Raw genomic sequence first — 55,249 nt, 5'->3', positions numbered from 1 at the left:
CCGTGCCGACCGCGCCGCCGACCGCGCCGCCCACGACGCCGCCGATCGGGCCGCCGACGCGGTTCCCCTCGGCCGAGCCGCGCTCGACGCCGCCGACGAGGCCCTGCGCCTGCGCGGCGCCGCCGAGGGTGAGCGTGGAGGCCGCGAGCGCAGCGGCGATCAGGATGTTCTTCATGGCGGGTTCCTCAAGACTGGCGGCGCAGGGCCGTTTGCCGGCTCGTGGCGCCACGCTCCCAACGGCCCAGCTCGCGAAAGGTGGCAGCTCCACGGTCCGCATTCCTGTGGACCGCGCGGGGGCGGCAGCGGTCTGGCGCCGCGGCCCGGCCGCTGTTAGAAGCCGGCCGATGCATCTGCGCGCTGCCTTCTCCTGCGGCCGTCCGGCCACGCGAATTACGGGCCCGGCCTCCGCCTGAGCGCCGTCCTCGGCGCTGCGCGGCGGACGCCGGGACGCGGTTCCCCGCACCCTGCCGGCCGAGAGCTCGCCGGCCCCGCCAGCCGAGAAGCCCGCACGGCCTGAGGGATCGGGCCGCACCTGTCCAGGACGTTCGAACCGATGAGCGAGCCGACCTCCGAGACCGCCGCCGAGACCGCCGGCCGCGACTACTCGAAGACCCTCTACCTGCCGAGCACCGAGTTCCCGATGCGGGCCGGGCTGCCGACCCGCGAGCCGCTGCTGATCGAGCGCTGGGAGCGCACGGACCTCTACGGGAAGCTGCGCGCCCAAGGGCGCGGCCGGCCGAAATTCGTGCTGCACGACGGCCCGCCCTATGCCAACGGCAACATCCACATCGGCACGGCCCTCAACAAGATCCTGAAGGACGTGGTCGTCCGCGCCATGGGGGCGCTCGGCTACGAGGCCAATTACGTGCCGGGCTGGGATTGCCACGGCCTGCCGATCGAGTGGAAGGTCGAGGAGCAGTACCGCGCCAAGGGCCGCAACAAGGATGCGGTGCCGGTCGTCGAGTTCCGCCAGGAATGCCGCGCCTTCGCCGCGCAGTGGCTCGACGTGCAGCGGGCCGAGTTCAAGCGGCTCGGCGTCACCGGCGACTGGTCGCATCCCTACTCGACCATGGCCTTCCCCGCCGAGGCGACCATCGCCGGCGAGCTGATGACCTTCGCCATGAGCGGCCAGCTCTACCGCGGCTCGAAGCCGGTGATGTGGTCGGTGGTCGAGAAGACCGCGCTGGCCGAGGCCGAGATCGAGTACGAGGAGCATGTCAGCGACACGATCTTCGTGGCGTTCCCGATCCGCACGGGCGCCGAGGGCGCGCTCGCCGACGCGCGCGTCGTCATCTGGACCACCACGCCCTGGACGATCCCCGGCAACCGCGCCGTCGCCTATTCGCGCAAGATCGCCTACGGCCTCTACCGCGTCACGGCGGCGCCGGCGGAGAACTGGGCGAAGCCCGGCGAGACCTACATCCTCGCCGACTCCCTCGCCGCGACCGTGTTCAAGGCCGCCCGCGTCGAGGGCTTCGAGCGCGTCGCCGACGTGGAGGCCGCCGCGCTCGCCAGCCTCACGCTCGCCCATCCGCTCGCCGAGCGCGGCTACGGCTTCGACGTGCCGCTCCTCGACGGCGACCACGTCACCGAGGAATCCGGCACGGGCTTCGTCCACACCGCGCCGAGCCACGGCCGCGAGGATTTCGAGCTCTGGATGGCGAACGGCCGGCTCCTGCGGGAGCGCGGCATCGACACCGCGATCCCCTACACGGTCGATGCCGACGGCGTGCTGACGGAGGCCGCGCCGGGCTTCACCGGCACCCGCGTGCTGACGCCGAAGGGCGAGAAGGGCGACGCCAACAAGGCCGTCATGGCCGCGCTCACCGAGGCGGGCGCGCTGATCGCCCGCGGCGTGCTGCGGCACCAGTACCCGCATTCCTGGCGCTCGAAGAAGCCGGTGATCTTCCGCAACACGCCGCAATGGTTCATCGCGATGGACCGGCCGGTGCAGAGCCTCGGCGACCGCACCCTGCGCGAGGTGGCGCTGCAGGGCATCGCGGACACCCAGTGGGTGCCCCCGCAGGGGCGCAACCGCATCAACGGCATGGTGGCGAACCGGCCCGACTGGGTGGTCTCGCGCCAGCGCGCCTGGGGCGTGCCGATCAGCGTCTTCGTCCACCGCGAGACCGGCGAGATCCTGCGCGACGCGGCCGTCAATGCCCGCATCCTCGCGGCCTTCCGCGCGGAGGGGGCCGACGCCTGGTTCACCGATGCCGACGGCGCGCGCTTCCTGCAGCCCGACCATGACCCGGCCGCCTACGAGAAGGTGACGGACGTGCTCGACGTCTGGTTCGATTCGGGCTCGACCCACGCCTTCGTGCTGGACGATCCGGAGCAGTTCCCGGGCCTTTCGGGCGTGACGCGCCGCCGCGACGGCGGTGAGGACCGGGTGATGTACCTGGAAGGCTCCGACCAGCATCGCGGCTGGTTCCAGTCCTCCCTGCTCGAATCCGCCGGCACGCGCGGGCGGGCGCCCTACGACATCGTCCTGACCCACGGCTTCGTGCTCGACGGCAAGGGCCTGAAGATGTCGAAGTCGAAAGGCAACGTCGTCGCGCCGCAGAGCGTGATCAAGGATTCGGGCGCCGACATCCTGCGCCTGTGGGTTGCGGCCTCCGACTACACCGACGACCTGCGCATCGGTCCGGAGATCATCAAGACCTTCGCCGAGACCTACCGCAAGCTGCGCAACTCCCTGCGCTGGATGCTCGGCTCGCTGGCCCACCGCGTCGCGGGCGACGACGTCGCGCTCTCCGAGATGCCGGAGCTGGAGCGCCTGATCCTGCACCGGCTCGCCGAGCTCGATGCCGAGATCCGCGAGGCCTACGCGGCCTTCGACACCAAGCGCGTGGTCGCCCTGCTCAACGGCTTCATGACGGGGGACCTGTCGTCCTTCTACTTCGACGTGCGCAAGGACGCGCTCTATTGCGACCCGGCCTCGTCGGTGCGCCGCCGCGCCGCCCTGCAGGTGATCGACGAGGCCTTCCGCCGGGTCACGATCTGGCTCGGGCCGGTGCTCGCCTTCACGGCCGAGGAGGCGTGGCTCGACCGCTACCCCTCCGAGGACGGCTCGGTTCACCTCCAGACCCTGCCGGACACGCCCGCCGCGTGGCGCGACGACGCCCTGGCCGAGCGCTGGCAGAAGATCCGGCGGGTGCGGCGCGTGGTGACGGGCGCCCTCGAGATCGAGCGCGCGGCCAAGCGAATCGGCGCGAGCCTGGAGGCCGCGCCGGTCGTGCACGTGACCGATCCCGACCTGCTGGCCGCGCTGGACGGCGTCGCGTTCGCCGATATCTGCATCACCTCGGACATCGCCGTGGTTGCGGAGGAGGGACCGTCCGACGCCTTCCGCCTCGACGACGTCCGCGGCGTCGCCGTGGTGCCGCAGCCGGCGAAGGGCCGCAAATGCGCCCGCTCCTGGCGGGTCACGCCCGAGGTCGGGCAGGATCCGGATTATCCGGACGTGACCCCGCGCGACGCCCAGGCCCTGCGCGAGTGGGACGCTGCGCACCCGGCCGCGAGCGCCGCGTGATCTCGGCGGACCGGACCTGCGGGGCGGAATGGTGACCCCCTTCCGCCTCGGCCTCGCCGCGCTCGTCGCCACCTTCGTGCTCGATCAGGCCTCGAAGCTCTGGCTCTATCTCGGCACCGACCTCGTGCTGAGCCAGCCCTGGCGCCTGGGTCCGTTCGTCGACTTCGTGGTCGTCTGGAATCGTGGCGTCTCCTACGGGCTGTTCCAGCAGGAGGGCGGGCTCGGGCGCTGGTTCCTGGTGATCCTCTCCCTCGTGGCGGCGGCGGCCCTCTCGGTCTGGATGAGCCGGGCCGGCTCGCGGCTCCTGGGGGTGGCGCTCGGCCTCATCGCGGGGGGCGCCCTCGGCAACGCGGTCGACCGGGCCGCCTACGGCGCGGTGTTCGACTTCGTGCACCTGCACGCCGGATCCTGGTCCTGGTACGTCTTCAACATCGCGGATGCGGCGATCGTGGCCGGGGTCGTCGGGCTGATCCTCGACAGCCTGCGGCCCGCCGGCCGGTCCCGCCCGTCGGAAGACGCCGCGCCGCCGCTGTGATGGGCGCACCACATCCCACAGCAACCCACAGGCCGCGGACGCGGGCTCTGGTGCAGCGCAGTCAAGGCGCCATACGATCGCCGGAAACCGGGATCAGGCCGAAGCAGCCGGATCGAGCCGCGTCGTTGCGGCGGCGTGGGGCCCCGTGGGGGTCGCGCGGATCCCGGCCAACCTGTGGGGCAACATGACCGGGTATCGCAGGAACGTTCATCTCGCCGCCGCCTTCGCGGGGATCCTCTCCGCGACCGCGGCCGGCGCCCAGGAGAGCGGGTCCGTGATGCGGGACACGCTCAGCACCCTCGGTCTGGTCGAGAAGGAACAGGCGCCGATCGACTACCGGGAGCGCGCACCCCTGGTGATGCCGCCGAAGGTCGACGGCAAGGCGCTGCCCGCCCCGCGGGCGAAGGTCGCCAACCCGTCCTGGCCGAAGGAGCCCGAGGTCGTCGCCCGCGAGCGCGAGCTGGCCGAGCGTCGCACGCCGCGCGGCAACCAGGTCCAGGGACGCTACAGCGACAACAACGCGACGCTGACGCCGGACGAGATCCGCGGCGGCCGCCGTGCCGACGCGCAGATCCCCCGCAGCAACGAGTACAAGCCGGGCGACAGCAATCGCGATTCGTTCTGGGTCAACCCGTTCGATCTGATGAAGAATGCCACCGACGAGCGCAGCGAGCCCTCCGAGGTCGAGCCGGCGCGCGACACCCTGACCGAGCCGCCGACCGGCTACCGCAAGCCGCCGCGCAAGGTGGTGCGCAATGCCAGCGACCCGATCAACAACCCCAGCCGCGAGCGCGAGGAGGCCGATCCCGGCACCTACCTGCGCGAGCAGCAGCGCCGGTAAAGGGTCGCGGGTCGCTGTGGCCCGGTTGCGACAGGGCCACAGCGTCGCGACATGAGACAGGGGCTCCGGTACGGGAATTGCCGGACCGGTATGCCCGCAACGGTTGCCGATGGGCCCCGAGGCCAGACGCGGCGGCCGCGATGAGGAAGAGCGTATGCATCTGTTCAGGCACGGGACGCCCACCCTGTTTCCGCAAGGCCCGCGGGCCAGCGCCGGCCGCGCGGATGCCGCGCCTCACGGACGCTCGGAGGCGGGCGGCCCGGCGGTGACGGCCTTCAGCCTGGACAACGGCCTCGACGTGATCGTGGTCCCCGACCACCGGGCCCCGGTGGTCACCCACATGATCTGGTACCGAAACGGCTCGGCCGACGATCCGCTCGGTCAATCCGGCATCGCCCACTTCCTCGAGCACCTGATGTTCAAGGGCACCGAGACCCATCCGGTCGGCGCCTTCTCGAAGACGGTCTCGGGGCTGGGCGGCCAGGAGAACGCCTTCACCAGCTACGACTACACCGCCTATTTCCAGCGCGTCGCCCGCGACCATCTCGGCACGATGATGGAGTTCGAGGCCGACCGCATGAGCGGGCTCGTCCTCGACGAGGCCGTGGTGGCGCCCGAGCGCGACGTGGTGCTGGAGGAGCGGCGCATGCGGGTCGAGACCGACCCCTCCGCCCAGCTCTCCGAGGCGATGGCGGCCTCGCTCTTCGTGCACCATCCCTACGGCATCCCGATCATCGGCTGGATGCACGAGATCGAGTCCCTGAGCCGCGAGCACGCGCTCGCCTACTACAAGCGCTTCTACACGCCGGAGAACGCCATCCTCGTGGTGGCCGGCGACGTCGCCCCCGACGCGGTGCGCCGCCTCGCCGAGGCCACCTATGGCCGCGTCGCGCCGCAGGGCGCCCGCCCGGTGCGCGTGCGTCCCCGCGAGCCGGAGCCGCGTGCGCTCCGCCGCGTGGCGGTCGCCGACCCGAAGGTCGAGCAGCCGACCCTGCAGCGCCTCTACCTCACGCCCTCCTGCATCACCGCCCGCGACGGCGGCTGCCACGATCTGGAGCTTCTGGCCGAGGTGCTCGGCGGCGGCTCGACCTCCTACCTCTACCGCAAGCTGGTCCTGGAGCAGGGCATCGCGGTCAATGCCGGTGCCTGGTACATGGGCTCGGCGATCGACGACACCCGCTTCTCCGTCTACGCGGTGCCCGCCGAGGGCATCTCGCTGGAGCAGCTTGAGGATGCGGTCGACACGGTCCTGCGCCGCGCGCCCGCCGAGGCCCTGGGCGCCGAGGCGATCGAGCGCGCCAAGACCCGCCTCGTGGCCGAGACGGTCTATTCGTCGGACAGCCAATCCTCGCTCGCGCGCATCTACGGCTCGGCGCTCGCCATCGGCGAGACCGTCGAGGAGGTCCGGCGCTGGCCGACCGACATCGAGGCGGTGACGCGCGACCGTCTCTCCACCGCGGCGGAGCGCTGGCTCGCCCCCGCCCGCTCCGTCACCGGCTACCTGACGAAGGCGAAGGACGCCGACGCGCCGGTCGCGATCGCCGCCGAGTAAGGCGCCCGACGATCCGCGACCGCACCGGCTGCCCGCGCGGCCGAACGAGAACAACGAGGTTCCCATGAACTTGGCCGAGACCGACACGCGCACCGCCACCTCGCCGACCAAGGCGCTCCCCGTCCAGAGCGCCGCGGGCGTCGAGGCGTGGCACGTGGAGTCGCCGGTCGTGCCGATGATCGCGCTCGCCTTCACCTTCGAGGGTGGCGCGGCGCAGGACCCCGAGGGCAAGGCGGGCTGCGCGCAGATGCTCGCGCGTCTCCTCGACGAAGGCGCGGCCGACCTGACCTCCGACGCCTTCCAGGAGCGCCTGGCGGCGCGGGCCATCGAGCTGTCGTTCCATGCCGGTCCCGACGCCATCGGCGGCTCGCTCAAGATGCTCGTGAAGCATGCCGACGAGGCGATCGACCTCCTCGCCCTGGCGCTCGCCAAGCCGCGCTTCGACCCGGACGCGATCGAGCGCGTGCGTGCCCAGATGATGGCGGGGCTGCGCTACCAGCAGAACGATCCGGGCGTGCTCGCCTCCCGCCGCTTCTTCCGGGAGGGCTTCGCCGGCCATCCCTACGGCCGGCCCTCCTCGGGTACGATCGAGAGCGTCGCGGCGATCACCCGCGACGATCTCCTCGCCATGCACGCCCTGATCGTCGGCCGCGGCAAGGTGAAGGTCGCCGCGGTCGGCGCGATCAGCGCCGCCCAGCTCGCCGAGGGGCTGAACCGGGCCTTCGGTGCGCTGCCCGAGGCCGGGGCGCTGCGCGCCGTGCCGCAGACCGTCGTGAAGGATCTCGGGCGCCGCGTGCTGGTCGATCTCGACGTGCCGCAATCGGTGATCCGCTTCGGCCTCGCCGGGGTGCCCTGGCGCGACCCGGACTTCATCCCCGCCTACGTTCTGAACCACATCCTCGGCGGCGGCGCCTTCACCTCGCGCCTGTTCCAAGAGGTGCGCGAGAAGCGCGGTCTCGCCTACTCGGTCGGCACGTCGCTGGTCAGCCACCGCGCGACCGCGATGATCTGGGGCTACACCGCCACCAAGAACGAGCGCGTCGGCGAGGCCCTGTCGGTAATCGGCGACGAGATCAACCGCCTCGTCGCGGACGGCCCCTCGGACGAGGAGCTGCAGAAGGCGAAGGACTACCTGACCGGCTCCTACGCGCTCGGCTTCGACACCTCGACCAAGATCGCGCACCAGCTCGTGCAGATCGCCTTCGAGAATCTCGGCATGGACTACATCGCGCGCCGCAACGACATGGTCGCGGGCGTGACCCAGGCCGATATCCGGCGCGCCGCCGCCCGCACCTACGCGGACGGCAAGATGCTCGTCGTCGCGGCGGGCCGTCCGACCGACTTCTGACGGAATGCGCCCGCGCCCCCATATCGGGACGGCGCGGGTGTCCCGGTGACCCGGGATCGGCGCGCAGGCGCCCTCCCGTCCCGGTCACCGAAAGCGCGAGACCCATGCAGCTCAGCGGCATCCACCATCTCACCGCGATCACGGCGCGGGCGGCGGACAATTTCGCCTTCTACACCCGCATCCTCGGCATGCGGCTGGTGAAGAAGACGGTAAACCAGGACGACGTCTCGGCCTATCACCTGTTCTACGCGGACGGGATCGCCGCGCCGGGCAGCGACCTCACCTTCTTCGATTGGCCGGCCGCGCCCGAGCGCCGGGGCAGCAACAGCATCGTGCGCACGCATCTGCGCGTGCCGGCGGCCTCCCTCGACTGGTGGCGCGAGCACCTGGCGCGCCAGGGCGTGGACCATGCCGGCCCGATCGCGCGCGACGGCCGCCTCACTCTCGACTTCGAGGACGGCGAGGGCCAACGCCTCGCCCTCGTGGCCGATGACGGCGATGGCAATCCCTGGGCGGAGAGCCCGGTGCCGGCCGAGCACCAGATCCTGGGCCTCGGCCCGATCCGCCTCGCGGTGCCCGCGCCCGAGCGCACCGCCGCCGTGCTCACGGACGTGCTCGGCATGCGCCACGTCCGGGACTTCGCGTTGCCCGAGGGCCCCGTTCACGTCTTCGCGATGGGGCCGGGCGGCGCGGCGGCCGAGATCCAGCTTCTGCAGGACGACGCGGCCCCGGCTCGTCAGGGTGCCGGCGCCGTGCACCATGTGGCCTTCCGCATCCCCGATGCGGATTACGCAGCCTGGGCCGACCGCCTGAAGACGCGGCGCATGCCGTCGAGCGGGCCGATCGACCGCTACTATTTCCGCTCTCTCTATTTCCGCGAGCCGAACGGCATCCTGTTCGAGATCGCCACGGACGGGCCCGGCTTCACCGCCGACGAGCCGCTGGAGACGCTGGGCGAGCGCCTCGCGCTGCCGCCCTTCCTCGAGGAACGCCGCGCCGAGATCGAGGCCGGCCTCAAGCCGCTGTGAGGCGCGGATCGGCGGACTAAGATTTCAGAGCGATTCCAAGTAGAAGAACCGCGATTCGATTGCAGCCCCGTCATGCCTTGACGGGGCTGGCGCACGTGCGAGAAGAGCCGCCGATCAGGGGCTCGCAGGGATTCGAGGACCGAACCGGCCATGAGCAAGTATTTCGAGGAGCGTGTGCTGTCGGTGCATCACTGGACGGACACGCTGTTCTCGTTCCGCACCACGCGCGACCCGGGCTTCCGCTTCCGCAACGGCGAGTTCACCATGATCGGCCTCGAGGTCGAGGGCCGGCCGCTGCTGCGCGCCTACTCGGTGGTGTCGGCCAACTACGAGGAGGAGCTGGAGTTCTTCTCCATCAAGGTCGCCAACGGCCCCCTCACCAGCAAGCTCCAGCACCTCAAGGTCGGCGATCCGATCATCGTCGGCAAGAAGCCCACCGGCACGCTCGTGCTCGACAACCTCGAGCCCGGCCGCCACCTCTACCTGCTCGGCACCGGCACGGGTTTGGCCCCCTTCCTGTCGATCATCAAGGATCCCGAGACCTACGACCGTTTCGAGAAGGTCGTGCTGGTCCATGGCTGCCGCCGGGTGGAGGAGCTGGCCTATGGCGAGACCATCACCGAGACGCTGCCGCGCCACGAGTTCCTTGGCGAGATGATCTCGCGCCAGCTGATCTACTATCCGACCGTGACGCGCGAGCCGTTCCGCAACAGCGGGCGGATCACCGACCTGATGGTCTCGGGCAAGCTGTTCTCCGACATCGGCCTGCCGATGATGAGCCGCGAGGCCGACCGCTTCATGCTCTGCGGCTCGCCGGAGATGATCCGCGACACCCGCCAGCTCCTGGTCGAGGGCGGCTACGAGGAGGGCAATCACGGCGAGGCCGGACATTTCGTCATCGAGAAGGCCTTCGTCGAGAAGTGACCGCCGGGACTGCCCGTGCCCGGCTCACGCCTCCGCGTGATCGGGCACGAGCTCCCGCACCGTCCGGGCGAGGTCGGCGAGGCTGACGCTGCCCTTGGCGAGCACCCGGTCGGCCTGACCGGCGAGGCGGCGCCGGTCCTCCGCCGTCACGTCCTTGGCGGTCAGCACCACGACCGGAATGTCGGCCCAGTCCGCCCGGGCTCGCAGGGTCCGCAGAAAGCCGAACCCGTCGAGTTCCGGCATCATCAGGTCGAGCAGCACGAGGCTCGGCCTCTCGCGCTCCACCGCCTCCAGGCCGAGCCCGCCATGGGCCGCCTCGCGCACCGGCAGCCCCTCGCGCGAGAGGGCCGTGACCAGCCGCTCGCGCGCATCCGCATCGTCGTCCACCACGAGGACTGGGCCGTCCCCGGCATTCGGACGGAAGCGGTCGGTCACCGCCTTCAGGCTGAGCCAGTCGATCGGCTTCTGGAGATAGTCGCTCGCGCCGAGCGAGAAGGCGAGGTTCTGCTCGTCGAGGACCGTGACCATCACGATCGGCGTCGCCCCGAGATCGGGATCCGCGCGCAGGGCCCGCAGCACCGCCCAGCCGTCCATGCGCGGCATGGTGACGTCGAGCAGGATGGCGCGGGGGCGTAAGGCACGTGCCCGTTCCAGCCCCTGGCGGCCGTCCTCGGCAACCGCCACGCGGAAGCCCTCGCGCTCCAGGAAGCGGGCCAGGAGATCGCGCGTCGCCGCGTCGTCGTCGATCACCAGGATCGTGCAGCCGTCCGACACCGCCTCCACCGGCGGGGCGACCGCGGCTTCCGGCGCCTGCAGCGTCGCCGGAAGCGCCAGGGGGAAGGTCGTGCCACGGCCTTCCTGGCTCTCGACGGTGATCCGCCCGCCCAGCATCTCGGCGAAGGCGCGGGTGATAGAAAGGCCGAGCCCGGTGCCGCCGAACCGGCGCGTCGTCGAGGCGTCGGCCTGGATGAAGCGCTCGAACAGGCGCTCGACCTGCTCGGGCGTCATGCCGATGCCGGTATCCGACACCGCGAAGCGGAGCTCTCCGTCCTCGCGCGTCACGGCGAGGTCGATGCGGCCGTTCTCGGTGAACTTGGCGGCGTTGCTGAGCAGGTTGATCAGGCACTGCCTGAGCTTGGTCACGTCGGTGAAGGCCTGGCCCGCCTCCTCGGCGACGGTGACCTGCAGCGCATTGCCCTTCTTGGCGACGAGCCCCTCGACGGTGACGGCCACGTCGCGGACGACCTCGGCCACGTCGAAGGGCTCCGCGTAGATCTCGACGCGGTCGGCCTCGATCTTCGAGAGGTCGAGAACGTCGTTGATCAGGCCGAGCAGATGGCGCGCATTCGCCTCGATCTTGCGCATGTCGGCGATGAGCGAGGCCTCGCCGAGATCCTCCAGCTCCTCCTGAATCATCTCGGAATAGCCGATCACCGCCGAGAGCGGCGTGCGCAGTTCGTGGCTCATGTTGGCCAGGAACTGGCTCTTGGCGCGGTTCGCCTCCTCGGCGGCCTCGCGCGCGGCGAGGATCGCCGCCTCCGCCTCCTTGGCCTCGGTGATGTCGGTATGGGTGCCGACCCATTCCCGCAGGCCGCCGCCCTCTTCGAGGATCGGCACGGCGCGCACGGCCATCGCGCGATAGCTGCCATCGGCCCGGCGCAGGCGGTGCTCGACCTCGTAGGGTGTCAGCGCCGAAACGGCCTGCGTCCAGGTGGCGCGCGTCGCCTCGCGGTCGTCGGGGTGGACGGCGTCGAGGAAGCCGAGGCCGGCATAGGCGGTCTCGTCCTGGCCGGTGAAGCGGGTCCAACCGGTCTGACGCGGATGCAGGGCCCCGTCCGGCGTGGCCGTCCAGACGATCGACGCGCTCGCCTCGATGAGCGAGCGGAAGCGCTCCTCGCTGTGCCGGGTGCGGGCTTCGGCGAGGCGGCGCACGGTCTCGTCGAGGACGACGAGGCCGACGCCCTCCACCGCGCCGTCCGCCTCGGCGGAGGCACGCAGCGGGTAGAAGCTCATGGAGAAATGGCGCACGCCGCCCGGCGCGCTCGGCGTCGGCACGGCCACCGGCACGTCCGGGGTGACGAGGCCGGCCTCGAGGGCGGCGGCGAGCTTCGGGGCGAGCTGATCGCGCAGCGTCGGCAGCATCGCCCAGATCGGCGCGCCGAGATCGGCGCCGAAGCCGCGCTCGCTCATCACGGCGAGTGCCCGGTTCATGTGGCGGATCTTGAGATCGCGGTCGAGGAAGCCGAGGCCGACCGGCGCGTTGGCGAGCACCCCGTCGAGGAGCGCCGACATCCGCAGCGATTCCCGCCGCCGCACCAGGGCGAGCCGTGCGAGCAGGGTGATGGCGCCGAGGGCGCAGAGGCCGGAGAGCAGCGACAGGACGAGGGACCGCCAGGATTCGCTCGTGCGCAGGTCCGCGAGCCGACGCTCGGTCACCGCGACGATGCCGGCGCCCTCGGCCCGGATCGCGTCCATCAGCCTCTTGCCCTCGCCGGTCCGGACCAGAGCGGTGGCCGGCTCGAAGCCGCCGCTCCGCCGCTCGGCGACGACACGGGCGGCGAAGGCGCGCTTCTCGGCGACGAGCTTGGCCAGCGCGGGACTTCCGGCCCGCAGCGGCTCCTGTGCCGCTCCACCGAGCACCGCGAGCCCGGCATCGATCGCCTGCAGCGCACCCGCATAGGGCTCGAGATAATCCTCGCTGCCCACCAGCACGTAGCCGCGCTCGCCGGTCTCCAGATCCTTCACCGCCGAGAGGACCCGCTCCACCCCGGCGATCACCGCATTGCCCCGTGCCGTCGCGGCCCTGTTCGCCTCGCCAGCGGCATAGTTCCAGGCGCCGGCCGCGAGCGCGGCCACGAGCAGGACGAAGGCGGCGGGTGAACCGAGCAGGGCGGCGAACGGCCCCGCACCGCGCCAACGGCGCAGGCGGAAGATCGACGAGGTCATGGGAAGCTTCGCGGGCGGTCTCAGGGCCCGCGGGAAGATAGATCGCGCGCAGGCGAGATCGACTCTCCCCCGTGCCTTCCGCTCAGGTCTCGACGAGGCCGGTGCTGGCGCCGCTCGGCTCCCCCTTGCCATGCGGCAGGGCGAGGTATTCCGAGGAGCGCATCTCGATCAGCCGCGAAACAGTGCGGTCGAACTCGAAGGCCTCACGGCCCTCACGGGCGGTGTAGAGGTCCTGCGCCTCGGCCTCGGCGGAGGCCACGAGCTTCACCTGCGCATCGTAGAGGGTGTCGATCAGCGTGATGAAGCGCTTGGCCTCGTTGCGCTGAGCCTCGCCCATCACCGGGATGTCCGAGACGATCAGCGTATGGAAGCGCCGGGCCAGCGCCATGTAGTCGGAGGCGCCGAGCGGCTGCGCGCAGAGGTCGCGGAAGCCGAAGCGGGCGACGCCCATCGCCTCTTCCGGCACCGGCACGTCGCGGCCCTGCACGCGCACGCTGGTCGGCGCCCCCTTGGCCTTGCCGGTCAGGCTGCGGAAGGCGGCATCCAGCGCCTCCTTCGCCGCCGCATCGGCCGGGACATGGTAGACCGGCGCGCCGCCGAGCTTCTCCAGGCGGAAATCGGTGCGGGAATCGAGGCGCATCACCGTCACCCGCTCCTGCAGTTCCGCGATGAAGGGCAGGAACAGCGCACGGTTCAGGCCGCCCTCGTAGAGCCGGTCCGGCTCGACGTTCGAGGTCGCCACCACCGTGACGCCCCGGGCGAACAGCGCCTTGAACAGACGCCCCAGGATCATCGCGTCGGCGATGTCGGTGACGGTGAACTCGTCGAAGCAGAGGAGCTTCGCCTCGGCGGCGAGCGCCTCGGCCACGGGGCCGATCGGATCGTCGCCCTTCACCTCGCCGCGCTTCAGCGCCTGGCGGTAGGCGTGGATGCGCTCGTGCGCGTCGGCGAGGAAGCCGTGAAAATGGACGCGCCGCTTCGCGCCCGGGGCGGCCTCATGGAACAGGTCCATCAGCATGGTCTTGCCGCGGCCCACGGAGCCCCAGAGGTAGAGCCCCTTGGGCGGCGGCCCGGTCTCCTTGCGGCCGAACAGCCAGCCCAGCGCGCTGCCCTTGCTGGCCCGCTGACGCCGCTGCAGCGCCTGGATCAGCCCATCGAGGGCGCGCACCACCGTGACCTGGGCGGGGTCCCGCTCGATCGCCCCGGAGGCGACCAGGGCCTCGTAGCGCTGCTGGACCGGGCCCGAGGCCGCGATGCCGGCCGATGGCGCGGAGGTCTGGACCTGTGGGCTGACTGTCACGGTTCTGCTCTCCGGGCCGCGCCGCACGCTTCGGGCCGACCCTCGCGGCGATCTGCCGTGATGCCGCCTGCGGATCAACCGGCACGGGGGCCGCAGCGTTGACAGAAGGCCACGGCCGGCACTGAGTGCGCTCACGAAACGCCCGGCGGCCAGGCGATCTCCTTCTGGGCACGACGGCGCAGCTGGCGTTTCGTGAGTGTCTCCGCGGCGACCGTGCGACGCACGGGCATCGGCATTTCCGCTGCATTGCACAAAATTGGCAGCGGTGCCACAGTGCGCCGGCCTTGGGAGGGGACGTCCGGACCCGCGTGCCGCGTGCGCGTCGCAGACCGGAGACCCGATTTGGCAACGCCAGCAACCACCTTCTCGCCGGGCCCTGCCGTCCGGCGTCTGTGGCCGAGCGATCAGCCGGCCATCCTGGACTATTTCCTGCGCCTCGACCCCGAGACGCGTGCCAACCGCTTCCTGGGCGGCGTCGGCGAGGCCGGCGTGCGCGCCTATGCGGAGCGCGTCGTCGCGGCGGAGGGCCTCGCCTTCGGCGCCTTCGTGGACGGGGCCCTGCGCGGCCTCGGCGAGTTGCGGCCGGCGGGGCCCCACGCCTCCGCCTTCAGCCTCGGGGCGCAGGCCGAGGCTGCCTTCGCGGTGGAGCGGGCCTATCGCCGCCGCGGTCTCGGCACCGCCCTGTTCGCGCGCATCGCGCGGGCCGCCCGCAACCGCGGGGTCGGCAGCCTGCACGTGCGCTGCCTCGCACGGAACCGTCCGATGATCCGGCTCGCGGCAAAGCTCGGGGCCGAGTTGCGCACCGGCGCCTTCGAGGCCGAGGGCGACGTGTCCCTCGCCCAGCCGACGCCGTTCTCGCTCTGGTACGAGACCATCGCCGAAGCCTACGACTTCACCCTCGCCGTGGTGCGGCCGCCCCTGCGGACGGACGAGGCCGCCTGATCCGGGGTTCCGGTTGATCCCAGTGGAACCCGTATCGGCAAGCCCGCGCGCCGATTGAGCGCCATCGCCATCCGCCCTCCCGAAGGGATCGATCGCGGATCGTCGGAGGCGTCACCCCAGCGGCTCGGCCACCAGGGCGAAGGTGAGAAGATCGACGCGCGCCGCGCCGCCCCGCAGCAGCGCGCGCGCGGCGGCGTTGGCGGTGGCCCCCGTCGTGGTCACGTCATCGACGAGCAGGACATGCCGGCCCTGCAGCCGCGGGCGCGCGGACCGCGGCACCGTGAAGGCACCCTGAAGGTTCTCGGCGCGGGCCGCCCGCGACAGACCGACCTGCGAGCGCGTGGCCTTGGCGCGCGCGAGCAGCCCCGGCTCGAAGGGCAGCCCGGCCGTCTGGGCGATCGGCCGGGCGAGGAGCGCCGCCTGATTGAAGCGCCGCCGCCACAGGCGCCAGCGGTGGAGCGGCACCGGCACCACGCAATCGGCCTCGGCGAGCAGTTCGGCGCCACTCGCCGCCATCATGCGGGCCATCGCCCCGGCGAGATCGTGACGATCCTCGTATTTCAGCCGGTGGACGAGGCGGCGCGCCACGGCGTCGTAGAGGGCCACGGCCCGGGCCCGCGCGAAGACCGGCGGCTCGCTGATCGCGCGCGGGGAGAGCAGGGGCGGGCCACCGAAGTCCACGGCGAAGGGCGTGCCGTAACGCGGGCAGAGGGGCGGCGCGATCAGGCGCAGGGATGACCAACAGGCCGGGCAGAGCGCACCGGCATCCATGGTGGCGCCGCCGCAGCCGGCGCAGGTCGGCGGGAAGACCAGGGCGAGGGCGAGACGGGCGAGGCCGCGCGCGGCGCGGCGGCCCTCCGCCAACACGGCACCGGGCCGGACCTTGCCGATCCTCGGTCGCCCGGCGATCGTGCCGGCTTCGTCGCGCAGGTCAGGACAGGGAGAGACAGGCCGGTGCATGCGAACCATCACCATCCCGCGCTGCGGTTGCGCGCCAACGCAGCACGGCGGCGGCCCTGCCGCAAGCGCGCGGCCATCCTCGTCCCCCTGATCCTGGCGGGCCCCGCATGGGCCGGCCCCAACCTCGTCGATGCGAGCCGGATCGTGCCGGGGCTCGCCACGGAGATCCGCTATGCGACCGGCCACAACTTCGTCGGGCGGCCCATCGACGGCTACGAGGCACCGCTCTGCCTGCTGACGCCGGAGGCGGCGCGGGCGCTTGCCCGGGCCCAGGACGCGCTGGCGCGGAACGGCCTCGGCCTCAAGGTCTTCGACTGCTATCGGCCGCTCAGGGCGGTCGCCCATTTCGTGCGCTGGGCGCGCGACCTCGACGATCGCGTCGGCGAGGCCGAGTTCTATCCGGAGATCGACAAGCGCGACCTGTTCCGCCTCGGCTACATCGCCGAGCGATCGAGCCATGCGCGCGGCTCGACCGTGGACATCACGCTGATCGACCGGGCAAGTGGGGCGGAATTGCCGATGGGCACGCCCTTCGACCTGTTCAGCCCGCGCTCGGGGGAGGGGGCCGAACTCCCGTCGGCGGAGCGGGCCAATCGGGCCCGGCTCCGGGCGGCCCTGGAGGCGGCGGGCTTCGCGCCCTATCCGCAGGAATGGTGGCACTTCACCCTGCGCGACGAGCCGCATCGCGGCCCGGGCTTCGATGTGCCGGTGACGGCGCGCTGAGCGGCAGACGAGACGGGCCGCGGACGCCCTGTGGCATCCGCGGCCCGGATCGGTCGCGCCGGCCACCCCGCGGGCGGCCGGCGGACTCGGGCGTCACTCGGCCGGCTGAAGAACCGGGGCGGAGGTCTCCGCCGGTACCGACTTGCCGCCCAGGGCTGCGGCGAGCTTGGCCTCGTCGCACTCGCCTTCCCAGCGGGCGACGACGATGCAGGCCACTGCGTTGCCGATGAAGTTCGTCAGAGCGCGGCACTCCGACATGAACCGGTCGATGCCGAGGATCAGCGCCATGCCGACCACCGGGACCGAGGGCACCACCGCGAGCGTCGCCGCCAGCGTGATGAAGCCCGAGCCGGTGACGCCGGCCGCGCCCTTCGACGAGAGCATCGCCACGAGGAGGAGCAGCGCCTGCTCGCCCAGCGACAGCGGCGTGTCGGTGGCCTGGGCGATGAAGAGCGCCGCCATCGTCATGTAGATGTTGGTGCCGTCGAGGTTGAACGAGTAGCCGGTCGGGACCACGAGGCCGACGACCGGCTTCGAGCAGCCGGCGCGCTCCATCTTCTCGAGCAGCGAGGGCAGGGCCGACTCGGAGGACGAGGTCCCGAGCACCAGCATCAGCTCTTCCTTAATGTAGCGGATGAGCTTGACGATCGAGAAGCCGTTGTAGCGGGCGACGGCGCCGAGGACGAGGAAGACGAAGATCGCCGAGGTCAGGTAGAAGGCGCCGACGAGGTAGGCGAGGTTGGCGAGCGAGCTGATGCCGTACTTGCCGATCGTGAAGGCCATCGCGCCGAAGGCGCCGAGCGGGGCGACCTTCATGATGATGTTCACGACGCCGAAGATCGCCTCGGACAGCACCTTGATGATGTCGAGGACCGGCTTGCCGCGATCGCCGAGGAAGGCGAGGCCGAAGCCGAACAGGATCGAGAAGAACAGGACCTGCAGGATCTCGCCGCCCGAGAACGCGCCGACGGCCGTCGTCGGGATGATGTTCATCAGGAAGTCGGTGATCGACTGCGTCTTCGCCTTCTCGGCGTACATCGCGATCTGCTTCGCATCGAGCGACTTCGGATCGATGTGCATCCCCGCGCCCGGCTGGACGAGGTTCGCGACGATCAGGCCGACGATCAGGGCCAGCGTCGAGAAGGTGAGGAAGTAGATCAGCGCCTTGCCGCCGACGCGGCCGACCTTCTCGAGGTTGGTCATGCCGGCGATGCCGGAGACGACGGTGAGGAAGATCACCGGCGCGATGATCATCTTGACGAGCTTGATGAAGGCATCGCCGAGCGGCTTCATGTCCGCGCCGAGTTGCGGATAGAAGTGGCCGAGCGCGATACCGATCGCGACGGCGACCAGCACCTGAAAATACAGGGTCTTGTAGAGCGGCTTCGGGGCCGGCGGCGCATGCGGCGCGGTGAGCGGGGACGGTACGGCAGCCATGGCGGCATCTCCTCGTGATCCAGGTCGGTTCGACGCCTCGGGCTCCGTCGCGGACGGGCTTCGGTCGCTCTTGCTTTTGGCCTGCAGGCTTGCAGTCATGCGCGGGTGGCAGGGCTGCGTTACGGATCGGGAATGGCAACCCCCGTGCCAGCCGGCAGCCGCCGGAAATATTTTGTTAACGCCCTGATCTGACAGTGTTTTTCTGCAACCTTTTCCGCCCGGTCCGCGGCGCCCTTCCGAGATCCCGCACGCGGGTCCGCATTCCGTTCCGGAATCCCGGAACGGCGGGCAGCGCGCCATGACGGCGCCGCGATCCGGTTCGCGCCGGCTGCGCACGCTGCTGATCGGGCTCGGGCTGCTCGCCATGGCGTCCTCCGCCTGGCTCGCCGGAGCGATCGCGGAACGCCGCGCCCTCGCGGATCTGCGGCGCGCGGCCCAGTCGACCCTGGTCATCCAGGTGGGCGCGCTGCACACGGAGATGCGCCGCCAGAGCGCCCTGCCGCTGGCGCTCGCCGCCGACCCGGAGATCGTCGCCGCGGTCGGGCCGGATCCGGCCCCCGGCCTCGCCGACAGGCTGAGCGCGCGGCTCGCCGAGATCGTCGAGGCGACGGGCTCGGCGGTGATCTACGTGATCCGCGCGGACGGGCTGACGGTGGCCGCCAGCAACGCCGCGATGGAGCGCAGCTTCGTCGGACGCAACTACGCCTTCCGGCCCTATTTCCAGGAGGCCATGGCGCGCGGGGCCGGCGCGCAATTCGCCCTCGGCACCGTGAGCGGCCGGCCCGGCCTCTACCTGTCCCGCCGCATCGGCGACGGGGCGGGCGTGGTCGTGGTCAAGACCGAGTTCGACGGGGTCGAGGCGGCGTGGCAGGCCGCCCGCGAGCTGGTCTTCGTTGCCGATCCCCGCGGGATCGTGCTGGTGGCGAGCGACCCCGCCTGGCAGTTCCGGACCCTGCGGCCGATCGAGCCGGGGGCGCAGGCCCGGATCCGCGAAGCGCTGGAATTCGGAGAGGCCGCCCTCGCGCCGATGCCGCTTCATCCGGCTGCGGACGGACTGGTCAGGGTCGGCCGCGGCGCGCAGCCGGCCCAGCTCGCCCTAATGCTCGACGCGCCCGTGCCCGAGACCGAGTGGCGCCTCCACACCCTGACGCCGGTCGGTGGCGCCGTGGCCCGCGAGCGCAATCAGGCGCGGGCCATCGCGGTCCTCGCCACCGGCCTCGCCTGTTTCGGACTCGGCACCCTGCTTGCCCGACGCGCCCGCGTGCGGGCCCGGCTCGCGGAGGCGGCAACCCGCCGCGCGGAGCTCGAGGCCCGCGTCGCCGAGCGGACCCAGGCGCTCAGTGAGGCGAACGCGCAGCTGCGCGACGAGATCGAGGAGCGCCGCCGCTCGGAGATCGAGCGCGAGCGGCTCGGCCGCGAGCTCGCCCAGGCCGGACGCCTCGCAGCCCTCGGCCAATTCGCTGCGAGCATGGCCCACGAGATCAATCAGCCCCTCGCCGCGATCCGTTCCTATGCCGACAATACCGGCATCCTGGTCCGGCGCGGGCGGTCCGACGATGCCGTGGAGAACGTCGCCGCGATCGGCCGGCTGGTGGATCGGATCGGCGGCCTGACCCGCCAGCTCAAGGGCTTCGCCCGGCGCGCCTCGGGCCGACGCGAGCCGGTCTCCGTCGAGGCGATCCTCCGGGGCAGCCTGGAGGTCGTCGCCAGCCGCGCGCAGAGCCAGGGCGTGCTCCTGAACGTGGAGAGCGCGCCGGACCTGTCCGTGATCGGCGACGGGCCGCGCCTGGAGCAGGTGCTGATCAACCTGCTCCAGAACGCCCTCGACGCCGTGGCCAAGCGGCCCGATCCGGAGGTGTCGGTGACGGTCTCGACGGTCGTCCCACGGCGCGCGGCCATCGCGGTGCGCGACAACGGCACCGGCATCCCGGACGCCGAGCGCGCCCAGATCTTCGATGCCTTCTTCACCACCAAGCCGGACGGGCTGGGGCTGGGCCTCGCGATCAGTCGCGGCATCGTCGAGGAATGCGGCGGCACCCTGAGCGTTCAGGATGCAGAGGGCGGCGGCACCGTGTTCCGGATGGAACTCGACCGGGCCGTCCCCGCTGAACCGGCATCCGCCCTGCAGACCGAGGCGACATGAGCGAGACCGATCCCGCCGAGCGCATCGTCTTCGTCGACGACGAGGAGGATGTGCGCCGCGCCAACCGCCAGAGCCTGGAACTCGACGGCCTCGCGGTCGAGGCGTTCGGCGATGCGGAGAGCGCGCTCGCGGCGATCGAGGCCGCGCCGCCGGGGGTCGTCGTCAGCGATATCCGCCTGCCGGGCCTGGACGGGCGCGCCCTGTTCGAGCGCCTGCACGCCGCCGATCCGGATCTGCCCGTGATCCTGATCACCGGCCACGGCGACATCCCGATGGCGGTGCGCTCGCTGCGGGCCGGCGTCTACGACTTCCTGGCCAAGCCGTATGCGGCGGAGGCGCTCATCGGCTCGGTGCGCCGCGCCCTGGAGCGGCGCCGTCTCGTGCTGGAGAACCGCCGCCTGCGGGCGCGGCTGGAGGAAGCGGTGGACGAGGACCCGGCCTTCCTCGGGATCTCGCCCGAGATCGTCCGCTTGCGCCGCCTCGTGCGCGACGTGGCCCAGGCCGATGTCGACGTGCTGGTGCTGGGCGAGACCGGCTCCGGCAAGGAGGTGGTGGCGAGCGCCCTGCACCGCTGGAGCCGGCGCGCCTCCCGCAACTTCGTGGCGATGAATTGCGGGGCGCTGCCCGACAGCGTGGTCGAGAGCGAGCTGTTCGGCCACGAGGCGGGTGCCTTCACCGGGGCGGTGAAGCGCCGCGTCGGCCGGGTCGAGCACGCCCAGGGCGGCACCCTCTTCCTCGACGAGATCGAGAGCATGCCGCTGCCGATCCAGGTGAAGTTCCTGCGCGTGCTGCAGGAGCGCACCGTCGAGCCGCTCGGCTCGAACGAGATCCGCCCGATCGACATGCGCGTGGTGGCCGCCACCAAGGTCGATCTCGGCCAGGCCTCCGTGCAAGGCACCTTCCGGGACGACCTCTTCCACCGTCTCAACGTGATCACCGTGTCGATCCCTCCCCTGCGGGAGCGGCGGGAGGACGTGATGCTGCTGTTCCAGCACTTCCTCACCCGTGCGGCCGACCGCTTCGGACGGGAGGCGCCGCCGGTGACACCGGCGATCCGCGACCATCTCGCGCGCCATGCCTGGCCCGGCAACGTGCGCGAACTCGGCCATTTCGCCGAGCGCTGCGCCCTCGGCTTCGGACCGGAGGAGCGTGCCGCCCCGGCTCCGGGTCCGGCCCCGAGCCTTGCCGAGCAGGTCGACCGTTTCGAGCGCGACCTGATCCGGGACGAGCTGATCGTGGCGGGCGGCGACGTGAAGCTCGCGGCCGAGGCCTTGGGCCTCCCGCGCAAGACCCTCTACGACAAGCTCGGTCGCCACGGCCTCGTGGCGACGGATTTTCGATAGAGCACGATGCGGAAACGCGGAATCCGGCTCTCCGAAATCATCGTGCGATCACAACAGGATAAAGCATGCTGCTCTTTCACAGAAGCAGCAGCATGCTTTAGGGGTCGCGGCGCGACGGGATTTGCGTTGCGCCGCGCGAGCGGCTACGCCCGGTTGCGATGGGGATGGAGTTCCCCGACAACCGCCCGCGTGGGCTGATGACTCCTACCGCGAAGCCAGCGGTAGGCGTGTGCCCGGAGCCACCCGCCGCGACGGCGGGTTTTTTCATGCCCGCCGCAGAAGCCTGGAGCGCGCATGTCCTTCACCACCTGCCTTTGGGTCATGATCGGCGGTGCCCTCGGCACCCTGGCCCGCTACCTCGTCTCGGTGCTCGCGCTGCCGATCAGCCGCGACCTGCCGTGGGGCACGATCATCATCAACGTCACGGGCTCCTTCGTCATCGGACTGTTCGGCACGCTGACGCTCGCCCATGGGCGCTTTCCCGCCTCCGAGAACCTGCGCCTCTTCGTGATGATCGGGTTGTGCGGCGGCTACACCACCTTCTCGTCCTTCAGCCTCCAGACCCTCGATCTCATGCGGAACGGCGCGACCGTGCGGGCCCTCGTCAACGTGGCGGCCTCCGTGGTGCTCTGCATCGGCGCGGTCGCCCTCGGTCACGGCATCGCGGCCCGCATCAACGGGAACGCCGTGCAGATCGCTCAGGCCGTGATCGAGGAGGAGGGCTGAAGACCGGGGCCGCCCTGCAGGGCACCCCTGCAGCGGCCGGGGGCGGCCGAAGCGGAATGCCGCGCTAGATCGATCAGGCGCTCCCGCGACGCCAGATCCCATGCGAGGACCCGATGGAATACAGGCAGTTCGGACGCTCCGGCCTGATGGTGCCGGTGCTCAGCTTCGGGACCGCCACGTTCGGCGGCACCAACGAGTTCTTTCAGCGATGGGGCCAGACCGACGTCGCCGAGGCGACGCGGATGGTCGATCTCTGCCTCGATTCGGGGGTGAACTTCTTCGACACCGCCGACATCTACTCGCAGGGCGCCTCGGAGGAGGTCCTGGGTCAGGCGCTCAAGGGCAAGCGGGACCGGGCGATCCTCTCGACCAAGGCGACGTTCCGTTTCAACGACGACCTCAACCAGGTCGGCTCGTCGCGCTACCACCTGATCCGCGCCTGCGAGGCCAGCCTGAAGCGGCTCGGCACCGACCATATCGACGTCTACTTTATGCACGGCTTCGACGCGCTCACCCCGGTGGACGAGACGCTGCGGGCCCTCGACGACCTCACCCGGTCGGGCAAGATCGGCTATATCGGCGCCTCGAACTTCTCCGGCTGGCAGCTCATGAAGGCGCTCGCGACGTCCGAGCGCCACGGGCTCGCCCGCTACGTCGCCTATCAGGGCTACTATTCCCTGATCGGCCGCCACTACGAGTGGGAGCTGATGCCGCTTGGCCTCGACCAGGGCGTCGGGCTGATGGTCTGGAGCCCGCTGGGCTGGGGCCGGCTCACCGGCAAGATCCGGCGCGGACAGGCGAACCAGGGCGGCCGGATCGCCGCCGGAGGCGCCGAGGGCGGCCCGCCGGTCTCCGACGACTACCTCTACGGCGTGGTCGATGCCCTCGACGCGGTCGCGGCCGAGACCGGCAAGACCGTGCCGCAGGTGGCGCTGAACTGGCTCCTGTCGCGGCCGACCGTGTGCAACATCGTGGTCGGCGCGCGCACCGAGGAGCAGCTCAAGCAGAATCTCGGCGCCGTCGGCTGGTCCCTCACGCCCGAGCAGGGCGCGCGGCTCGACGCGGCGAGCCGCGAGACGCCGATCTATCCCTATTGGCACCAAATGGGGTTCGACGAGCGCAACCCGAAGCCGACCTCCTGGTAGGGCCCGTCCCCCGCATGCGCGACAATGCCGAGCGCCAGCGCTTCGAGCTCGATGTCGACGGTCAGATCGTGTTCGCCGATTACGAGCGGCAGCCGGGCCTGCTCGTGATCCGTTACGTCTACGCTCCGCCCGCCCTGCGCGGCACCGGCGCGGCCAGCCGCCTGATGGGATTGGTCGCGGGCCGGGCCCGCGAGGAAGAGCGTCGGATCGTGGCGCTCTGCGGCTACGCTCGGGGTTGGCTCGCCAGGAGCCGAACCCACCGCGACCTGCTGGCCTGAGGCGCACCCTCGCTCAGTAGCGGTCGGGCGCGATCATCGTGTCCGGCACCGGGGCCCGGATGTAGTCCGCGTGGCGCACCCGGTCCGGCAGGTGGACCGGCGGGTGGTCGACATGACCGTAGGGCACCTGCTCGAGGAGATGCGCGATGCAGTTGAGCCGGGCGCGACGCTTGTCCACCGCCTCGACGACCCACCAGGGCGCCTCGGGAATGTGGGTGCGGGCCAGCATGTCCTCCTTGGCGCGGGTGTAGTCCTCCCAGCGGCGCCGGGATTCCACGTCCATGGGCGACAGCTTCCACTGCTTCAGGGGATCCTCGATCCGCATGCGGAAGCGGAAGGCCTGCTCGGCATCGGTGATCGAGAACCAGTACTTCACCAGCACGATGCCGGAGCGGACCAGCATGCGCTCAAATTCGGGGACCGAGCGGAAGAACTCCTCGACGTCGGCCTCCGCGCAGAAGCCCATCACCCGCTCGACGCCGGCGCGGTTGTACCAGGAGCGGTCGAACAGCACGATCTCGCCCGCCGCCGGCAGATGGGCGACGTAGCGCTGGAAGTACCATTGCGTGCGCTCGCGCTCGTTCGGAGCGGGCAGGGCGGCGACACGGCAGACGCGGGGGTTCAGGCGTTGCGTGATCCGCTTGATCACGCCACCCTTCCCGGCGGAATCGCGGCCTTCGAACAGCACGACGATGCGCAGCTTCTCGTGCTGCACCCAGTCCTGCAGCCGCACCAGCTCGTGCTGCAGACGCAGCAGCTCGCGGAAATACAGCCCGCGGCTCAGGGCCGGCTCACGCCCCTCCAGCGGCACGCCATCGAGCCGGTCGAGCCGGTCCTCCTCCATCTCCTGCTCGAGCTCCTCGTCGTAGCTGTCAATCAGCTCGGCGCGGATGGCGGCCAGGGTCGCGGCGTCGGCCACGCTCGAATCTTCGGACATCGGTCTGCTTGTCGTGAGATCGCGGTCACGCGTTCGGTAGCAGGCGCCCATGACACCTCCGAGACGCCGAGGCCGAGGTTCCCGGCCTGAGGCGGCGCGCGACGGGACACGGCGCCTCCGCGCCGAACCGGATCGCCCGCGGCCGGGTTGGCGCAAGGGGGTCCAGCCGGACCGGGGGGGGCCGGCGCCACGACGAGGAGCGTGCCATGCCAACCCAGAGCCGCGATCCGGCGGCAAACAAGGCGAGGCCCGAGCCGCGCAAGCCTGTTCGCGACACGTCGGAGCGCGACAAGGAAGCCGCAGACCGTTGCCGCACCACGCCGAGCGGTCGGCTCGACCCGAGTCCGCACCGGACCGGCAGCGCGCGCTGAGCCCGTCGCGGCCGGCGGGCGGGCTCAACGCGGTCCGCCTCCAGCGTGCGGCAGCGCACCGAAGCAGAGCCACCAACCTGTGTGATTGCGAGAGCGGCGTGGCTGCGGACCATCAGCACCCAGGCCACAGGGAGTGACGCGATGGTCGATCGATCCAGCAGGACGGCGGAATTCTGGGCGTCGGTGACGGATCTCGTCACCACCAAGGTCGAACCCGTGCTCGGCGCCGATGCGACGGCCCGCGCCCCGGTCCGCGCTTATCTCCGCGACCTCGAAGCCGTGGCGCGCTCCGAGGGCGGCAGCCGTGAGGCGCTGCAGGTGATCGCCTCCGGACGCCGCCTGCTCGGCGACCGCAGCGACATCACCGAGGCGGACCGGCGCCGTCTCAGCTAGCACGCCCTTCCGCCGAGGCGGATGCCGGCTCGGCAGGCGAGGACGCGCCAACCCAACGGCTTGGAGCCGTCGAGGCGGCCGTGGGACCGGCCCTCCGATCCGCGGATGTCGCGCTCTACCGGACCGGCTCGATCTGGAGGCCGACGGGCAGGACGATCCGGCAGGCCAACCCCTCCGGGTTGAAGCGCACCGCGGTGTCGGCCTTGAGGTCGTGGACGAGCATCCGCTCCAGTACGTCCATGCCGAAGCCGCTGCGGCGCGGCGGGCGTACCGCGAGCGGCACGCCGCTCTCCGTCCAGTCGAGAACCAGATGCTCGGCGCCGTCGATCTGCTCCAGGCGCCACGCAACGTCGATCCGGCCGGCGGGCTGCGCCAGGGCCCCGAACTTCAGGGCGTTGGTCGCGAGTTCGTGCAGGGCGAGTCCCATCCGTTCGGCCGCCCGGGCGCGCAGGAGCACGAGCGGCCCAGCGATCCGCACCTGCCGGTCCTCGTTGGCACAACAGGCATCGAGCTCATCCGCGGCGAGCATGGCGAGGCTGATCCCGGCCGACGGGTTGCGGATCACCGCGCTCTGCACCCGCGAGAGGGCGTCGAGGCGCCCGTCGAGATGCATCGCATAGGTCTCGACGCTGTCGCTGGTCTCGGCGGAGCGGCGCGCGATCACCCGCACGGCGGCCAGCGTGTTGCGCACCCGGTGCTGCAGCTCGAACAGCATCTGGATCTGCTGCTCCTGCAGCGATTTCATGTCGTGGATGTCGGTGGCGGTGCCGCACCATTCCGTCACCCGCCCGCCCGCATCGCGCACGGGCAGCGCGCGGCACTCGAACCAGCGGTAGGTGCCGTCCGCGGCGCTGCGCAGCCGGTGCTCGACCTCGAGGCGCCCCCCGGCCTCGGCCCCCTGCCAGGCCAGGGCCGTCCGCGCCCGGTCGTCCGGATGCACGGCAGCGAGCCAGCCCTGACCCTCGAACTGTCCTCCGGTCTGGCCGGTATACGCGGCCCATTGCCCGCTCGCCCAGATCCAGTCGCCGCCGGGCAGCGCGCGCCAGACGAGCTGCGGCAAGGTTTCCACCAGCAGGCGCAACGCCTCGGGCCCATCCTGCCCCAGGGCCGGATGAGTCCCGGGAAGGTCTTCGCGCCGCTCTGTCATGCGTCGGCACCCTTCGGCTGCCTCAGAATCGGATCGAGCCTGCCGCTGCCCGGTCTTCGGGCCGCGACAACCTGTGCAATCGAGAGCAGCCGCACACGGATCCCGATCGCGCGGGATGCGGGCTGCCCATCCAAGAAGATCCTGCCCTGCGCCCCGCGCTCCGCCCCCCAGCGCCTCGCGCTCATGATTCGGCGACCGCGCCCGCGTCGAGATGCCGGCCGACATGGTCGAGATGCAGGTAGTTCGGATTGAACAGCGAGGCGACCTGCAGCGCCTTCAGATCCGGGACCGTCAGGTGCCGGCCCTTCAGCACGATCAGCCCGGCGCCGCGCAGCTCCTGCAGCGTGCGGTTGATGTGCACGGTCGAGAGGCCCATGGCATCGGCGAGATCCGCCTGCGTCACCGGCAGCAGGCAGCCATCGCCCTCGGTCAGCCCGACGGTGCGCAGGCGCACGAACAGCTCGCAGAGGAGGTGGCCGACCCGCTCGGTGGCCGACCGCTGGCCGAGATTGACCGTCCATTCCCGCTGGATCGAGGCCGAGACCAGCGTGTCCCACCACAGCGCCTGCATGATGCGCGGCTGCCGGTTCGTGATCTGGATCAGGCTCTCGCGCGACATCTCCGCGAAGGTGACGGGCGTCAGCGTGCCGATCGAGTGATCCATCGCCTGCAGCACGTAGACATGCGAGTCGCAGAGGTCGCCCGGCAGGAAGAACGAGATGATCTGGCGACGCCCGTCCTCCAACTGCTTGTAGCGGCAGGCCCACCCGTCGAGGATCAGGTTGATGTGGCTCGGACGGTCGCCCTCGCAGATGATGTCCTCACGCGCGCCGAGCCGCCGCTGCTTCTCGACCGTGATCGACTCCAGCGCCTGCCGGTCGAGGACCGAGAGACGGGTGAAGGATTCCAGCTTGCGGATGAGGTGCAGCGGCATCCCGTTCCCCGACCGTCCCGGCGCCGGAAACTAAGCCTGCTCGCAGTGGTAGAAATTCAACTGCGTTAATTTTCTAGTAGCATCCGGGGGAGGGACAAATCCTCAACCCATGGAGCGCTCCCGCGGCGCTGTCCTGGCGTGGCCGACCGGGTCAGAGACCGAGGCCGAGCTGCGTCGGCGCCGTGTCCTGCTGCGTGCTCAGGCCCGACAGGCTGACGCCGATCAGGCGCGCGCTGCGCCGCAGGGGGAAGAGGTCGCGCAGCAGGCTCAGGGCGACCGCCTCGAAGGCCGTGCAATCGGCCAGGAAGGCGGCACCGGAGCGGGCTCGGGTCAGGATCGCGAAATCGGAGAACTTGAGCTTCAGCGTCACCGTCCGTGCACGGACGCCCTTGGCGAGACTCGCTCCCCAGACCCGCTCGACCAGCGGGCGCAGGCGCTCGGCCAGGGCGTCGTAGGCCTCGACATCCGTGAAGAAGGTAGTCTCCGCGCCGATCGACTTGCGGATCCTGTGCGCCCGAACCGGCCGCTCGTCGATGCCGCGGGCGACGGCGTGGTAATAGGCGCCCGATGAGCCGAACCGGGCGACGAGTTCTTCGAGCGGACGCGCCTTCAGGTCGCGCCCGGTCTCGATGCCGAGGCCGCGCATGCGCGCCTCGGTCTTCGGCCCGACGCCGTGGAAGCGCCCGATCGGCAGGTCCTCGATGAAGCGTGTCCCCATCTCCGGCGTGATCACGAAGAGGGCGTCCGGCTTGCGGTGGTCCGAGGCCACCTTGGCCAGGAACTTGTTGTAGGAGACGCCCGCCGAGGCCACGAGGCCGGTGCGTGCGAGGATCGTCGCCCGGATGGCGCGCGCCACCGCGGTGGCGGTCGGCAGGCCCTGGAGGTTCTCGGTGACGTCGAGATAGGCCTCGTCGAGGGAGACCGGCTCGATGATCGCCGTATGCTCGGCGAAGATCGCCCGGATCTCCTGCGAGATCGCGGCATACACGTCGAAGCGCGGCTTCACGAAGATCAGGTCGGGACAGCGCCGCCGTGCGGTGACCGCCGGCATGGCCGAGCGCACGCCGAAGGCGCGGGCCTCATAGCTCGCCGCGGCGACCACGCCGCGCTCGCGCGCGCCGCCCACCGCGACGGGGCGCCCGCGCAGGGCCGGATCGTCCCGCTGCTCGACGGAGGCATAGAACGCATCCATGTCGATATGGATGATCTTGCGGGCTCGCGCGCCGTCGCGCCCGGCCTCGCCGGCCGAGACCACGCTTCCGAGCGCCGCTTCCCCCAAGTTCGACATATGTTCTGGATGGCTCCGGCAGGTCCGACGGGTCAAGCGGCTCTCCGTCGGCCATCCACCGCGATCTCGGCCACCGGCGGCGGCGCCGGGCTTGGCGGCGCGGCGGGACGCCCTATCACCATTGGAGGGGATGGACCGTGTAGGGATCGCGTAAGGCCATGACGTATCGGAGACATCGCGCCCGCCTCGCGGTCGCCACCCTCACCGTCGCTGTGAGCTGGGGCGCGGCCTGGAGCACGGCAGCCGAAGCCGGCTGCCTGCGCCGGGTCTACAACCGCTCGGCCTATGTCCTGGTGGCGAGCCGGGACGGCGGCCCGCCGGTGACCCTGTTGCCAGGGCGTTCCGTCCCGCTCCGGCTCGAGCGTCCGGGCCGGCTCAGCCTCTCGGCCTATTGCGCCGTCCCGGGTTCGGGCAGCCGCCCGGTCGCGGAGGCGAGCTTCGACTACGAGGCGGTGCTCGACCGCTGCTTCATGCGCTTCGGCGAGCGCCACCTCCGACCGGAATTCGGTGGCGGCTTCCTCGGCCGGCAGGGCACCGCGCCCTTCACCGTCAACAATCCGGCTCAGGGCGACGTCGTCCTGGGCCCCTTCACCGCCGATTGCCCGGTGCTCAGCCGCGGCGGCTGAGGCCGGCCGTCAGAGGGCGTGCCGGAGCATGACGCCCGACGGGATGATCGGCAAAGGCTCGGACGCGGCGAGATCGGCAGCGCCGCGCCAAGCGACGAGCACACCGCCGAGGATCAGGCTGAGCGAGACGAGAAGCGGGCTCGCCAGGGGCACGACGACGAGCGCCAGCGCAGCGAAGACGAGGCTCAGGAAACGGGTCGATCGGGAGAGAGTCATCGGGCCGCCTCCGCTGCGACGGCGCAACCCTTGACGTACGGCCGTTTCGCTCCCGTTTCCTGCGCTCGTTCCATCCGCGGCGAGGTGCGCCGCCGCACACGAACACGTCCGGGCGCGATCGGTGCCGTCAGAGCCCGACGCGGCCGACCCCTGGCAGTTTGAGGGCTGGACGCCGCAGATCGAGCCCGGCCACCGCACCCAGCAGGTTCAGCTCGACCCCTTCGACCCAGCCAATGGTCAGCCCGAGATAACCGCCGAGGTTGAGACGCAGACCCGTTCCGGACGGGGTCCGGCCGAACCAGCGCCCGTCATAGGGAAAGTCCTTGCCGATGGCGGTGGCCGGCAGGCTCGCGCCCATCGCGGGCACTGCGGCCATGATCGCGGCAACGAAGGTGTTCGAGTTCGGCCCCGGCCAGACCGTGTAGTCGCCGGGCTGCGCATAGCGGTAAGACGCGATCACCGCACGGATGTCGGGGATCATGGCGGCGGCCTCGTCCCCATCAGCCGCGAACACGACCTCCGGCGTGCTGCCGAACCAGCGTCCGTCCGGCACGAACCGGTCGACCCAGATCGGCCGGCCCCAGGCCGTGTAGTCGAAGCGACTGTAGGTGCGCCCCCCCGCCTCCTTGACGACCACCCAGGCATGGGTCGCGAAGATGCCGCGCCAACTCACCGTACGCGCGGACAGGATCCGCACGACGGCTGCCGGATGGCGAGCCGGATCGGGCAGCAGGCCGGCGCTGGAGCGGTCGGCCAGGCGCCAGTCGCCGCGCTCGCGCACTGCGTAGAGCAGGGCGGAGACGGCGATGGGGGCGATGAAGGCGAGGACGAGCGCGAGGACGGTGATCCGGAGAACGACCACGGAGAAGACCGGTTCGGGAGGGGACGACGGCCATATGGGTATGGCCAGGCCGGCCGACGAGAGCCGTGAATGCGCACGCGTTGTTCATTGGACGCGGGGGAGGGCGTACTTTTCGTCAACCCGCAAAAGCCGTTATGAGGCGCGGACCCGAACGGGCCCGGCGGCGGGCCTGGCGGATCCGGCGAGGTTCGCGGCTCTGCCGTTTCTGGGGCCAAAGGGAACGAGCAGGCATTGGATCTCCTGAAGTACCTGAGGCGCCTGTCCCTCGGCGGCCAGCGCTGGCTGCCGATGCAGAGCGGCCCGGTCGCGTGGTTCGCGGTCTTCAACGGCGGCGTCGTGGTCGCGGTGAGCGCAGACGTGCGGCCGGAGGAGGTCCGTGTCGCGGCGCGCGCGGGCCGAGGTCCGGATCGGGTCCTGCCCATCGCGCGGATCACGCGGACCGAGAGCGAGGCTCTCGTCACCGCAGCCCTCGACCCAGCGCTCTTCGGGACCGCCTCGGCCGTCACCGTCAGCGTGACCGTCCGCGGACGCACGCGCCGCCGCCGCTTCACCACCGGTCCCGGCCTCTATGCGGGGCATCTCGACGGGGTGCGCAATTACGGCCTCGAAGGCTGGATCTCTCCGCTCTTCTCGGACCCGGCTCCCCAGGTGCAGTTGCTCGTGGACGGGGTTGCGGGCGAGCCGGTCGGGCTCGACCGCTTCCGCCGGGAGCTCATGCTGCCCGGAGGCCAGGGCGGCTGGAACGGCTTTCGCCTGCTGCTCCCGCACCACGTCCTCGATGGATCGGCGCACCGGCTCGGCGTGCGGGCGGGGGACACCGTGCTCGATCTCGGCCATTGGAGCGCGCGGCCGAAATTCCACATCGAGGCGGCCAACGCCCTGCGCCTGTCCGGCTGGTATTTCGACCGCTCGACCGGAGACGTGCCCACCACGATCCGGATCGTCAGTGACGGCATCACACGGGCCGAGGTGAAGACCCACGCCCGCCCGGACATCAAGGCGACGTTCGGCCGGAACTGGGCGAGCTTCTCGTTCGACGACGTCGCGTTCACCGAGGGCAGCACCCTCGTCGCGGGGCCGGAGGGCACCGGCGTCGTGGTCGGCCAGATCGGCGATGCGGTGCTGGCCCGGGTCGCGGCCCGCCGGGGCGAGGCCCGCGCGCTGCTGCTCGGCGGCGAGGGCCGGCCGAGCGAGCCGACCGCGACCCTGCCCGAACGCAGTGCCCTGCGCCGGCGCATCCGCGAGGAGGACCGCGTCTGCGACGCACGCATCGCCTTCCGCCCCTCGACGCGCGCCTCGATACAAGCCGCGCCCGTTGCGCCGCGCGCGCATGCGCTGCGCGTCAATCCCGGTCCGCTGCCGCCGGTCTGCGCGATCGTCCCTGTCTATAACGGCCTGGACGACCTCAAACTCTGCCTCGCCTCGCTGATCCCGCAGCTGCGCGTGGGACGGATCCGGGCGCTGGTCATCAATGACGGTTCGCCCGATCCGGCAGTCGCCACCGTCCTGGCCGACCTCGCCGCGCGTGGGGTGCCCGGGCTCACGATCCTCCACAATCCGGAGAATCTCGGCTTCATCGGCACCGTCAACCGGGGTCTCAGCCTGCTCGAGCCCGGCGAGGACGCCCTTCTCGTCAACGCCGACACGATCCTGCCGCCCGGCGCCGTGGAGCGCCTGAGCCGCCATTGCCACGGCCGGCGCGGCATCGCGTCGGTCACGCCGATGTCCAACACGGCGACCCTGCTGAGCTTCCCCAGCCTGACGCTGCGGAACCGGCCCGCCCTCGGACTCGACGTGGAGGCGCTCGACCGCGCCTTCCAGGCCGAGGGGGCCGAGCCGGCGGAGATCCCCACCGGCGTCGGCTTCTGCATGCACATGAACCGGGCGGCCCTCGACGAGGTCGGCCCGCTCTCTCCCGATTGGGGCCGGGGCTATTGCGAGGAGGTCGATTGGTGCCTGTCGGCGCGCGATCTCGGCTGGATCCACCTGGCGGCGACGGACACCTTCGTGATGCACGAGGGCTCGGTCTCCTTCACCAATACCACCCGGCTCGAACTGCTCGCGACGAACCACGCCCGGCTCGAGGCGCTCTACCCCGAATACAATGAGGAGCTGACCGCCCTCACGCGGTCCGACCCCTTCGAGCGCCTGCGCATCGCGGTCCTGCTGCGCCTGCTCGCCGGACGGTTCCGCAGGTTCACCCTCCACCTGACGCACGGGCTCGGCGGCGGCACCAAGCGCTACGTCAACGACCTGCGGATGCTGCCGCGCGAGCAGGACCACGAGGTGGCGATCCTCGCCCCCGTCGACGATACGGGCGAGGACACACGCCTCGAACTCGCCTTCGACGGGGCTGAGACGACGCTCACCCTGTCACCGGATCGCGTCCCGGATCTGCTCTCCGCGCTCGAAGCATCGGGCGTCTCGGTGAGCCTCCACGTGAATTCGCGCCTGACCTACGGGAGCGGCCTTCTGGAGCGGCTCCTCTCGGGCGACCGCCCCTATGTCGTGATGCTGCACGACTTCCAATGGTACTGCCCGCGCGTGAATCTGACCGACGGGCGCAAGTTCTATTGCGGCGAGCCGCCGCCGGACGTCTGCCAGCTCTGCGTCGGTGGCGGGGTGGACTACAACTTCGCCGATCAGGCGGCGCTGATCGAGACCGATCTCGACGCCTTCCTCGGCTTCAACACGCGGATCCTGCGCGGCGCGCAGCGGCTGCTGGCGCCCTCACAGGACACGGCCGACCGCTACCGGGCACGGCTCGGCCTCGACGACATCGTCGTGGTGCCCCATCCCGAGCCGCATGCGGGCCAGGGGCCGCAGCCGTCCGGCCGGGTCGCTCCTGTTCCGGCCGCGCCACCTGCCGCCGGACCGCTGCGGATCGCGGTCGTCGGCGCGATCGGCGCCCATAAGGGGTTCGAGCTCCTGCTGCGCATGGCCGAGCGGGCTGCGCGCGACCGGATCCCGTTCTTCCTCACGGTGATCGGCTACACGCCCGACACGCCGAGCCTCGTGCGCTACGGCAATGTCGAGGTCACGGGCGCCTACGCGCCCGCCGAGCTGGGCGCCCGGCTCGCCGCCGCCGAACCCGACTTCGTGCTCCTGCCGAGCGTCTGGCCCGAGACCTATTCCTATGTCCTGTCCGAGATCTGGGACGCGGGCTTTCCGGTCGTGGCCTTCGATTTCGGCGCACCGGCCGAGCGCATCCGGAGCGCGGGCGGCGGCGTTCTGATCCCGCCGACCCGCGACCCGCGGGCGCTCCTCGACACGCTGTTCGCCTTGCGCGACGGGCCGATCCCCGCGGAGGTCCCAGCCCTGGACCCCACCCGCTATGCCAGTCTCGATGCCTATGCCCGGGCCGGCGGCATCGGCCCGGACGGGTTCGCCCTGGAACCGGGCTGACGGCCGGATCGCCTCAGTCCGGCCGGGGCCCGCTCTCGGCCCGCAGCTCCGGGAAATCCGACTGGGTGAAGGCACGGCCGCGATAGGGATCGTCGGTGCGGCCCTCATGCTCCAGCCGCCGGAGCTGGACGCGCCGGATCTTGCCCGAGATCGTCTTCGGCAACTCGCCCACGAATTCCAGAGCCCGCAGGCGCTTGAACGGGGCGAGTCGGCTGTTGGTGAAGCGGAAGATCTCGAGCGCCGTCTCGGGTGTCGGCTCCGCGGAGCCGACGAGGGCGAGATAGGCCTTCGGCACGGTATGGCGGATCGCATCGGGGGCCGGCACCACGGCCGCCTCCGCGACGGCCGGGTGCTCGATCAGCACGCTCTCCAGTTCGAACGGGCTGATCCGGTAGCCCGACGACTTGAAGACGTCGTCGGCGCGGCCGACGAAGGTGAGCCGTCCCGCCTCGTCCAGGAACGCGACGTCGCCGGTGCGGTAGAGCGCCCCCTCCGCGCCCGAGAGCCGGCCCGCGCCGTCGTCGTAGCCCTGCATCAGGCCCGCCGGCCGCTCCCCATCGAGGGGCAGGCAGACCTCGCCCTCGCTCGCCGGGTTGCCGTCGATATCGAGTACGCGCACCCGGTAGCCCGGCAGCGGGCGGCCCATCGAGCCGGGGCTCACGGCCTGCCCCGGCGTGTTGGCGACGATGGCCGTGGTCTCGGTCTGGCCGTAGCCGTCGCGGATGGTGAGGCCCCAGGCCTCGGCCACGCGCTCGATCACCTCCGGGTTCAGCGGCTCGCCCGCCGCGCAGACCTCGCGCAGAGCGAGCCTGTAGGCGGTGAGATCCTCCTGGATGACGAGGCGCCACACGGTCGGCGGCGCGCAGAGCGTCGTGGCGCCGCAGCGTTCCAGAACGCCGAGCAGCGCCTTGGCGCTGAAGGGCGCCTGATTGACCACGAAGATCGTGGCACCCGCGTTCCAGGGCGCGAAGAACGAGGACCAGGCGTGCTTCGCCCAGCCCGGCGAGGACACGTTGCAATGGATGTCGCCGGGCTGAAGCCCGAGCCAGTACATGGTCGAGAGCGCGCCTGCCGGATAGGAGCGGTGGCTGTGGCGCACCAGCTTCGGCTTCGCCGTGGTCCCGGAGGTGAAGTAGAGCAGGAACGGATCGTCGGCCTGCGTCGGCGCATCGGGCGCGAAGGCTTCGGATTCGGAGAAGGCCGCGTCGTAGGGCTGCCAGCCCGGGACGGCCGGGCCCGTCACCACCTTGGTGATGCCGCCCGTCTCCACGCCCTCGAAGCGCGCGACCTGCTCGGGACCGGCCACGATCATCCGCGCCCGGCCGCGCTCCAGCCGGTCGGCGAGCTCGTCCGCCGTCAGCAGTGTCGTCGCCGGGATGACCACGGCGCCGAGCTTCATCGCGGCCAGCATGGTCTCCCACAGGGCCGGCACGTTGCCGAGGAGCAGGAGGAGGTGATCGCCGCGCCGCAATCCGAGCCCGCGCAGGTGGTTGGCCACCTGATTCGAGCGCCGGCTCAATGCGGCGAAGGTGAGCCGGATCTCGGCGCCGCTCGCCGCGTCGACGATCCAGAGCGCGGTGCGCTCGCGGCTCTCGGGGGATCCGGCAAGATCGGCGTCGAACCAGTCGAGCGCCCAGTTGAACGGAACCGGATCCGGCCAGCGGAAGGCCGCCACCGCGGCCTCGTGGTCGGTGCGGTGGGCGAGGAGCAGGTCCCTCGCCTCGCGGAAGCTCGGCATCGGCGTTCTCCCAAGGGTACTTCGCGGCTTCTTGTTGTGCCTGTCCTAATCCGTCTCGCGGCTCGCTTCCTCCCCCCTCATGGGAGGAGCGCGGCGTCATTCATGCGTGAACCTCGCCGGCCGCTTCTCCACGAAGGCGGCCATCCCTTCCTTCTGGTCCCGCGTCGCGAACATGGCGTGGAAGACGCGCCGCTCGAAGCGCACGCCCTCGGTCAGCGTGGTCTCGTAAGCGCGGTTGACCGCCTCCTTGGTCATCATGGCGATCGGCAGCGACATCGCGGCGATCGTCTCGGCCGCCTTCATCGCCTCGTCGAGGAGCTGGTCGGCCGGCACCACACGCGAGACGAGGCCGGAGCGCTCGGCCTCGGCCGCGTCCATGTTGCGCCCGGTCAGGCACATCTCCATCGCCTTCGACTTGCCGACGAAGCGGGTGAGGCGCTGGCTGCCGCCGATGCCCGGCATCACGCCGAGCTTGATCTCGGGCTGGCCGAACACGGCGGTATCGGCGGCCAGGATGAAGTCGCACATCATCGCGAGCTCGCAGCCGCCGCCCAGTGCGTAGCCCGCCACCGCCGCGACGATCGGCGTGCGCACGGCGGTGAAGCGCTCCCAGTCGGCGAAGCGGTCGCCGCCATACATCTCGGCATAGGTCGCCGCCTGCATCTCCTTGATGTCGGCGCCCGCCGCGAAGGCCCTGGCCGAGCCGGTCAGCACGATGCAGCCGATCTCGGGATCCGCGTCGGCCCGCGTCGCGGCGTCGATCACCTCGGCGGTGAGCTGCCGGTTGATGGCGTTGAGTGCCTTCGGCCGGTTCAGGGTGATCAGCAGGACGCGCCCGCGCGTCTCCGTGAGAATCGTCTCGTAATCCATCAGGCCGCGTCCCCCGCCTCGCTGCCGCGCAGCATACGGATGATGCCGGAAAAGTCCTCGGCTCCGTGCCCGAGGGCGTTGAAAAGGGCGTAGAGTTGTGCGGCCTCGGCCCCGAGCGGCGTCGCGGCGCCCGCGCTCGCCGCAGCGGCCTGGGCGAGGCGGAGGTCCTTCAGCATCAGTCCGGCGGCGAAGCCGGGGCGGTAATCGGTGTTGGCGGGCGAGGTCGGCACGGGCCCCGGAACGGGACAATAGGTGGTCAGCGACCAGCACTGGCCGGAGGAGACCGAGGCCACGTCGAACAAGGCCTGGCGCGACAGGCCGAGCTTCTCGCCGAGCGCGAAGGCCTCGCAGACCCCGATCATCGAGATGCCGAGGATCATGTTGTTGCAGATCTTGGCCGCCTGACCGGCGCCGGCCGCGCCGCAATGGAACACCGACCTGCCCATCGCCTTGAGCACCGGTTCGGCCCGCGCGAAGGCCTCGGCCGAGCCGCCGGCCATGAAGGTGAGGGTGGCGGCCTTGGCGCCGCCCGTTCCGCCCGAGACCGGCGCGTCGATCGACGGGCAGCCGCGCGCCTCGGCCAGCGCGTGGGCCCTGCGCGCGCTCTCCACGTCGACGGTCGAGGAATCGATGAGCAGCGTGCCGGCCGGAACGGCTCCGGTGAGCTGCGTCCAGACCTCGACCACGTGCTGGCCCGCCGGCAGCATGGTCACCACGATATCGGCGCCTTCGGCCGCCTCCAGGGCGGATCCCGCGACCGCGACGCCGGCCGCGCGCGCTGCATCGAGGGAGGCCGGGACGAGGTCGAAGCCCCGCACCGCGTGGCCGGCCCCGACGAGATTGGCCGCCATGGGGCCGCCCATATTGCCGAGCCCGATGAACCCGATGGTCTGCGCCACGCGCGCCTCCCTGTGTTGGGCGGGATGATCCCGCTCGTTCCGCTTCGAGATTTCCGGGCACCGACCTCATTCTGAGGTGCCCGCGTCAGCGGGCCTCGAAGGAGGCCTCCAGAAATCCCGGCGTCTCATGGAGGCCTCTTCGAGGCCTCCGCTTCGCGTTGCACCTCAGGCTGAAGTGGTCGAGGGGACATGCCGATCGGGCTGGCCGGGGAAGACCGGCGCCGCGCGCGGCTCCAGCCAGCGCGCGATCCGGGCCGGATCGACCTGATCCAGCCTCGGCGGCGACCAGCGCGGGTTGCGGTCCTTGTCGATCACCGCAGCGCGCACGCCCTCGCGAAAATCACCCTCGGCGAGCATGGCGAGGGAGGCGTGGAACTCGCGCTCGAGACAATCCTCGAGGCTCGGGGCGGTGCGTCCGCGGCGCAGCAGGCAGAGCGTCAGCACGAGGCTCGCGGGCGCCTTCTCGGCGAGGGTCGCGCGCGTCGCCGTCGCGAATGCGGACCCATCCGCCTCCAGCGCCGCGAGGATCTCGTCCATCATGTCGAAGGCGAAGCAGCGGTCGATCACCGCGCGATGCGCCTCCAGCGGGGCGGGGCCGGGATCGCGCGCCAGGGCCCGGATCGTCACCGCGGCATCCTCATGGTCCGATTCGGCCGGCAAGTCCGCCAGGGCCGCGATCAGGCGGGGGAGGGCGGTCGTCGGGACCAGGGCGTCGGCGAAGCCGGCATGGATCGCGTCGGCCGCCTCCATCGGCGCGCCGGTCAGGCCGAGATAGGTGCCGATCTCGCCGGGCGCCCGCGGCAGCAGCCAGGTGGCCCCCACATCGGGCAGGTAGCCGATCCCGGTCTCCGGCATCGCGACGCGGGAGCGCTCGGTGACGACGCGGTGTCGGGCATGGGCCGAGAGCCCGACACCGCCGCCCATGGTGATCCCGTCCATCACGGCGACGAAGGGCTTCTCGAAATGGGCGATGCGCGCGTCGAGGCGGTACTCGTCGCGCCAGAAGCGTTCCGCGAAGGCGGTCCCCTCGCTCTCGTAGAGCGAGCGCACGTCGCCCCCGGCGCAGAGGCCGCGCTCGCCCTCGCCGGTCAGCAGCACGCAGGCGATGTCCGGATCCTCGGCGAACCGGTCGAGCGCCCGATCGATCAGGCCGACCATGCGGTGGGTCAAGGCATTCAGCGCCTTCGGCCGGTTGAGGCGGAGCCGTCCCAGCCTGCCGACGGTCTCGACGATGACCTCGTCCATCAGCGCCCCCCGATCAGGTGGCGCGCCACGATCACCCGCATGATCTCGTTCGTGCCTTCCAGGATCTGGTGCACGCGCAGGTCGCGGACAATCTTCTCGATGCCGTACTCGGCGAGATAGCCGTAGCCCCCATGCAGTTGCAGCGCGTCGTTGGCGACGCGGAAGGCGGCATCCGTCACGTGGCGCTTGGCCATGGCGCAGAGCGCGGTCGCCTCCGGTGCGCCGGCATCGAGAGCCGAGGCCGCGTGGCGCAGGAAGGCGCGCGAGGCCTCGAGATCGGTCGCCATGTCGGCGAGGCGGAACTGCAGGGCCTGGAAGTCGGTGAGCACGCGGCCGAAGGCCCGCCGGTCGGCCATGTAGGCCAGCGTCCGGTCAAGGGCCCCTTGCGCGCCCCCGAGGGAGCAGGCGGCGATGTTGAGCCGGCCGCCATCGAGTCCGGCCATGGCGATGCGGAAGCCCTGGCCCTCGGCGCCGACCCGGTTCGCCACCGGCACCCGCAGGCTGTCGAAGCGCACGGACCGGGTCGGCTGCGCGTTCCAGCCCATCTTGCGCTCGTTGGCCCCGAAGCTGAGGCCGGGCGTATCCTTCTCCACCAGGATCGCCGAGACGCCATCCGGCCCCGGGCCACCGGTCCGCGCCATGACGAGGTAGAGGTCGCTGGCACCGGCACCCGAGATGAACTGCTTCTCGCCGTCGAGCACGTAATGGTCGCCGTCGCGCTCGGCCCGGGTGCGGAGCGCCGCCGCGTCGGAGCCGGAGCCGGGCTCGGTCAGGCAGTAGCTCGCGATCCGATCCATGCGCGCCAGGGCCGGGAGCCAAGCGCGGCGCTGCTCCTCGGAGCCGAAGCGGTCGAGGATCCAGGCGGTGAGGTTGTGAATCGAGAGGAAGGCCGCCACCGTCGGGCAGGCGGTGCTGAGCGCCTCGAAGATGAGGCTCGAATCGACACGGCTCAGCCCTGAGCCGCCGACATCCTCGCGCACCGTGATTGCGGCCATGCCGAGGCCCGCCGCGGCGCGCAGGGTCTCGACGGGGAAATGCTTGCGCTCGTCCCAGTCGAGAGCGTGCGGCGCGATCTGCTCGGCCGCGAAGCCCGCCGCCATGTCCCGGATCGCGACCTGATCCTCGCTGAGGCCGAAGCTCATGGCGTGTCCTCCATAGTCTCCGTCGCTCCTCTGCGGGGGCGGGTAGCGCCCGAACGGCGTCGGGAGAGGGGGCGACGCGACCGGATCGAGCGCGGCATCGCCGCTTCGCCCTCTCCAGAGGCGGGGCTCCCCTCGCCCGCCCCGCCTCCGCCCTCTCCCGCAGAGGGGGGAGGGCCGACCGTCAGCGCATGGTCGGGATCGAGAACTCGGCGCCGCTCTTGATGCCCGAGGGCCAGCGCTGCGTCACCGTCTTGGTCTTGGTGTAGAAGCGGATCGCATCCGGGCCGTGCTGGTTGAGATCGCCGAAGCCCGAGCGCTTCCAGCCGCCGAAGGTGTGATAGGCGATCGGCACCGGGATCGGCACGTTCACGCCGACCATGCCGACATTGACCCGCGCCGTGAAGTCGCGCGCCGCGTCGCCGTCCTGGGTGAAGATGGCGACGCCGTTGCCGTACTGGTGCGTCGAGGGCAGCGCCAGCGCCTCCTCGTACGTGTTGGCGCGGACCACCGAGAGCACGGGGCCGAAGATCTCCTCCTTGTAGATCGTCATCTCGGGCGTCACGCGGTCGAACAGCGAGCCGCCCATGTAGAAGCCGTTCTCGTAGCCCTGGAGCTTGAAGCCGCGTCCGTCGACGGCGAGATGCGCGCCCTCGCGCACGCCGGTATCGATGTAGCCCTTCACGCGCGCCACGGCCTCGGCGGTGACGAGGGGCCCGTAATCGGCGCTCTCGTCGTGGGAGGGGCCGATCCGGAGCGACTCGACGCGGGGAATCAGCCGCTCCATCAGGGCGTCGGCGGTCTTCTCGCCCACCGGCACGGCCACCGAGATCGCCATGCAGCGCTCGCCCGCGGAGCCGTAGCCCGCACCGATCAGCGCATCGACGGCCTGATCCATATTGGCATCGGGCATCACGATCATGTGGTTCTTGGCGCCGCCGAAGCACTGCGCGCGCTTCCCCGTCTGGGCGGAGCGCACGTAGATGTACTCGGCGATGGACGAGGAGCCGACGAAGCCGACCGCCCGGATGTCCTCGTCGTCGAGGATGGCGTCCACCGCCTCCTTGTCGCCGTTGACCACGTTGAGCACGCCCGGCGGCAGACCGGCCTCGAGGAACAGCTCGGCGATGCGCATCGGCACGCTCGGGTCGCGCTCCGACGGCTTCAGGATGAAGCTGTTGCCGCAGGCGATGGCCGGCGCGCATTTCCACAGCGGGATCATCGCCGGGAAGTTGAAGGGCGTGATGCCCGCGACCACGCCGAGCGGCTGGCGCATCGAGTAGACGTCGATGCCGGTGCCGGCGGCCTCGGTGTACTCGCCCTTGAGCAGGTGCGGGATGCCGCAGGCGAACTCCACCACCTCGACGCCGCGCTGGATGTCGCCCTTGGCGTCCGGCACCGTCTTGCCGTGCTCGGACGCTAGAAGCTCGGCGAGGCCCTGCATCTCGCCGCGGATCAGCTCAAGGAAGCGCATCATCACGCGGGCGCGCTTCTGCGGGTTCTGTGCGGCCCAGCCGGGCTGCGCGTCGCGCGCGTTCTCGACCGCCCGGCGCAGCTCGGCCCGGCTCGCCAGAGCCACCCGCGCCTGGACCTCACCGGTCGAGGGATGGAACACGTCGGCGAAGCGCCCGCTCGTGCCCTCGACGACCTTGCCGTCGATGAAATGACCCACGCTGCGCATGCGGCGCCTCCTGGTGCTTCCTCGTGATTTTGGCGCGAGCCTACCAGCCTTTGATGGGCGATAAAGTTGGACGGGCTCGCATCCGTTGTGCATCAATGCACATTGCAGCGGGGGTCGGCATGGTCGCGCGGAAGAGGTCCGGGCAGAGCTGGGACGACCTGCGCTTCTTCCTGGCGGTGGCCCGCTCCGGCACGCTCACGGCCGCCGCGCGCCAGACCGCGACCGAGCACACGACGGTCGCCCGGCGCATCCTGGCCCTGGAGGAGGCGCTCGGCCGCAGCCTGTTCCACCGGAGCCATGTCGGCTACGCGCTGACCGAGGCAGGGGAGGCGCTGCTCGGCGTCGCCGAGGCGATGGAGAGCGCGTTTCTCGGCGCACGAACCGGGCCGGCCGGGGAGGGGCACGGCGTCTCCGGCACGGTGCGGATCGGCGCGCCGGACGGTTTCGGCAGCCTGTTCCTGGCCCCGCGGATGCACCGTCTCACCGGACGGCATCCGGGGCTCGAGATCGAGATCCTGGCGACCGCCCGCATCTTCAGCCTCTCGAAGCGCGAGGCCGACATCGTCATCAGCCTGTCGGCCCCGCAGCAGGCGCGGGTGGTGGCGCGGCGCCTGACCGATTACCGCCTCTGCGTCTACGGATCGTCGGCCTATCTGGAGGCCGCCGCACCGATCCGCAGCGCGGCCGACTTCGTCCGGCATCCCTTCGTCGGCTATATCGAGGACATGCTGTTCGCGCGGGAGCTGAACTACCTCAACGAGGTCGATCCGCCGCCGCTCGCCCGCCTCCGCAGCACCAACCTGCTGGCCCAGGTCCACGCGACGCTCGCGGGGGCGGGCCTGTGTATCCTGCCGGCCTTCATCGCCGCGGGCCATCCGGGGCTGGTGCCGGTGCTGCCGGAGCGCCTGTCGCTGACGCGCACCTTCCACATGCACATCCACGAGGATTACCGGAAGGCTGCGCATGTCCGGGCGGTCGCCGGCTTCATCGCGGCCGAGGTGCGGGCGGCGCAGGGGCTGTTCGCGGGAGCCGGGCTGTAACGCGGATGGGTTTTCGCGGCCTTCGGCACCCTCTAGCCTTCCCGAAAGCCAGCAGAGACAACACGGGAGGACCCCATGGTGAGCGCGATCGCCCTGCCGCGCCTGATGCGGATCGGGGCCGGTGCCTCGGCCCTGCTGCCGGAGGTGCTGGGACAATTGGGCCTGTCGCGCCCCTTCGTCGTCACCGATCCGTTCCTCGCCGGCAGCGGGCGCGTCGAGAGCCTGATCGCGGGCCTGCGCGCGGCGGGCCTGTCGGCTGCCGTGTTCAGCGAGACGGTGCCGGACCCGACCGTCGCCTCGGTGGAGGCCGCGCTCGCGGCGCTCAAGGCGGGCGATCACGACTGCGTCGTCGGCTTCGGCGGCGGCAGCCCGATGGACACGGCCAAGGCCGTCGCGGTACTCGCCCGGTTCGGCGGGCCGATGCGCGCCTTCAAGGCCCCGCACCTGCAGGACGAAGCAGGGCTGCCGATCGTGGCGATCCCGACCACGGCCGGCACCGGATCGGAGGCGACGCGCTTCACCATCGTCACCGACGCGGCGACCGACGAGAAGATGCTCTGCATCGGGCTCGCCTATCTGCCGGTCGCGGCGCTCGTCGATTACGAGCTGACGCTCACCAAGCCGCGCCGCCTCACCGCCGATACCGGCATCGACGCGCTGACCCATGCCATCGAGGCCTATGTCTCGAAGCGGGCGAACCCGTTCTCGGACGGATTGGCGCTCTCGGCCATGCGCCTCATCGCGCCGAACCTGCGCCGGGTCTGGGCGGATGCCGGCGATCGCCGTGCCCGCGAGGCGATGATGATCGGCGCGACGCAGGCGGGGATCGCCTTCTCGAACAGCTCGGTGGCGCTCGTCCACGGCATGAGCCGGCCGATCGGCGCGCATTTCCACGTGGCGCACGGCCTCTCGAACGCGATGCTGCTGCCCGCCGTCACCGCCTTCTCGGCGCCGGCCGCGACGGCGCGCTACGCCGATTGCGCCCGTGCCATGGGCGTGGCGGAGGAGGGCGAGGCGGACGACCGTGCGGTCGAGCGGCTGATCGCGGCGCTCCGTGCCCTCAATGCCGATCTCGAGGTGCCGGGGCCGCGCGCCTACGGCATCGATGCGGGCCGCTGGTCGGACCTGCTGCCGACCATGGCCCGTCAGGCGCTCGCCTCCGGTTCGCCGGCCAACAATCCCCGGGAGCCCTCGGCCGAGGAGATCGAGGCGCTCTACCGCGCGGTGTGGGCAGGCTGATTCCGCGTCCGGTTGCTCGGGCCGGAGGCGGGATCAGCCAAGCCCCGGCGGCGTCAGAGCGAGGACGCCATCCGACATCCGAACGGATCAACGGGATGCCGGATGAACCCTCACTTCACCCGCTTCCAGGTCTGGCGCTTGCAGAACACGCTCATCACGCAGCCGGACACCACCACGGTGTCCGGTCCCGTCATCTTGAGCGAGCCGGAATAGGTCTTGCCGTCCTTCGGGTTGTAGAGCGTGCCCTCGTAGCCGTCCGAGGTTGCGCTCGCGGCGTTGACGATCTGCACGCCGACCACGCTGCGCGTGCGGAGCGCGGGGTCGGGATTGTTGGCGTCGAGCCCCTTGCCGGTCACGCTGACCAGCGTGCCGCAGAATCCGGCGCCGCAGCGGGCGAGGCGCACCTTCGAATCGCCCGTCTCGGTGAGCCAGATGCCGCTCGGGTCGCCGCCCGCGGCCTGGGCGATGCCGCCCGCGAGCAGGCTTGCGACGAGCGCGGAGGCGTGGATCAGGGGTCGCAGATGCATGAGGTCCTCCCTTGCCCGTGCTTCGGCGCGGGCCGGAGGGATTAGCCGGGGGGGCGCGGCCGGAGCAAGGGCCGCGGGCGCCTCAGCGCAGCCGGGACCCGAGCACGGCGCCGAGATAGATCTCGGCCACCTCGCAGAAGGGCAGGCCCGCGCCGGTGGCGAGCACCGCGTCCACCTCGAAGAGCGGCGTGTCGCGGCCCGGCCGGGGACCCGGATCGGCGGCCGGCCGCAGCGCGATGTTGCGCCGGCTGGGACCGAGCGGCCGAACCACACGGCCGAAGGGCGCGTCCGTGCCGTCGAGGGCGGCGTTCATGGCCGGCGTCAGCCGGGCCGGAACGTACCAGTTGTCGGCCTCCGACAGGACATGCTCGCCGCAGGCGAGGCGCACGCGGCGATAGCGCACCGGCTCGTCGGGCGCGATGGCGAGGCGCTGGCGCTGCTCGGCCGAGAGCGGCTTGTCCGGCGCGGCGACGCGGCGCGCGACGAGGCGCGGCTCGGCTGCCAGGCCCCGCTCGGCGCACCACGCCTCCAGCACGGCCGTGGCGCTCGGCGCGGCGAGGATGCGCGCGCGGAGATCCGCCACGAGCCCGGCCGCGTCGTCGGCGCGCGGCGCCGTGAGCGGTTCGGCCGAAGCGAGGGACAGGGACATCACCAGCGCACCGCAGAAGGACAGGAGGGCGGCAAGCCGCGTCCGCGCAGCCTCCGCACGCCATAAGGGGCGGGCGACGCGGCGTCCATGCAGTCTCTGTTGTTTCGAAAGGGGAAAGATGGTGGAGCCTAACGGGATCGAACCGATGACCTCTTCCATGCCATGGAAGCGCTCTCCCAGCTGAGCTAAGGCCCCACTTTCATCAGCCGCCGCGCTCTGGTCGCTCGCGGTGGCGTCTCGCCGGCGGCGCTGTCGTCCGTCGGCGAGGCGGTGTTTAGGCGGGTCTCGACCCGGACTCAACCCCCTTTTTGCACCGGCCGATCATTTTTTGGATCGGCGGCCGCCGCTCATACGCGGACGGCCCGGCAGGGTCGCGTCAGTTCTCCTCGTCGCTCTCGATGTCGCCGTCGATCAGGTCGGACACGTCGTCGTCGCCGGCATCCTCCTCCTCGAGGAAGGTGTCGGCATCGTCGTCGCCGCCCGCATCGTCGCCGGCCTCGTCGTCGGTCGAGGTATCCGCATCGTCCTCGGCAGCCTCGACCTCGTCGAGGGAGACCATCTCCGGGCCCTTCTCGTCCGTCTCGTCCTCGTCCTCATCGGTGCTGCGCGAGAGCGCGGGAGCCGCGACACGGCTCGGGGCGGCGCCCTGATAGACCGAGCCGCATTTCGGGCAGGTCGCGGGATCGCGGGCGAGATCGTAGAATTTCGCGCCGCAGTTCATGCACTGGCGCTTCAATCCGAGTTCCGGTCGGGCCACGGGGAAAACCTCGTCACGGTGCTGTCTGGGGAGGGGCCCCGTTAGTCGCGGCGCACGGACCTGTCAAATGGAACGGATTCCGGCCCAATCCTCAGCGGGTTCGGCCCGGATGACCATCCGCGGGAGCAGGCCTCCACCCGGTCCAGGATGACGGCGGACGGCATTGGTGCTAACCGGCCCCGCGCTCCTGCTCCACAGCACGTCCGCGCGCCCGCCGCGCACCGGACGACATCGAGATTCGCGCCGAGATTCGCCCCGTGCCCCACGCCTCCGACGATCCGCAGCCGCTCACCGCCTCGCCCGGCGCGCCCTTGCGCGGCGCCCTGAAGCCGCCGGGCGACAAGTCGATCTCGCACCGGGCGATGATCCTCGGGCTGCTCGCCATCGGCGAGACCCGCGTCGAGGGCCTGCTCGAAGGCGACGACGTGCTGCGCACCGCCGCCGCGGCCAAGGCGCTCGGCGCCGGGGTCGAGCGGCTCGGCGAGGGGCGCTGGGTGGTCCGCGGCGTCGGCATCGGCGGGATGAGCGACCCGGCCGAGACCCTCGATTTCGGCAATGCCGGGACCGGCTCGCGCCTGATGATGGGCGTGGTCGGCGGCCAGCCCGTCACCGCGACCTTCGACGGCGACGCGTCGCTGCGCAGCCGGCCGATGCGACGCATCCTCGATCCCCTGGTGAAAATGGGCACCGAGGTCGTCTCGGAGGCGGCGGGCGGACGCGTGCCGCTGACGCTGCGCGGCCCCCGCGAGGCGATCCCGATCACCTATGAGACGCCGGCCGCCTCGGCGCAGATCAAGTCCGCCGTGCTGCTGGCTGGCCTCAACGCGCCCGGCACCACCACGGTGATCGAGGCCGCCGCGACGCGCGATCATACCGAGCGCATGCTGCGCCTGTTCGGCGCCGAGGTCGCCGTCACGCCGCACGGCCCCGGTGGGCATGGCCGCGCGGTGGCGCTCACCGGCCAGCCGACCCTGCGCGGCACCGACGTCATCGTGCCCGCCGACCCGTCCTCGGCCGCCTTCCCGCTGGTGGCGGCGCTGATCGTGCCGGGTTCCGAGGTGACGCTGCGCGGCGTCATGATGAACCCGCTTCGCATCGGCCTGATCACGACGCTTCTGGAGATGGGCGCCGAGATCGAGCGGATGGACGAGCGCGAGGAGGGCGGCGAGACCGTCGCCGACCTGCGCGTGCGGGCGAGCCGGCTCAAGGGGGTCGCCGTGCCGCCGGAGCGTGCGCCGAGCATGATCGACGAGTACCCCGTCCTCGCCGTCGCCGCCGCCTTCGCCGAGGGCACCACGCGGATGGCTGGCCTGCACGAGCTGCGCGTCAAGGAATCCGACCGCCTCGAAGCGGTCGCGGCGGGGCTCAAGGCGAACGGAGTCCGCTTCGAGGTGCAGGGCGATGACCTCGTCGTGCACGGCGACGGCGCCGCCCCGCAGGGCGGCGGCACCGTCGCCACCCATCTCGACCACCGTATCGCCATGGCCTTCCTGGTGATGGGCCTCGCCACCCGCGAGCCCGTCACCGTGGATGACGGCGCGATGATCGCCACCAGCTTCCCGAGCTTCCTGCCGACGATGCGGGACCTCGGCGGACGGATCGAGGCCTGACGCACGATGCCGATGGTCATCGCGATCGACGGGCCGGCGGCGTCCGGCAAGGGCACGCTCGCCCGGCGGCTGGCCGATCATTACGGCCTGCCGCACCTCGACACGGGGCTGCTCTACCGCGCCGTGGCGCTGACGCTGATCGATGCAGGCGCCTCCCTTGACGACGAGCAGGCGGCGGCCCAGGCCGCGGCGTCGCTCATCGCCGACCGGCTCGCCGATCCGCGCCTGCGCGAGCGGGCCATGGGCGAGGCGGCCTCGCGCATCTCCGGCATCCCGGCCGTGCGCGCCGCGCTGCTGGCCTGGCAGCAGCGCTTCGCCGGCACGCCGCAGGGCGCCGTCCTCGACGGCCGCGACATCGGCACCGTGATCTGCCCGGAGGCGCGGGTGAAGCTCTTCATCACCGCGAGCGCCGGAGAGCGTGCCCGGCGCCGCCACCGCGAGCTGACGGGACGGGGCGAGAGCGTGACCCTCGCGGCGATCCTGGCCGACATCGAGGCCCGCGACGCCCGAGACGCCTCGCGCAGCACGGCCCCGCTGAAGGCGGCCGCGGACGCGGTGGTGCTCGACACCACCGAGCTCGACGCGGACGAGGCCTTCGCGGCGGCGCGGGCCGTCGTGGACCGCGCACGCACGCAGTGAGGATCGCGCCGCGGGCCGCCTGATGTCGGATCGACAACCGGAGGCGGCCCCGCGCCGCGCCTCGTTCCCGCTCCTCGTCGCGGTGACCATGACCGGCACCGTGGCCCTGCACATCTTCGTGCCGGCGCTCGCCGCCGCCGCGGGGGATCTCGGCACCACGCCGACCGCCGCGCAGCTCACCATCACCCTCTACATCGTGGGCCTGGCGGGCGGCCAGCTCGTCTACGGCCCGCTCTCCGACCGCTACGGCCGGCGCCCGGTGCTCATCGTCGGGCTCGCCCTCTACCTCGCCGGGCTGCTCCTCGCGATCCCGGCGCCCAACATCGCCACCCTCGTGGTGGCTCGGGTGCTGCAGTCGCTGGGCGCCTGCAGCGCCCTCGTGATCGGGCGGGCCATGGTGCGCGACGTCTCCGGCGCGGCGGATGCGGCACGCAAGCTCGCCCTCCTCACCATGGCGATGACGCTGACCCCGGCGCTGGCACCGGCCATCGGCGGCCTCGTCAACGAGGCCTTCGGCTGGCGCGCGGTGTTCGGCGTGCTCGCGGCTTTGGTGGCGGTTCTCGGCACGCTCGTGGTGCTGACCTTGCCGGAGACCAACCGGCACAAGGTGGCGTTGCCGGGGCTCACCGCCATGGCCGCCGCCTATCTGCGCCTGCTGCGCCATCCCGTCTTCCGGGCCTATCTCGTCGCCGGAGCCTGCGCCGGGACCAGCCTCTACGCCTTCCTGGCGGTGGCGCCGTTCCTGCTCGTCGACCGGCTCGGCCGCTCGTCGCAGGAGGTGGGGCTCGATTGCCTGCTCGTGGTCTTCGGCATGGTGGCCGGCGCGGTGCTGGCGAGCCGGCTGGCCCTGCGCGTGCCGATCCGCCGGGTGGCCCGAGCGGGCAACATCCTCTGTCTCGCCGGCGCGGCGACGTTGCTCGCGATCGATCAGGCCGGCTATCTCACGGTGGTGAGCCTGATCCTGCCGCTTCTCGTCTACGCGATCGGGGTCGGGCTCGTGGGTCCGAACGCGGTGGCGGGCCTGATGAACGTCGATCCGCGCGCCTCGGGCTCCGCCTCCAGCCTCTACGGCTTCACGCAGATGACCTTCGGCGCCGGCTTCACCGTGGCGGTCGCCCTCTGGCACGCCGATTCGGCGACGCCCGTCGCGGCGACGCTTCTCGGCGCGGCGCTGATCGCGGCCGTGGCATTGCGGAAGGCTTAGACCGATCCGGCGGTCGATCCGTTTCACCCACCGCCTCGTCCTGATGTGATGGGACGAAGGCCATGCGGCTTGCGGCCCGGACCGCCGGGATCACCCCCCCGTCATGGGCGGGAAGAACGCGATCTCCGCGGCACCGCGGATCGAGGCGTCGTGCTTGGCGTGGACCCGGTCGATGGCCGCGCGGACGACGCCCGGATTCTCGAAGGCGTAGGCGTATTCCTCCCCGCGCCCGCGCAGCCAGCCGACGAGGTCGGCCACGGTCGCCACCTCGTCCGGAGGCGCCACGACCTCCTCGGGGCGGCCGACGCGCTCGCGGACCCAGGCGAAATAGACGAGCTTCATCGGCGTCCTCGGGTCCTGCGGCGGCCCGCTCAGCGCGGGTCCTCGATGGCGTGCTTCACGCCCGCCCTCATGTAGTCCCAGCCGGTCCAGAGCGTCAGGGCGGCAGCGAGCCACAGCAAGATGATGCCGATCCGCTCGGTGCCCGGCAGGATGGTCTCGCCCGCGGGCCCGGCGACGAGGAAGCCGAGCGCCAGGAGCTGCACCGTGGTCTTCCATTTGGCCACCCGGCTCACCGGCAGGCCGACCTTCAGCTCGGCGAGGTACTCGCGCAGCCCCGAGACCAGCACCTCGCGGCACAGGATGACGATGGCGGCCCAGGTCGAGACGCCGCTGATGGTGCGGTCGGCCACCAGCATCAGAAGGCAGGCGGCGACGAGCAGCTTGTCGGCGATCGGGTCGAGCATCCGGCCGAGCGCCGAGGATTGCGCGTAGGTGCGGGCGACGTAGCCGTCGAGATAATCGGTGATGCCGGCAGCGGCGAAGACCGCGAAGGCACTGAAGCGCGCGGGGATCGACTCGGGCAAGAACAGCAGGCCGACCATGCCCGGAACCGCCACGAGGCGGCCGTAGGTGAGGCAGTTCGCGAGCGTCCAGGCCTGCGACCGGCGTCGGGGGAGGACGGCGTTCATCGGCGGGGTGAAATCACGGCTGCCCCCGAGCGTCAACGGGTCCGGCGTCTCGCTCACCTCAGGCTCCGGCATGGAAGAAGTCGTAGACGGCACGCGCGGTGGCGGCATTGACCCCCGGCGCCTTGGCGAGGTCCTCCAGCGCGGCGCGCTGGATCGCCTTCACGGTACCGAAATGGTGCAGGAGCGCCCGCTTGCGAGTCGGCCCGATCCCGGCGATCTCGTCGAGCGGGTTCCGGACCATCTCGCGCTTGCGCTTGGCCCGATGCGTGCCGATGGCGAAGCGGTGCGCCTCGTCGCGCAGCCGCTGCACGAAGTAGAGCGTCGGGTCCCGCGGCGGCAGCTTGAACGGGCTGCGACCCGGCACGAAAAAGGTCTCGCGGCCGGCATCGCGGTCGCGGCCCTTGGCGACGCCGACCAGGGGCACGTCGGAGACGCCGACCGCCTCGAGCGCCGCACGCGCGGCGTCGAGCTGGCCCTTGCCGCCGTCGATGAGGACAAGGTCGGGCCAGGCCGGAAAGGCGTCGGAATCCGCCTGCGGCTCCGGCACGGGCTCGGCCACGCCGCCTTCGAGCGCCGAGGCCGCGGCCTCGCCCGCGTTGCGCGGCGCCTCCTTCACCAGCCGCTTGAAGCGGCGCTGCAGCACCTCGCGCATCATCCCGTAATCGTCGCCCGGCGTCAGTTCCTCGGACTTGATGTTGAAGGTGCGGTAATGCGTCTTCATGAAGCCGGTGGGGCCCGCAACGATCATGCCGCCGACCGCATTCGTGCCCATGATGTGCGAGTTGTCGTAGACCTCGATCCGGCGCGGCGGTTGGGCGAGCCCGAAGGCCTGGCCCAGTGCGGCGAGCAGCTTGCCCTGCGAGGCCGTGTCGGCGAGGCGGCGCGCCAGCGCCTCCTTGGCGTTGCGCTGGGCATAGTCGACGAGATTCTTCCGCTCGCCGCGGCGCGGCCAATGGATCTCGACCCGGTGCTCGACGCGGCTCGACAGGGCTGCGGCCACGAGTTCCGCATCTTCCACCGCATGGCTTGTGAGGACCGTGCGCGGCGCCGGCTTGTCGTCGTAGAACTGGCCGATGAACGAGCCGAGCACCTCCTCGGGGGTCATGGTGCGGTCGGCCTTGGGGAAGTAGGCGCGGTTGCCCCAGTTCTGGAAGTTCCGGAAGAAGAACACCTCGATGCAGAACTGGCCGGCCTGCTCGTCGAGGGCGAACACGTCGGCCTCCTCGACGCCTTGGGTGTTCACGCCCTGCACGCCCTGGATGGCGGAGAGCGCGCTGATCCGGTCGCGGAAGCGGGCAGCCCGCTCGAACTCCATCGCATCGGAGGCGGCCTGCATCTCGTCGCGCATGCGGTCCTTCACGGCGTTCGACTTGCCGTCGAGGAAGGTCTTCGCGGAATCGGCGAGCGCACGATAATCGTCGCGGGCGATCTCGCCCGTGCAGGGCCCGGAGCAGCGCTTGATCTGGAACAGCAGGCAGGGCCGCGTGCGGTTCTCGTAGTAGCTGTCCGTGCAGGTGCGCAGGAGGAAGGCGCGCTGCAGGGCGTTCACGGTGCGATTCACGGCCCAAACGCTGGCGAAGGGTCCGTAATAGCTGCCCTTCCGCCGCCGCGCGCCGCGGTGCTTGACGATCTGCGGCGCCGCGCCGTCATCGGTGACGAGGATATAGGGGAAGGACTTGTCGTCCCGCATCAGCACGTTGAAGCGGGGCTTCAGCTGCTTGATGAGGTTCGCCTCGAGGAGCAGCGCCTCGGTCTCGGTCGCGGTGGTGACGAACTCCATCGCCGCCGTCTGCGAGATCATCCGCGCGATGCGGTTCGAATGCGCCTGGCCGCGGGCATAGGAGCCGACGCGGGCCTTCAGGTTCTTGGCCTTGCCGACGTAGAGGACGTCGCCCTTGGCGTCGAACATCCGGTAGACGCCGGGAGAGAGCGGCAGCGTCGACCAGAACCGGCGGATCACCTCCGTTCCGGCCTGGACCGCGCCGGGCTCGAAATCGAAGTCGATCTCGGGCCCGTCGTCGGGCAGGTCCGCGACCTCGTCGTCGCGGCCCTCCGGCAGGCCATCGTCGAAACTGTCGGGCGGAAGATCGGACGGGACGCGCCGGCTCATCCCGCTCACTTAAGCCGCCCGGAATCCGCCGGAAAGGGGCGGCGCCCGCATGGCGCCATGCGGGATCGCCCGAGGGTCAGTCGAACAGGGCGTCGATGTCCGACTGATCGACATGGCCCGGATCCTCGTCAAGCTTCGGCCCGTTGAGGAGCGACTTCTCGTCGTCCGGATCGACGGATTCGGATCCGACGCCCAGCACGTCGCGGAAGCTCTCGAGTCCGCTCCAGGCGGTGATGACCCGATCGAGATGATCCTCGACGAACTTCATCACGTTGACGATCTTGCTGATGCGCTGGCCGGTCAGATCCTGGAAGTTGCAGGCCTCGTAGGCGATCACGACGCGCTCCAGGATGGCGTCGACGTTCTCCTGGGCCGCTTTCGACAGGCGGGTGGCGCGCAGCATGTTCGCCTGTTGCTCGATATCCTCCATCGCGGTGAGGAGCGTCGAGGTGGCGTGCTCGGTCGATTCCACGACGGCGTCGAGCTCGTCGGCGGCGCGGCGCATGCCCTTGCCGTTGTGCTCGGAGCGGTAGAGCGCGGCGATCTCCGTCTTGGTGCGGGTGATCGCCTCCTTCATCAGATCGAGCTCGCCGCGCATCGCGAAGACCTCGTTCAGCTCGCGGCGGCAAGCCTCGACGGTCTCGCCCGCGCTCGCCTGGGTGATGCGGCGCAGGTCATGGATGGCATTCAGGATCTCGTCGAGCCGGGCACCACCCGCGGGCGCGGATTCAATCTGAGCAACGGGCTGCTGCGCAAGGCCGAAGCTGTCTTCGATACGGTAGCGTTTCTGGATCATCGCTTCGCGCGGCCGAATTCTCTCGAGTTCCGCCGCCAGGATGCCGCCAACTGGTTTCCAGACCTTCAACGGAAACGGCGCGGTGAGCGATTTAACCGCCGATTCACGCTGGTCGGTCCGCGCAGGGGGACGACAGTTCGATTCACCATGTTCCTTCACCGGATTCGCGAAGGATCCTGGGGATCGTTCCGTCAGCGGTGACCCGGGGCGTGACCGGGCCGCACCCTTCCGGAGAGCGGGAACGATGCGTGTGCGTGTGTGCGCGGCGGCGCTGGCCGCCGCAGCCTGGACCGGCGCGACCTGGGTCGACGCGGCCTGGCTCGGCGAGGCCCGGGCCCAGAGCCGGTATGCCGAGCCCGGCCAGTATGGCGGCGGCCTGATCGAGTACCTCGTCACTGGCGGCGCGCAGGATGCGCGCGGCCTCGCCCAGGCCCCCGGCCCGGTGCCGCGTCAGCCGCAGGCCGCCACCGTCGGCTACGCCTATCCGCCCGGCTCCGGCGACCCGCTGCAATCCTATTCCGGGGCGCCGCGGCGCCACGCGGCCCTGCCGCCGAGCGGACTCTACCCGCAGGGCAACGCCTATCCGCCCGGCGGCGGCTATCCCCAGGCCGGGCTCTATCCCCAGCCCGAGCCTCAGGGGGAGCCGCAATTTGCGATGCGCGAGCCGCCGGAGGAGCGGATCGGGCGCGGCCTCGATCCGCGCTACGCGCGCCAGGAGGTGGCCTATGACGGGCCGCAGCGGCCCGGCACCATCGTGGTCGATACGCCGAACAAGTATCTCTATCTCGTCCAACCGGGCGGCCGCGCGCTCCGCTACGGCATCGGCGTCGGACGTCCGGGCTTCACCTGGGCCGGCCTGAAGACGGTGAGCCGCAAGGCCGAATGGCCGGACTGGATCCCGCCGGCCGAGATGCTCGCCCGTCGCCCGGACCTGCCGCGGCACATGGCGGGCGGCCCGCAGAATCCACTCGGGGCCCGCGCGCTCTATCTCGGCTCGTCGCTCTACCGGATCCACGGCACCAACGAGCCGCACACAATCGGCCAGTCGGTCTCCTCGGGCTGCATCCGGATGATGAACGAGGATGTGACCGATCTCTACGACCGCGTGCCGATCGGCACCCGGGTCATCGTGCTGTAACGGGGAGGCCCGGCGCCACACGGCGCCGGGCCCCGGGCCGGATCAGGCCCAGTCGCTGTCGTCGCCGCCGCCGAGATCGCCGCCGAAATCGTCGCCGCCGTTATCGTAGGAGGCGTCCTGGAAATCGCCCCCGCCGAGCGGGGCGCCGAGATCCTCGGTATTGGCGCCATCCGAGCCGTAATAGTTGTTCACCACGGTCTCACCGCCGCCGAGGCCCGCCGAAGCGGCGCTGCCGAGCTGCGAGTGGCCGCCCGCGAAGGCGTTCGAGAGGGCACTGCCGAGGAGCATGCCGCCCGCCGCGCCGGCCGCCATCGGCAGGGCGGTGGCGAGGAAGCCGCCGCCGCGGGCCGGCGGCTGCTGCTGGCCGTAGCCCGGCTGGCCGCCCCAGGGGCCGCCCTGCTGCTGCGGATAGCCCTGCTGGGGTGCGGCCTGCTGACCGTAGCCCGGCTGCTGGCCACCCCAGGCCCCGCCAGGGCGCTGCTGCGGCGCGTATTGCGGCTGCGGCTCGGGTCGGGATCCGCCGCCGAAGATGCTCGACAGGAACCCGCCACCGCCCGAGCTCTGCGGCTGCGCCTGCTGGCGGCGCGCCTCCTCGAGTTGCTGGTTCAGGCTCTTGATCGCCTCTTCCTGCACGTAGATCAGCTGCGCCATCGCGTAGGGCGCGTAGGGCTGCTGCCGGATCCGGTCGGCGATGAAGCGCTCGGCATCCGCGTCCCGTGGCTGGCCGGAGGCCTGTTCGAGGCGCTGGAAGATGCCGGAGATGACGTCGCGTTCTTCGCTGTTCATGGAGTCGTCCTCCTCGATCACGCCCCGCGGCGGTCACGGGCCGCGTGGTCGGCGGAGATGTGGGAAGGCCGTGGAAGCTTTGTGAGGGGCGCTCACGAAAACTTCGCCGTTGCATTGCGAAAGATTCGCGGGATTAAACGGCGCGCGACACGAAAAAAGCCCGGCCGAAGCCGGGCTTTCGCAAGGGGGCGACGCGGGCGCCGGGCGCCCGCACCGCCTGCTGGGATCTCAGTACGAGCCGAACTTGTAGTTGATGCCGGCGCGGACGACGGCGAACTCGGTGTCGTTGCGGCGGCTGGTGGCGCCGGAGATGACGGTGACGCCGG

Annotated in this window: 47 protein-coding genes, 1 tRNA gene, 1 pseudogene and 1 riboswitch; of the genes and pseudogenes, 23 read left to right on the top strand and 26 right to left on the bottom strand. The window is 71.2% G+C overall.

Going from position 1 to position 55,249, the window contains the following annotated elements; translation table 11 throughout:
• The first annotated feature begins 553 nt into the window (after positions 1 to 553).
• The 7 genes from ileS to MET9862_RS12995 all read left to right on the top strand — a co-directional run bounded on the left by ileS (position 554) and on the right by MET9862_RS12995 (position 9,763).
• Positions 554 to 3,535 carry an isoleucine--tRNA ligase gene (gene ileS, locus MET9862_RS13025; protein WP_142583382.1) on the top strand — a complete coding sequence of 994 codons (2,982 nt, stop codon included), beginning with the start codon at positions 554 to 556 and terminating at the stop codon, positions 3,533 to 3,535.
• 31 nt (positions 3,536 to 3,566) lie between these two features.
• The gene (gene lspA, locus MET9862_RS13020; RefSeq protein ID WP_142583387.1) at positions 3,567 to 4,070 is read left to right on the top strand and encodes a signal peptidase II; all 504 of its coding nucleotides are present in this window, start codon (positions 3,567 to 3,569) and stop codon (positions 4,068 to 4,070) included.
• Between the two features lie 184 nt (positions 4,071 to 4,254).
• Positions 4,255 to 4,911, top strand: coding sequence for a hypothetical protein (locus MET9862_RS13015; protein ID WP_185156856.1), 657 nt, complete (start codon positions 4,255 to 4,257; stop codon positions 4,909 to 4,911).
• A gap of 154 nt (positions 4,912 to 5,065) precedes the next feature.
• Complete coding sequence (locus MET9862_RS13010) at positions 5,066 to 6,463, top strand: M16 family metallopeptidase (protein WP_142583380.1); 1,398 nt, start codon at positions 5,066 to 5,068, stop codon at positions 6,461 to 6,463.
• 64 nt (positions 6,464 to 6,527) lie between these two features.
• Positions 6,528 to 7,811 carry a M16 family metallopeptidase gene (locus MET9862_RS13005; RefSeq protein WP_142583379.1) on the top strand — a complete coding sequence of 428 codons (1,284 nt, stop codon included), beginning with the start codon at positions 6,528 to 6,530 and terminating at the stop codon, positions 7,809 to 7,811.
• Positions 7,812 to 7,915: 104 nt separating this feature from the next.
• On the top strand, positions 7,916 to 8,839 hold the full coding sequence (locus tag MET9862_RS13000) for a ring-cleaving dioxygenase (protein ID WP_142583378.1): 924 nt from the start codon (positions 7,916 to 7,918) through the stop codon (positions 8,837 to 8,839).
• Positions 8,840 to 8,989: 150 nt separating this feature from the next.
• Positions 8,990 to 9,763 (top strand): ferredoxin--NADP reductase, encoded by a 774-nt coding sequence (locus tag MET9862_RS12995; protein WP_142583377.1) that lies wholly within the window; start codon positions 8,990 to 8,992, stop codon positions 9,761 to 9,763.
• A gap of 24 nt (positions 9,764 to 9,787) precedes the next feature.
• Here the strand turns inward: MET9862_RS12995 and MET9862_RS12990 are convergent, their stop codons facing one another.
• Positions 9,788 to 12,709 carry a response regulator gene (locus MET9862_RS12990; RefSeq protein WP_142583376.1) on the bottom strand — a complete coding sequence of 974 codons (2,922 nt, stop codon included), beginning with the start codon at positions 12,707 to 12,709 and terminating at the stop codon, positions 9,788 to 9,790.
• An 82-nt stretch (positions 12,710 to 12,791) separates the two neighbouring features.
• A complete protein-coding gene (zapE, locus tag MET9862_RS12985) occupies positions 12,792 to 14,009 on the bottom strand; it encodes a cell division protein ZapE (protein WP_438616613.1) in 1,218 nt (405 codons plus the stop codon).
• A 342-nt stretch (positions 14,010 to 14,351) separates the two neighbouring features.
• Between zapE and MET9862_RS12980 the strand changes: the two genes are divergently transcribed.
• Positions 14,352 to 14,951, top strand: a complete 600-nt coding sequence (locus MET9862_RS12980; protein WP_142583375.1) for a GNAT family N-acetyltransferase — start codon at positions 14,352 to 14,354, stop codon at positions 14,949 to 14,951.
• A 111-nt stretch (positions 14,952 to 15,062) separates the two neighbouring features.
• Here the strand turns inward: MET9862_RS12980 and MET9862_RS12975 are convergent, their stop codons facing one another.
• Positions 15,063 to 15,911 (bottom strand): ComF family protein, encoded by an 849-nt coding sequence (locus MET9862_RS12975; RefSeq protein WP_142583374.1) that lies wholly within the window; start codon positions 15,909 to 15,911, stop codon positions 15,063 to 15,065.
• On the opposite strand from MET9862_RS12975, the gene MET9862_RS12970 reads away from it, so the two are divergent.
• Complete coding sequence (locus MET9862_RS12970) at positions 15,906 to 16,634, top strand: M15 family metallopeptidase (protein WP_244612698.1); 729 nt, start codon at positions 15,906 to 15,908, stop codon at positions 16,632 to 16,634. The two genes, MET9862_RS12975 and MET9862_RS12970, sit on opposite strands and share 6 nt — an antisense overlap.
• A 93-nt stretch (positions 16,635 to 16,727) precedes the next feature.
• Here the strand turns inward: MET9862_RS12970 and MET9862_RS12965 are convergent, their stop codons facing one another.
• Positions 16,728 to 18,071, bottom strand: coding sequence for a dicarboxylate/amino acid:cation symporter (locus MET9862_RS12965; protein ID WP_142583373.1), 1,344 nt, complete (start codon positions 18,069 to 18,071; stop codon positions 16,728 to 16,730).
• 298 nt (positions 18,072 to 18,369) lie between these two features.
• On the opposite strand from MET9862_RS12965, the gene MET9862_RS12960 reads away from it, so the two are divergent.
• The 5 genes from MET9862_RS12960 (at position 18,370) to MET9862_RS12940 (ending at position 23,706) form a co-directional block, all read left to right on the top strand.
• Complete coding sequence (locus MET9862_RS12960; RefSeq protein WP_142583372.1) at positions 18,370 to 20,214, top strand: sensor histidine kinase; 1,845 nt, start codon at positions 18,370 to 18,372, stop codon at positions 20,212 to 20,214.
• Complete coding sequence (locus MET9862_RS12955; RefSeq protein ID WP_142583371.1) at positions 20,211 to 21,557, top strand: sigma-54-dependent transcriptional regulator; 1,347 nt, start codon at positions 20,211 to 20,213, stop codon at positions 21,555 to 21,557. Before MET9862_RS12960 ends, MET9862_RS12955 begins: the two co-directional genes overlap by 4 nt.
• A 151-nt stretch (positions 21,558 to 21,708) precedes the next feature.
• Positions 21,709 to 21,771: riboswitch (Fluoride riboswitch) on the top strand.
• An 80-nt stretch (positions 21,772 to 21,851) separates the two neighbouring features.
• On the top strand, positions 21,852 to 22,283 hold the full coding sequence (crcB, locus tag MET9862_RS12950; protein ID WP_142583370.1) for a fluoride efflux transporter CrcB: 432 nt from the start codon (positions 21,852 to 21,854) through the stop codon (positions 22,281 to 22,283).
• A 113-nt stretch (positions 22,284 to 22,396) separates the two neighbouring features.
• Positions 22,397 to 23,428, top strand: a complete 1,032-nt coding sequence (locus MET9862_RS12945) for an aldo/keto reductase (RefSeq protein ID WP_142583369.1) — start codon at positions 22,397 to 22,399, stop codon at positions 23,426 to 23,428.
• Between the two features lie 14 nt (positions 23,429 to 23,442).
• Positions 23,443 to 23,706: a GNAT family N-acetyltransferase gene (locus tag MET9862_RS12940; protein ID WP_142583368.1), complete on the top strand. Its 264-nt coding sequence runs from the start codon at positions 23,443 to 23,445 to the stop codon at positions 23,704 to 23,706.
• Between the two features lie 13 nt (positions 23,707 to 23,719).
• Here MET9862_RS12940 and ppk2 read toward each other — a convergent pair whose 3' ends face one another.
• Positions 23,720 to 24,643 carry a polyphosphate kinase 2 gene (gene ppk2, locus MET9862_RS12935; RefSeq protein ID WP_142583367.1) on the bottom strand — a complete coding sequence of 308 codons (924 nt, stop codon included), beginning with the start codon at positions 24,641 to 24,643 and terminating at the stop codon, positions 23,720 to 23,722.
• 512 nt (positions 24,644 to 25,155) lie between these two features.
• Here ppk2 and MET9862_RS12930 point away from each other — a divergent pair.
• Positions 25,156 to 25,407: a hypothetical protein gene (locus MET9862_RS12930; RefSeq protein WP_142583366.1), complete on the top strand. Its 252-nt coding sequence runs from the start codon at positions 25,156 to 25,158 to the stop codon at positions 25,405 to 25,407.
• Positions 25,408 to 25,522: 115 nt separating this feature from the next.
• Here MET9862_RS12930 and MET9862_RS12925 read toward each other — a convergent pair whose 3' ends face one another.
• The 3 genes from MET9862_RS12925 to dinB all read right to left on the bottom strand — a co-directional run bounded on the left by MET9862_RS12925 (position 25,523) and on the right by dinB (position 28,776).
• A complete protein-coding gene (locus MET9862_RS12925) occupies positions 25,523 to 26,554 on the bottom strand; it encodes an HWE histidine kinase domain-containing protein (RefSeq protein ID WP_185156852.1) in 1,032 nt (343 codons plus the stop codon).
• A gap of 181 nt (positions 26,555 to 26,735) precedes the next feature.
• The gene (locus MET9862_RS12920; RefSeq protein WP_142583364.1) at positions 26,736 to 27,488 is read right to left on the bottom strand and encodes a Crp/Fnr family transcriptional regulator; all 753 of its coding nucleotides are present in this window, start codon (positions 27,486 to 27,488) and stop codon (positions 26,736 to 26,738) included.
• A gap of 151 nt (positions 27,489 to 27,639) precedes the next feature.
• Complete coding sequence (gene dinB, locus MET9862_RS12915) at positions 27,640 to 28,776, bottom strand: DNA polymerase IV (RefSeq protein WP_142583363.1); 1,137 nt, start codon at positions 28,774 to 28,776, stop codon at positions 27,640 to 27,642.
• Positions 28,777 to 28,934: 158 nt separating this feature from the next.
• Here dinB and MET9862_RS12910 point away from each other — a divergent pair, with 158 nt between their 5' ends.
• Complete coding sequence (locus MET9862_RS12910; protein WP_244612697.1) at positions 28,935 to 29,402, top strand: hypothetical protein; 468 nt, start codon at positions 28,935 to 28,937, stop codon at positions 29,400 to 29,402.
• Positions 29,403 to 29,411: 9 nt separating this feature from the next.
• Here MET9862_RS12910 and MET9862_RS12905 read toward each other — a convergent pair whose 3' ends face one another.
• The gene (locus tag MET9862_RS12905; protein WP_142583362.1) at positions 29,412 to 29,618 is read right to left on the bottom strand and encodes a hypothetical protein; all 207 of its coding nucleotides are present in this window, start codon (positions 29,616 to 29,618) and stop codon (positions 29,412 to 29,414) included.
• A gap of 127 nt (positions 29,619 to 29,745) precedes the next feature.
• Positions 29,746 to 30,480, bottom strand: a complete 735-nt coding sequence (locus tag MET9862_RS12900; protein WP_142583361.1) for a DUF3750 domain-containing protein — start codon at positions 30,478 to 30,480, stop codon at positions 29,746 to 29,748.
• Positions 30,481 to 30,711: 231 nt separating this feature from the next.
• Here MET9862_RS12900 and MET9862_RS12895 point away from each other — a divergent pair, with 231 nt between their 5' ends.
• Positions 30,712 to 33,885 carry a glycosyltransferase gene (locus tag MET9862_RS12895; RefSeq protein ID WP_142583360.1) on the top strand — a complete coding sequence of 1,058 codons (3,174 nt, stop codon included), beginning with the start codon at positions 30,712 to 30,714 and terminating at the stop codon, positions 33,883 to 33,885.
• 13 nt (positions 33,886 to 33,898) lie between these two features.
• On the opposite strand, the gene MET9862_RS12890 is transcribed toward MET9862_RS12895, so the two are convergent.
• The 6 genes from MET9862_RS12890 to MET9862_RS12865 all read right to left on the bottom strand — a co-directional run bounded on the left by MET9862_RS12890 (position 33,899) and on the right by MET9862_RS12865 (position 41,457).
• Positions 33,899 to 35,623 carry an AMP-binding protein gene (locus MET9862_RS12890; protein WP_142583359.1) on the bottom strand — a complete coding sequence of 575 codons (1,725 nt, stop codon included), beginning with the start codon at positions 35,621 to 35,623 and terminating at the stop codon, positions 33,899 to 33,901.
• A gap of 96 nt (positions 35,624 to 35,719) precedes the next feature.
• Complete coding sequence (locus MET9862_RS12885; RefSeq protein ID WP_142583358.1) at positions 35,720 to 36,493, bottom strand: enoyl-CoA hydratase; 774 nt, start codon at positions 36,491 to 36,493, stop codon at positions 35,720 to 35,722.
• Positions 36,493 to 37,392: a 3-hydroxyisobutyrate dehydrogenase gene (mmsB, locus tag MET9862_RS12880; protein WP_142583357.1), complete on the bottom strand. Its 900-nt coding sequence runs from the start codon at positions 37,390 to 37,392 to the stop codon at positions 36,493 to 36,495. The genes MET9862_RS12885 and mmsB overlap by 1 nt, the downstream gene beginning before the upstream one ends.
• 165 nt (positions 37,393 to 37,557) lie before the next feature.
• On the bottom strand, positions 37,558 to 38,637 hold the full coding sequence (locus tag MET9862_RS12875) for an enoyl-CoA hydratase/isomerase family protein (protein WP_142583356.1): 1,080 nt from the start codon (positions 38,635 to 38,637) through the stop codon (positions 37,558 to 37,560).
• The gene (locus tag MET9862_RS12870) at positions 38,637 to 39,779 is read right to left on the bottom strand and encodes an acyl-CoA dehydrogenase family protein (RefSeq protein ID WP_142583355.1); all 1,143 of its coding nucleotides are present in this window, start codon (positions 39,777 to 39,779) and stop codon (positions 38,637 to 38,639) included. The genes MET9862_RS12875 and MET9862_RS12870 overlap by 1 nt, the downstream gene beginning before the upstream one ends.
• Before the next feature lie 181 nt (positions 39,780 to 39,960).
• Positions 39,961 to 41,457 (bottom strand): CoA-acylating methylmalonate-semialdehyde dehydrogenase, encoded by a 1,497-nt coding sequence (locus MET9862_RS12865; protein WP_142583354.1) that lies wholly within the window; start codon positions 41,455 to 41,457, stop codon positions 39,961 to 39,963.
• A 119-nt stretch (positions 41,458 to 41,576) separates the two neighbouring features.
• Between MET9862_RS12865 and MET9862_RS12860 the strand changes: the two genes are divergently transcribed.
• Both MET9862_RS12860 and MET9862_RS12855 read left to right on the top strand, forming a co-directional pair.
• Complete coding sequence (locus MET9862_RS12860) at positions 41,577 to 42,497, top strand: LysR family transcriptional regulator (protein ID WP_142583353.1); 921 nt, start codon at positions 41,577 to 41,579, stop codon at positions 42,495 to 42,497.
• A gap of 75 nt (positions 42,498 to 42,572) precedes the next feature.
• Positions 42,573 to 43,736, top strand: coding sequence for an iron-containing alcohol dehydrogenase (locus tag MET9862_RS12855; protein ID WP_142583352.1), 1,164 nt, complete (start codon positions 42,573 to 42,575; stop codon positions 43,734 to 43,736).
• A 110-nt stretch (positions 43,737 to 43,846) separates the two neighbouring features.
• Here MET9862_RS12855 and MET9862_RS12850 read toward each other — a convergent pair whose 3' ends face one another.
• The 4 genes from MET9862_RS12850 to MET9862_RS12835 form a co-directional block, all read right to left on the bottom strand.
• Positions 43,847 to 44,263 carry a DUF2147 domain-containing protein gene (locus MET9862_RS12850; RefSeq protein WP_142583351.1) on the bottom strand — a complete coding sequence of 139 codons (417 nt, stop codon included), beginning with the start codon at positions 44,261 to 44,263 and terminating at the stop codon, positions 43,847 to 43,849.
• An 82-nt stretch (positions 44,264 to 44,345) separates the two neighbouring features.
• On the bottom strand, positions 44,346 to 44,912 hold the full coding sequence (locus MET9862_RS12845; protein ID WP_142583350.1) for a hypothetical protein: 567 nt from the start codon (positions 44,910 to 44,912) through the stop codon (positions 44,346 to 44,348).
• A gap of 119 nt (positions 44,913 to 45,031) precedes the next feature.
• Positions 45,032 to 45,107 (bottom strand) — tRNA-Ala (locus MET9862_RS12840).
• Between the two features lie 181 nt (positions 45,108 to 45,288).
• Entirely contained in the window at positions 45,289 to 45,669 is a 381-nt protein-coding gene (locus MET9862_RS12835) for a TIGR02300 family protein (protein ID WP_142583349.1), read from the bottom strand.
• 257 nt (positions 45,670 to 45,926) lie between these two features.
• Here MET9862_RS12835 and aroA point away from each other — a divergent pair, with 257 nt between their 5' ends.
• From aroA to MET9862_RS12820, 3 genes are read left to right on the top strand one after another with little or no spacing between them, the layout of a single operon-like run.
• On the top strand, positions 45,927 to 47,279 hold the full coding sequence (gene aroA, locus MET9862_RS12830; RefSeq protein WP_142583348.1) for a 3-phosphoshikimate 1-carboxyvinyltransferase: 1,353 nt from the start codon (positions 45,927 to 45,929) through the stop codon (positions 47,277 to 47,279).
• A 6-nt stretch (positions 47,280 to 47,285) separates the two neighbouring features.
• Positions 47,286 to 47,918, top strand: coding sequence for a (d)CMP kinase (cmk, locus tag MET9862_RS12825; RefSeq protein ID WP_142583347.1), 633 nt, complete (start codon positions 47,286 to 47,288; stop codon positions 47,916 to 47,918).
• A gap of 22 nt (positions 47,919 to 47,940) precedes the next feature.
• Positions 47,941 to 49,122 carry a multidrug effflux MFS transporter gene (locus MET9862_RS12820; protein WP_142583346.1) on the top strand — a complete coding sequence of 394 codons (1,182 nt, stop codon included), beginning with the start codon at positions 47,941 to 47,943 and terminating at the stop codon, positions 49,120 to 49,122.
• Between the two features lie 90 nt (positions 49,123 to 49,212).
• Here MET9862_RS12820 and moaD read toward each other — a convergent pair whose 3' ends face one another.
• The 4 genes from moaD to MET9862_RS12800 all read right to left on the bottom strand — a co-directional run bounded on the left by moaD (position 49,213) and on the right by MET9862_RS12800 (position 52,999).
• Entirely contained in the window at positions 49,213 to 49,464 is a 252-nt protein-coding gene (gene moaD / locus MET9862_RS12815) for a molybdopterin converting factor subunit 1 (RefSeq protein ID WP_142583345.1), read from the bottom strand.
• A gap of 29 nt (positions 49,465 to 49,493) precedes the next feature.
• The gene (pgsA, locus tag MET9862_RS12810) at positions 49,494 to 50,093 is read right to left on the bottom strand and encodes a CDP-diacylglycerol--glycerol-3-phosphate 3-phosphatidyltransferase (protein ID WP_142583383.1); all 600 of its coding nucleotides are present in this window, start codon (positions 50,091 to 50,093) and stop codon (positions 49,494 to 49,496) included.
• 58 nt (positions 50,094 to 50,151) lie between these two features.
• The gene (gene uvrC / locus MET9862_RS12805; RefSeq protein ID WP_142583344.1) at positions 50,152 to 52,203 is read right to left on the bottom strand and encodes an excinuclease ABC subunit UvrC; all 2,052 of its coding nucleotides are present in this window, start codon (positions 52,201 to 52,203) and stop codon (positions 50,152 to 50,154) included.
• Positions 52,204 to 52,279: 76 nt separating this feature from the next.
• Positions 52,280 to 52,999: a protein phosphatase CheZ gene (locus MET9862_RS12800; RefSeq protein WP_142583343.1), complete on the bottom strand. Its 720-nt coding sequence runs from the start codon at positions 52,997 to 52,999 to the stop codon at positions 52,280 to 52,282.
• A 244-nt stretch (positions 53,000 to 53,243) separates the two neighbouring features.
• On the opposite strand from MET9862_RS12800, the gene MET9862_RS12795 reads away from it, so the two are divergent.
• Positions 53,244 to 54,137 carry a L,D-transpeptidase gene (locus MET9862_RS12795; RefSeq protein WP_142583342.1) on the top strand — a complete coding sequence of 298 codons (894 nt, stop codon included), beginning with the start codon at positions 53,244 to 53,246 and terminating at the stop codon, positions 54,135 to 54,137.
• 42 nt (positions 54,138 to 54,179) lie between these two features.
• Here MET9862_RS12795 and MET9862_RS12790 read toward each other — a convergent pair whose 3' ends face one another.
• Positions 54,180 to 54,923 carry a DUF2076 domain-containing protein gene (locus tag MET9862_RS12790; protein WP_142583341.1) on the bottom strand — a complete coding sequence of 248 codons (744 nt, stop codon included), beginning with the start codon at positions 54,921 to 54,923 and terminating at the stop codon, positions 54,180 to 54,182.
• A gap of 228 nt (positions 54,924 to 55,151) precedes the next feature.
• Positions 55,152 to 55,249, bottom strand: a pseudogene (locus MET9862_RS30075) (porin family protein); the annotation flags it as partial.

The sequence above is a fragment of the Methylobacterium symbioticum genome, assembly GCF_902141845.1.
In the GTDB taxonomy this organism is placed as follows: Bacteria; Pseudomonadota; Alphaproteobacteria; order Rhizobiales; family Beijerinckiaceae; genus Methylobacterium; species Methylobacterium symbioticum.
Note: the sequence above shows the minus strand (reverse complement) of the source record. Positions and strands in the feature narration are given on the sequence as shown.

Bases quoted from the DNA above. Each gene is read 5' to 3' on its own strand.
- ileS (WP_142583382.1), top strand. From the start codon at position 554: ATGAGCGAGCCGACCTCCGAGACCGCCGCCGAGACCGCCGGCCGCGAC.
- MET9862_RS13015 (WP_185156856.1), top strand. From the start codon at position 4,255: ATGACCGGGTATCGCAGGAACGTTCATCTCGCCGCCGCCTTCGCGGGG.
- MET9862_RS13010 (WP_142583380.1), top strand. From the start codon at position 5,066: ATGCATCTGTTCAGGCACGGGACGCCCACCCTGTTTCCGCAAGGCCCG.
- MET9862_RS13005 (WP_142583379.1), top strand. From the start codon at position 6,528: ATGAACTTGGCCGAGACCGACACGCGCACCGCCACCTCGCCGACCAAG.
- MET9862_RS13000 (WP_142583378.1), top strand. From the start codon at position 7,916: ATGCAGCTCAGCGGCATCCACCATCTCACCGCGATCACGGCGCGGGCG.
- MET9862_RS12995 (WP_142583377.1), top strand. From the start codon at position 8,990: ATGAGCAAGTATTTCGAGGAGCGTGTGCTGTCGGTGCATCACTGGACG.
- MET9862_RS12990 (WP_142583376.1), bottom strand. From the start codon at position 12,709: ATGACCTCGTCGATCTTCCGCCTGCGCCGTTGGCGCGGTGCGGGGCCG.
- MET9862_RS12975 (WP_142583374.1), bottom strand. From the start codon at position 15,911: ATGCACCGGCCTGTCTCTCCCTGTCCTGACCTGCGCGACGAAGCCGGC.
- MET9862_RS12965 (WP_142583373.1), bottom strand. From the start codon at position 18,071: ATGGCTGCCGTACCGTCCCCGCTCACCGCGCCGCATGCGCCGCCGGCC.
- MET9862_RS12960 (WP_142583372.1), top strand. From the start codon at position 18,370: ATGACGGCGCCGCGATCCGGTTCGCGCCGGCTGCGCACGCTGCTGATC.
- MET9862_RS12955 (WP_142583371.1), top strand. From the start codon at position 20,211: ATGAGCGAGACCGATCCCGCCGAGCGCATCGTCTTCGTCGACGACGAG.
- crcB (WP_142583370.1), top strand. From the start codon at position 21,852: ATGTCCTTCACCACCTGCCTTTGGGTCATGATCGGCGGTGCCCTCGGC.
- MET9862_RS12945 (WP_142583369.1), top strand. From the start codon at position 22,397: ATGGAATACAGGCAGTTCGGACGCTCCGGCCTGATGGTGCCGGTGCTC.
- MET9862_RS12940 (WP_142583368.1), top strand. From the start codon at position 23,443: ATGCGCGACAATGCCGAGCGCCAGCGCTTCGAGCTCGATGTCGACGGT.
- ppk2 (WP_142583367.1), bottom strand. From the start codon at position 24,643: ATGTCCGAAGATTCGAGCGTGGCCGACGCCGCGACCCTGGCCGCCATC.
- MET9862_RS12930 (WP_142583366.1), top strand. From the start codon at position 25,156: ATGGTCGATCGATCCAGCAGGACGGCGGAATTCTGGGCGTCGGTGACG.
- MET9862_RS12925 (WP_185156852.1), bottom strand. From the start codon at position 26,554: ATGACAGAGCGGCGCGAAGACCTTCCCGGGACTCATCCGGCCCTGGGG.
- MET9862_RS12920 (WP_142583364.1), bottom strand. From the start codon at position 27,488: ATGCCGCTGCACCTCATCCGCAAGCTGGAATCCTTCACCCGTCTCTCG.
- dinB (WP_142583363.1), bottom strand. From the start codon at position 28,776: ATGTCGAACTTGGGGGAAGCGGCGCTCGGAAGCGTGGTCTCGGCCGGC.
- MET9862_RS12910 (WP_244612697.1), top strand. From the start codon at position 28,935: ATGACGTATCGGAGACATCGCGCCCGCCTCGCGGTCGCCACCCTCACC.
- MET9862_RS12905 (WP_142583362.1), bottom strand. From the start codon at position 29,618: ATGACTCTCTCCCGATCGACCCGTTTCCTGAGCCTCGTCTTCGCTGCG.
- MET9862_RS12890 (WP_142583359.1), bottom strand. From the start codon at position 35,623: ATGCCGAGCTTCCGCGAGGCGAGGGACCTGCTCCTCGCCCACCGCACC.
- MET9862_RS12885 (WP_142583358.1), bottom strand. From the start codon at position 36,493: ATGGATTACGAGACGATTCTCACGGAGACGCGCGGGCGCGTCCTGCTG.
- MET9862_RS12875 (WP_142583356.1), bottom strand. From the start codon at position 38,637: ATGGACGAGGTCATCGTCGAGACCGTCGGCAGGCTGGGACGGCTCCGC.
- MET9862_RS12870 (WP_142583355.1), bottom strand. From the start codon at position 39,779: ATGAGCTTCGGCCTCAGCGAGGATCAGGTCGCGATCCGGGACATGGCG.
- MET9862_RS12865 (WP_142583354.1), bottom strand. From the start codon at position 41,457: ATGCGCAGCGTGGGTCATTTCATCGACGGCAAGGTCGTCGAGGGCACG.
- MET9862_RS12860 (WP_142583353.1), top strand. From the start codon at position 41,577: ATGGTCGCGCGGAAGAGGTCCGGGCAGAGCTGGGACGACCTGCGCTTC.
- MET9862_RS12855 (WP_142583352.1), top strand. From the start codon at position 42,573: ATGGTGAGCGCGATCGCCCTGCCGCGCCTGATGCGGATCGGGGCCGGT.
- MET9862_RS12850 (WP_142583351.1), bottom strand. From the start codon at position 44,263: ATGCATCTGCGACCCCTGATCCACGCCTCCGCGCTCGTCGCAAGCCTG.
- MET9862_RS12845 (WP_142583350.1), bottom strand. From the start codon at position 44,912: ATGTCCCTGTCCCTCGCTTCGGCCGAACCGCTCACGGCGCCGCGCGCC.
- cmk (WP_142583347.1), top strand. From the start codon at position 47,286: ATGCCGATGGTCATCGCGATCGACGGGCCGGCGGCGTCCGGCAAGGGC.
- MET9862_RS12820 (WP_142583346.1), top strand. From the start codon at position 47,941: ATGTCGGATCGACAACCGGAGGCGGCCCCGCGCCGCGCCTCGTTCCCG.
- moaD (WP_142583345.1), bottom strand. From the start codon at position 49,464: ATGAAGCTCGTCTATTTCGCCTGGGTCCGCGAGCGCGTCGGCCGCCCC.
- pgsA (WP_142583383.1), bottom strand. From the start codon at position 50,093: ATGAACGCCGTCCTCCCCCGACGCCGGTCGCAGGCCTGGACGCTCGCG.
- uvrC (WP_142583344.1), bottom strand. From the start codon at position 52,203: ATGAGCCGGCGCGTCCCGTCCGATCTTCCGCCCGACAGTTTCGACGAT.
- MET9862_RS12800 (WP_142583343.1), bottom strand. From the start codon at position 52,999: ATGATCCAGAAACGCTACCGTATCGAAGACAGCTTCGGCCTTGCGCAG.
- MET9862_RS12795 (WP_142583342.1), top strand. From the start codon at position 53,244: ATGCGTGTGCGTGTGTGCGCGGCGGCGCTGGCCGCCGCAGCCTGGACC.
- MET9862_RS12790 (WP_142583341.1), bottom strand. From the start codon at position 54,923: ATGAACAGCGAAGAACGCGACGTCATCTCCGGCATCTTCCAGCGCCTC.